We start from the raw sequence: 44,320 nt of genomic DNA, 5'->3' as shown, positions 1-44,320 counted from the left end.
GTGCGATGCGGCTTGTTGCCGAGGCTCGGAGGGAGGATCCGGAGTTGTCGTTGAACGCGGCGGTGACCCGGATCGGGCAGCGTGTCGGGGTGAACGCCGACACGTTGCGGGGCTGGTGCAAGCAGGCGCAGATCGACGCGGGCGAACGCCCCGGGACCACGACCAGCGACGCTCAGCGGATCAGGGCGCTTGAGGCTGAAGTGCGCGAGCTGAAGCGTGCGAACGAGATTCTGTTGGCGGCGTCCTCGTTCTTCGCGCGGGAGCTCGACCCGCGACTGCCGTGGTAGTTCAGTTCATCGACGAGGTTCGTGACCGGTTCGGGGTCGAGCCGATCTGTCGTGTGCTCACCGCGCACGACGTCAAGATCGCTCCGTCCGGGTACTACGCGTTCAAGAAGCGTCCGCCGTCTGCTCGTGCCGTTAGCGATGAGCGGCTGGTCGCGGAGATCGAGCGGGTGTTCTTCGATCCGAAACTCGGCCGTGGGATCAGCGGGGTTCGCAAGGTCTGGCGTCTGCTGCGCCGGGAGGGCATCGTCGTGGCCCGCTGCACGGTGGAGCGTCTCATGCGGCAGCAGGGGCTGCGTGGGGTGCGTCGCGGGAAGCAGTTCGTGACCACCCGGCCGGATCCTGCCGCGACACGACCACCGGATCTCGTGCATCGTGAGTTCACCGCCCAGGCGCCGAACCGGCTCTGGGTTGTCGACTTCACGTACGTGGCCACCTGGTCGGGCATGGCGTTCACCGCGTTCGTCACCGACGTCTACTCACGTCGGATCGTCGACTGGCGGGTCGCGGACCGAATGCCCACCGAGCTGCCGTTGGACGCCTTGGAGATGGCGCTGTGGGTTCGCGGCCGTGCCGGACACGACGTCGATGGCGTCATCCACCACAGCGACGCGGGCAGTCAATACACCGCGCTGCGCTACGCTGACCGGCTCGCGGACGCCGGCGCGATCGCGTCGATCGGAACCGTCGGAGACTCGTACGATAACGCCCTCGCCGAGACGACGAACGGACTCTACAAGACCGAGTGCGTGCGCATCGACGGCCCGTTCCGCACCGTCGACGACCTCGAACTCGCCACGCTCTCCTGGGCGCACTGGTTCAACGAGAACCGGCTGCACTCATCGATCGGATACCTCACCCCGATCGAGAAGGAGAACGCGCACTACCGTGAGAACCACCCCCAGCACCAGCCGGCGCTGGGAGAACCCGCCCTCCACTAAACCCGGGACGATTCACTAAGGCTTTGTCAGACACGCCCTAGGCGACAGGTCGACCCGCTCGCGGCGAGGGCGCCATCGTGGACTTTCCGGCGGCACCACATCCTGTCGATCTCGCCGACGACGTCAGCGGCGCCGGTCGGGACGATTCAACCGTCCAGGTCATCGAATGGAAGCTGATCGGCAGGATGTGCGCTCGGCCCAGCGTGCTTGCTGATGACGCTCTGTCTGCCGGCCTTCGCGGGGAAAGCTGATCCACGTCCGTAAGTGACGCTGGGTCCTCGCGTCGCTTCCGAGGTCTTGATGAGGATGCCTCGATCGACGAGGTCCGCCAACACTCGTGATGCGCCGATGGTGTCGAGGTCGAGGAGAATTCTGACCATTCGTGCGTTGATGGTCCCGGTCTCGTGGACGAGCTCGATGATCTTGCGGTCCAGCTGGTCAGTAGTACGACGCCGGTACGTGACAGCGGGACCAAGTGCTGCTAGCGCTTCTTCACGAAGCCGATACTTCGGGTACGCGCGCCTCGCCGTCTCCCGCGTCGGTTCGAGGAGGCGGATCTCGTCGCCGCTCAGGCGCGCGAGAACAGACTGCGCCTCATCTATGACGGGCTTCTGGAGCAGCGGCCTGAGTTCATCCGCACCGATGGTCTTCCTGGTGAGGAGCGTGAGCAGGATCAGCATCGTGTCAGCATCTGCCGCCTCCTCGGCCGGCAAGGTAGCGACGTACCTGGCTAGCGCCGTGTTCGGCGCTCCACCCAGCAGGGTGACCTCGACCCGGGTCGGATCTGCCGCGTACCTTGGCGGTTCATGGCCGACACGGGCCATCTCCGCGTACATCCGATCGACGCCTGATCCGGCGGTCTCCGCGAGTCCCAGCATTCGCATCGCACCCGCAAGGTTCGCGTTCCTTGTGCGAGAGGAGGTCGTCAACACATTGTCCACGTTCACCCCGGGGACGAATCCCCCTGGCGATGACACCCTGAGCTGGGTCACCGTGTGCTCCACTGTCGTCCGTTCGGCGCTGAAGTACTCGCGGTGCATCAGCCCGTTGACGACTGCCTCACGCACGGCGGGCTCGGGAAGATCGGCGATGTGAAGCTGCTGCCCCTTACCGATTGAGACCGGAGTGGTCTCAAGCCGGGCGCCAATCAGGTCGAAAACGCGCTGCAGCGCGACCACCAGCGGACCGGTGAGCTGCTCGTTGGCCGTCAGCTGGCCCGCCGGAGTACGCCGGTGTGTGTACGAGAGCAACACTGCGTGCTCGGATCCGCGCGTGAACAGCAAGGCTCCCGCCCTGGTCAAGGTCTGGTCTTCTCTGACCACTCCCACAGCACGGAGCAGATCGATGTCAACGGCCTCTGCCAGCCGACGCTTCGCCAGATCACTCGACCGACCCAGCATCTCGCGAGCAACCTGCATGGCAACGGGATCGACCCCAGATGCGGGAACATCGCTCGGCTCGCCACTCCAGTCGCGCCCGGTCTTCTGAGCTGTCACAGCTGTGATTCGCTCCGTCGACATCGGCAGGCAACGGTCAGCGACGCGTTCGGTCGGGATCTTGCCACTCGCGCTGTGCACTTGAGTACTGCTCGGCACGGTGAGGACAAGAACGGGGCCATGCGAAGTCTCTCGCGTTTCGGCCTCGATCAGCAGCGGGGGCTGCGTGATTTCGTAGATGCGCAGGCGCGTCCGCTCTGGTTCGAGCCTGGTGCCCACAAACGCTGCGGCGCCTGTCGCCTTGTCATCGACTCCGACGACAACGGCGCCTCCCGCCGCGTTGGCAAGACAAGCAGCCGCCTCGGCGATGTTTGCCAGGTCATCCTTCACAGATCGACCATCGGTCTTGAACTCGAGGTCTAGCCGCTCGCTCGCCCCCGCTGAGCGATCTCCGTCGGCGATCCGAGCAAGCGCGCGGTCCACAACATCCACCGAATCTTCTCCGTCCGGCTGCCTCTCGAGAGGAGCAGCAGACCGAGTTTATCCAAAGTTTTGCAGAACCCTGTACAAGGAAGGGTGTAGAAAAACTTCTGCAAAACTCTTCGCAGTGGTGACACACAAAACGGGCTGACTTCCGTGGACTCACAAGCATTGTGAGTCTGACTCATCCCTACAGCGACGATTACATCGACCCCACGGTCACGGGACTCAGGGCGTACAGCCCTGATAGCGCAGCCCACAACTCGTATGTGAGGACACGGTCTTTCCCAAATCTTTCCCGCAAGCCGATTCCGGGGCAAAGAGAAAGCCCCGCGATCCCAGTGTTTCCAAGGGTTCGCGGGGCTTCGACAATGGCGGTGACGGTGGGATTTGAACCCACGGTAGGGGGTTACCCTACACAACTTTTCGAGAGTTGCACCTTCGGCCGCTCGGACACGTCACCGTCGTCCAGCTTACGGCACGCCTCGACGCGCGGCCAATTCGCCCGCGCAGAGCGCGCCGCGTGCACGAAGACACCGCAGAGAGGTCACGCGGCCAGGAACGGCTGGTGCCGGTATCCACTGCCGTCGAGGACGGCGACCGTCGACTCCTCCACCTCGACGAATGCCCCGGGCAGGTCGTTCAACGGCTCCGACACGACGACCTGCGCGTGGTCGCCGAACGCGGACAGCTGCGCCGCGCCGGGATACATGCGGCGCAGGGTCGGGATGTCGGCCGAATGGAACAGCGTCCGCGACCGCCCGTCCGACGAGTATCGGAACGCCCAGAGCGTCCGCCCGTCCGACACCGCGATCGTGCCCTGCATCGGTGACGGCACGCCCACCGCCCGTCCCGCCGCCTCGACACGGCGGATCGCCCGGCCGACGGCAAGGATCGGGTCGGCGGCGAGTCCGTAGGTGAGCGCGAGATGGAACAGCACCTCCGTGTCGGTGGTCCCCTCGATCCCGGGATACAGCGCAGGGTCCACCTCGAGGATCAGGTCGCGCTTGTACGCCGGGAAGCCGGCGAGCGCGCCGTTGTGCATGAACAGCCAGGTGCCGTGGCGGAACGGATGGCAGTTCGTCTGCTGGATCGGCGGTCCCGCCGCCGCCCGCACGTGCGCGAAGAACAGCGGACTGCGCAGGGCGTGGCTGATCTCGCGCAGGTTCACGTCGTTCCAGGCCGGCTCGACGCTGCGGAAGACGAACGGCGCGGTCCCCGCCGTGTCGGCGTACCAGCCGAGCCCGAACCCGTCGCCGTTCACGGTCTCGGCGCCGAGGCGAGCGTCCAGCGACATCGCGACGATCGAGTGCTGCGGATCGAGCACCAGCGTCGACGGCCGTATCGGCTCCCCGATGTAGGCCAGCCACCGGCACATCCCCCGCCTCCGATCCCTCGGACTGAAGGCTACGCCTCACCAGGAGCGGGCGAGAGCCGCATGCGTGCGCAGGATCCCCTCGGTCGTCCCCTCCGGTGCCCGGCCGATGCCGCACTCGGTCGCCACGCCGAACTCGTCGACGAACTGCGACGCCACCGCGATCCGCCGCTCGGCGCCCGCCACGCCGTCCTCGCGGTGCACGAGACCCAGGTACAGCTCGGTGTCGGCGGGCAGGGCGAGATCCGCCAGCGGCGCGTAGTACGCCGCGTCGTCCCGCTCGATCGGCACCGGCAGGTGCAGCCAGTCGATGCGGCGCGGGGACGCGGCGAACAGGGCGTTCGCGAAGCGCACCAGGTTGGCGGCATCCTTCGGCTCGATGAAGTGCTTCTCGGCGACGTCGCCATAGCAGAGGTGGAAGCCGACCTCGACGTCCTCCGGCACGCGCCCCGCCTGCTCGGCGGCACGGGCGGTCAGCCCCTCCCACACGTCGCCCCACCACGGCTCGACGCCCGGCTTGCCGCGGTACTCGACGCGTTCGATCACCTGGAACTCGACCGCGTTGTCCCACTGGATCGCGAGGTCCTCGTGCGGGATCGCATCGAGGATCTCGTCCAACTCACGGAACAGCGCGTCGCGGTACACGGGCTCGACCGCGGCCCGCTGCTCGGCCGGGAAGAACGCGCCGACCACGGCGAGCGGGGTCGGCAGCGACACCTGGAACCGCACGCCCGGGGGCACGACGCCCTCCTCGCGCAGCCGCCGGAACACCTCGTACGACTCCAGCGCGGCGGCGGCGTAGCCGAGCGGCGCGATCTTCAGGGTCGCCGGGTCGACCCCGTCGGCCACGCGCACCGGCCGCGCGTCGAGTCCCCGCACCGGGATGGGCGCGTCGCCGACCCGCTCGATGCCCTCGGTCTCGCCGAGCGCATCGGGCTGGAACAGGATCCAGTGGAAACGCTTGCCCACCTCGCCGTCCGGGATGCGCTTGAGCCGCCCCTCCAGGATGCTCGCCGCCGTGCGGATCGTCTTCTCTGCGTCGTCGTAGTTGACGCTGCCGACCAGCAGCGCGCCCTGGGGCTGGGTCATCTCTGTCTCCTGAACGGCCCCGATCGTGGGATGCACGGGATTCCGCGCCCCCACTCTTCCACCGACCGCTATGCCGCACGAACCCCCCGTCGCGTAACGTCACACCCGGAGGTGCCCGTGCCCGACAGGTTCGCACCGCAGCAGCAGCTGGTCGTCGCGATCGCCGTGCTGGGTTCGTTCGTCTCGTTCCTGGACGGCACCCTGGTCAACGTCGCCCTCCCGGCGATCGACCGAGACCTCGGCGGCGGCCTGGCGACCCAGCAGTGGGCGGTGGATGCCTACCTCGTCACCCTCGGCGCGCTCATCCTGCTCGCGGGCTCGGTCAGCGACGCCTTCGGCCGGCTGCTCGTGCTGCGCATCGGGCTCATCGGCTTCGGCGTCGCCTCGATCGCGGTCGCCCTCGCCCCCACGGCCGTGTTCCTCATCGTCGCGCGGGCGGTGCAGGGAGCGGCGGGCGCATTCCTCGTCCCGAGCTCGCTCGCGCTGATCACCTCGACCATCCGCGGACCGTCGCAGGCCCGCGCGATCGGCATCTGGACCGCGCTGACCACCTCGGCCATGGTCGCCGGTCCCCTCATCGGCGGCCTGTTCGTCGATCACCTCTCCTGGCGGTTCGCGTTCCTGGCAGGCATCGTGCCGATCGCCGCGACGCTCCTGCTGCTGCCGCGGCTCGACGCTCCCGACCACCGCGAGCCGGGCGCCACCGTCGACTGGTGGGGCGGCGCGCTGTGCACGTTCGGGCTCGGCCTGATCGTCTTCGCCCTGATCGAGGAGCCGGATGCCGGGTGGTCCTCGGCCCTCGTCTGGGCGCCCCTGGTCGCCGGCTGCGCCCTGTTCACGGGCTTCCTCTGGCGCCAGCGGCACGCGGCGTCCCCGGTGCTGCCGCTCGGCCTGTTCCGCATCCGCACCTTCGCCGCCGGCAACCTTGCCACGCTCTTCGTCTACGGCGCCCTGTCGCTCAGCGGGTTCGTGCTCGCGATCTACCTGCAGCAGGGCGCAGGGCTCTCCGCCACCCTGGCGGGTCTGGCGAGCCTGCCGACCACGATCGTCATGATCGCCCTGAGCTCGCGCTTCGGCGCGCTGAGCGGGCGGCTCGGTCCGAGGCTGTTCATGACCGTCGGCCCGCTCGTCATGGCGGGCGGGACGCTGCTGCTGCTCACCATCGAGACCGCCTTCGACTACTGGTGGCAGGTGCTGCCGGGCATGCTCGTGTCCGGGCTCGGCCTGTCGATCACGGTCGCGCCGCTGACCTCGGCGATCCTCGGCTCGGTCGACTCCGCCCGCTCCGGCATCGCGTCCGCGGTGAACAACGCCGTGGCCCGCGTCGCAGGGCTCCTGGCGATCGCCGCGGTCGCCGCGGTGATCGGCGGCACCCTCGACCTGGGCGGCCTCCGCAGCTCCGTGCTGCTGTGCGCCGCGCTGCTGGTGCTCGGCGGGATCGCGTCGCTGGTCGGCATCCGCAACCCGCCTCCCGGGGATCCCTCTTAGGCCGAGCACCGGCGCTGCGCCCGCCGGGTCGAGCATGTCCCGGTTTGGCGCGGTAAGAGGGCCTCTTACGGCGCCGAACCGGGACATGAACCGCGCCGAAGTGGGACATGCTCGCCGGGGCGTCGCGAGGACGGACGACGCGCTGGTCCCCACCATCCGTCGCTGCAAGACTGGCGGCATGTCCGTGATCGAGAACTCGAAGCTCACCGTCGTCGGCGCCGGCTCCGTCGGCTCCTCCACCGCCTACGCCGCCCTCATCCGCGGCTCCGCCCGCCACGTCGCCCTCTACGACATCGCCACCGCGAAGGTCGAGGCCGAGGTGCTCGACCTCGCGCACGGCACCCAGTTCACCGGCACCAGCGACATCGCCGGCGGCAGCGACATCTCCGTCGTCGAGGGCTCCCACGTCGTGGTGATCACGGCAGGCGCCAAGCAGAAGCCCGGTCAGACGCGCATCGAGCTGGCGGGCACCAACGCGAACATCATCAAGACCATGATGCCGCAGCTGCTCGAGGTCGCCCCCGACGCGGTCTACGTCATCGTCACCAACCCGTGCGACGTGCTGACCGTGCTCGCGCAGGAGGCGACCGGCCTGCCGCCCGAGCGCATCTTCGCCTCCGGCACGGTGCTCGACACGTCGCGGCTGCGCTGGAAGCTCGCGCAGCGGGCGGGCGTGTCGTCCTCCAGCGTGCACGCGTACATCGTCGGCGAGCACGGCGACACCGAGTTCCCGCTGTGGTCGAAGACGACGATCGGGACGGTGCCCATCCTGGAATGGCAGAGCGCGGGACACCCCCGCATGACGGCCGGCGAGCTCGACGAGATCGCGATCGACGTGCGGGACGCCGCCTACAAGGTCATCCAGGGCAAGGGGGCGACCAACTACGCGATCGGCCTGTCGAGCGCCCGCATCGTCGAGGCGATCCTGAACGACGAGCACGCCGTCATGCCGGTGTCCACGGTGCTCCACGACTTCCACGGCATCGACGGCGTGGCGCTCTCGGTGCCGTCGATCGTGAGCGCGCACGGCGCGGTTCCGATCCCCGAGACCTCGTTCGATGCGGCCGAGCTGAGCCTGCTGCACCGGTCGGCGGACGCGCTGCGGGAGGTCGCGGCATCCTTGCGATGAGGAGCGGTTATTCACGGCGCGCGTCGTTGTACCCGCCGCGGGAGCGGGGTTAGGCTCACCTCAGTCGGGGGCGATCGTCGGCCTCCGTGGCGGGAGGTGCGCACCGTGTCCGGATACGTCAGGCTGCCGATCCTCGAAGAGACCGGCTACGTCGTGCTCGATCGGGCCGAGCCGATTCCGGACGCCGAACAATGGACGGCGCTGGAGTACGTCCGTTGGCGCTCCTCCGGCGTCACCCGCTTCGCGCCGCTGGCGAGCTTCGCCGGCGAGGTCGAGTGCAACGGGTTCTGGAACCAGACCCCGCCCCGCACCGACAAGGACGGCGTCTGGGTCGCCTCGCAGACCGCCGAAGCCCCCGAGCTGGTCCGCCGCGCGCGGGAGCCCGGCGCCGGCGTCGGCCGCTGCCGCGTGATCGAGCTCCAGCCGAACACGTACGCGGATGCCGTGTACAACCTTCACCTCGACGACAACAACCGGCTGAACCCGACGGACACCGGCTGGGTCGTGCGAGGGCTGGAGAACCTCACCGACGACCCCGACTCGCTGCTGATCCTGCGCGCCGACCGCTTCGACCCGGCCACCGAGACCCGCATCCCGCTGCCCGCCGGCAGTCGCGTGATCGTCGACACCCAGCGGCTCTGGCACGCCGTGTGGCACCGCGGCACCACGCCCCGGTACGCGCTGGTGACGTCGTGGGAGTCGGGCCCCGAGCTGGCGGCCTACGTCGACGCGCACCACGGCAGCCCCCGCGCCGAGTCGGTCGCGCTCGACCCGCGGCTCGTCGACGATGCGCAGCACGAGATGCACCGCCGCATCGAGGACCGCCGGCTGGCGCTCGAGGCGGTCGGGCACGCGTACGAGCTGCCGACCATGAGCGAGGCCTGAATCTTCATCCCGCGGTAACGCCGCCCGCACGACCGGGAAATCCCGGCCACGTCGAATGGATGCTGTCGCATCCGTTCCCCCCGAGACCGGGAGGCCCCATGGGCATCCACATCCTCACCGCCGACGTCGTCGTGACCATGAACGCCTCGCTCGACGTCCTCACCGACGCCGGCGTCGCCATCGACGGCGACACGATCGTCTCCGTCGGCACGGTCGCCGAGCTCGCCGCCGCCCACCCGGGGGCGCCGCACCGGCATCTCGCCGACCGCGTCCTGATGCCCGGGCTGGTCAACGCGCACCACCACTCCGGCCTGCTGCGCGGCACCGCCGAGCACCTGCCGGTGTGGGAGTGGCTGCGCCTGCACATCGATCCCATGCACCGGGTGCTGACGCCTGCGGACGCCGCCGCGGCGGCATGGCTCTGCTACGCCGAGGGGCTGCTGTCGGGGACCACGACGGTCGTGGACATGTGGCGGTACATGGACGGCGCGGCGCGCGCCGCTGACGTGCTCGGCAACCGCGTCGTCACCGTCAACTACGTGGGCGCGCACCCCGACTACGACTACTTCGACACGCTCGACGACAACGAGCGGATGCTGCGCGAGTGGTCCGGGCACGACCGCGTCATGCCGTGGGTCGGGCTGGAGCATCCCTTCTACGCCGACGACGACGGCTGGCGCCGGGCGATCGCCCTCGCCCAGCGGTTCGACACCGGCCTGTACACGCACTGCAGCGAGTCCGAGCAGGAGATCGGCATGTTCGCCGCGCGCACCGGTGCCCGGCCGATGATCGCCCTCGACCGGCTCGGCTTCTTCGACACGCCCCGCACGATGATCGCGCACGCCGTCTGGCTCGACGCCGACGAGATCGCCCTGATGGCGGCGCGGGAGGCGAGCGTCTCGCACAACCCGGTCAGCAACATGAAGCTCGCCAGCGGCTTCGCGCCCGTCGCCGAGCTGCTGGCGGCCGGGGTCGCCGTGGGGCTCGGCACCGACGGCGAGAAGGAGAACAACAACCTCGACATGTTCGAGGAGATGAAGGTCGCCTCCCTCATGGGAAAGATCCGGGCGATGGATGCCGCGGCCATGGACTCCTGGCAGGTGCTGCGGATGGCGACCACCGGCGGTGCCCGCGCGATCCGGCAGGAGTCGCGGCTCGGGTCGCTCGAGCCCGGCAAGCAGGCGGACCTGGTGGCCGTGCGCAGCGACACCCCCCGCATGACGCCGCTCATTCCGTCCGGGGAATATGCGAACGTCCATCACAACCTCGTGCACGCGGTGCGCGGCGGCGACGTCGATCTGACGATGGTCGCCGGCCGGGTGCTCGTCGACGACGGCGAGCTGGTCTCCGCCGATCTCGGCGAGATCATCGAGCGGGCTCGCGCCCGGGTACCCGAGCTGTTCGCCCGCCGGTCCGCCTATCTCGCCTCGGTGGACGAGCCGGAAGGACTCATGGGGCGGTCGTGAACCCGCACGCCCTCGGAGTCCGCCCCGGTCGGGGGAGACAGTGCCGCGGGCGGATCGCTACTGCCAGAACCCCTCGTGCGCCCGGGCCGCCTCGTCCTCCAGCAGGGGCCCCACGACCTCGATGCGACGCTGTCCCCGCGCGAACACCTCCCGGCACGGCAACGAGAACGTCGGGTTCTCGGGGTGATCGCCGGTCAGTGTGAGCAGTCGATGCTCGGACAATGCGTAGACGACCCGGTCGATGCCGGTCCAGTACACCGCGCCCGCGCACATCGCGCACGGCTCCGCACTCGTGTACAGGGTCGTGCCGGCCATCCCCTCCGGTCCCAGGGCGCGGAAAGCCGATGCGGCGGCGACCAGCTCCGCATGGCGCGTGGGGTCGCCCTCCGGCGGCAGCGAGTCGTTCCCCGCCGAGGCGACGATCCGGCCCGTCCGGTCTGCGACCACGGCCCCGAAAGGGTGCGCCCCGCCGGCGCGGGACCGCTCGGCGACGTGCATGCTCTCTCGCAGCAGTGCCAGCTCGGCTTCGGTGAGTTGAGCAGACATTCGGACCCTTCTTGTGAACACGTTCTCTCAGCGAGAGACACAGACGCTCTAGCATCCTGCGAGATCATTTCCCGGTCGTTACGGGGAGCGGATGTTTCGCGCATCACTGGCCGCCGGGTCGCCTCCGCGTTCGCGGCCCGGCAGAGCGCCGGCGGGGCGGCCGGCGATGTCGGCGGCCCGACCTAGCCTGGTCCCATGGCCACCAGACGCGCAGCCGCCGCCCCGTACCGGTGCACCGAGTGCGGTTGGACGACCGTCAAGTGGGCCGGCCGCTGCGGCGAATGCCAGCAGTGGGGCACCGTGGTCGAGGCGACCGCGCAGACCGGCGTGATGCGCGGCTTCACGCCCATCACGCCCATCGCCGAGCGCGCGGCCCGCCCGATCACCGAGCTGACCACCGCCGAGGCGCCGCGACGGGCCACCGGCGTCGGCGAGTTCGACCGGGTGCTCGGCGGCGGGCTCGTGCCCGGCGCCGCCGTGCTGCTGTCGGGGGAGCCGGGGGTCGGCAAGTCGACGCTGCTGCTCGAGGTCGCGGCCCGCGCCGCGCACGACGGCTACCGGGTGCTCTACGTGAGCGCCGAGGAGTCGACGGCGCAGGTGCGACTGCGGGCCGAGCGCACCGGCGCCCTGCACGACGAGCTCTTCCTCGCCAGCGAGACCGATCTGGCGACGCTGGTCGGTCACGTCGACGAGGTGCGGCCGGGCCTGCTCATCGTCGATTCGGTGCAGACGGTGTCGTCGGCGCTGAGCGAAGGGCTCGCCGGGCACCCCAGCCAGGTGCGCGAGGTGGCCGCGACGCTCGTGCGCATCGCGAAGGAACGCAGCCTGCCCGTGCTCATCGTCGGCCACGTCACCAAGGACGGTCAGGTCGCCGGGCCTCGCCTGCTCGAGCATCTCGTGGACGTCGTGTGCCACTTCGAAGGCGACCGGCAGACCTCGCTGCGGTTCGTGCGGGCGCTGAAGAACCGCTTCGGCCCCACCGACGAGGTGGGCTGCTTCGAGATGACGGGGGACGGCATCTCCGAGGTGCCCGACCCGTCGAGCCTGTTCCTGGGCACCGGCACGCCGGTCAGCGGCACCTGCGTGACCGTGGCGCTCGAAGGGCGGCGGGCGCTGCCGGTCGAGATCCAGGCGCTCGTGGTGCCCTCCACGGCGCCCAACCCGCGCCGGGTGGTCAACGGCGTCGAGTCCTCGCGGGTCGCGATGATCCTCGCGGTCGTCGAGCGGCGCGCGAGGCTGCGGCTCAGTGAATGCGACGTGTACGTCTCGACCGTGGGGGGTGTGAAGCTCTCCGAGCCCGCGGCAGATCTGGCGATCGCCCTGGCGATCGCCAGCGCGGCCACCGACCGGCCCATCCCGCACACTGTCGCGGCGTTCGGCGAGCTGAGCCTGACCGGCGAGGTGCGCGCCGTGGCACAGCTCGCCCAGCGGCGCAGCGAGGCGGGGCGTCTCGGCTACGCCGGCCTGATCGACGCCTCGGTCGCCGATCTGACGGCGGCGCTCGCCCGGCTGCACATCGTCGCGGCTCCGCCCGCCCGGTGACCGGGGCCCTGCGGCTCACGCCTCGACGGTGAGCGCCTCGATCAGATCGGCGGGGGTCGCCTGCAGGGGGTGGGGGCCGGCGATGTCGAAGAACACGGCGGTGATCTCGTCGCGGTGCGCGGTCAGGAATCGCCGCAGCCACGCCGGGTCCTGCAGTGCGACCGCCGCCGGCAGCGATTCGGGCTTGTGCGCCGCATCGCTGAACAGCAGCAGCGCGACCTGCCCGGTCTCGGGGTTGCGGTAGGTCCACACCTCTCCGGCGTCCCGCGGATCGTCCCGCGCTCCGGCACGCATCAGCGGCACCACGGTCGGACCGTGTCGCAGCGCGAACGCGACCGCGGCCATGTCCTGCGTCTGCAGCGCGTCGGTGAGCGCCGTGTTGCGGAACTCCGGCATCCGCGCCCGGTCCCTGCCCTTCTTCGCCGCCATCCCTCCAGCGTATCGGCGGCTGCGACGCCCTCAGTGGCCGCCGACCACCACCTTGAGGACGGAGACGACGAGTCCGATCGCGGCCAGCAGCATGCCTGCCAGGAAGGTGCGGAACGAGGGGCGACGTCCACGGATCCGCTCGATGACGAAGCCGGTGATCGCGAGGCGCACGACGATGTATCCCTCGGCGACGAGCTGGGCCCACAGCCCGGGGATGTCGCCGAGCCAGGCGAGCCCGAGGATCGCCGCCGGGATCAGCCCGCTCGTGAGAACCGGCAGCGAGTCGCGCAGCTCGCCCCACAGCTCGGCCCGGCCGAGCCGCTCGTCGGATCGCGCGCGCAGGCCGGCCGACTCCGCGATCACGTGCGCGACGTAGGTCGTCAGCGAGGCGCCGAGCACGATCGCGAAGCTCAGACCGCTCTCGGCGTTCTCGCGGCCGAGCGGGATGACCGCCGCCAGCGCCACGATGGTGCCGTACACGTAGGCGGTGATCCTGCTCGCCGCGTGCTCCCGGCTCAGGTCCGCGTGACGGCGTCGGGTCAACAGAGCGAACATGACAGCGACGATATCGGCGTCGCCTTTGTCCTTTCTATGGCGGCAGCCGTGCCGGGTGCCGTCAGTACAGCAGGAACTGCGCGGTGGTCGCCGCGGAGATGCCGCCGATCGAGACCGCCAGGTGGTACGACGCGCCGCCGGCGGTGGCCTTCGTGCGGTTCGCGTCGTCGCACGTGTCGACCGAGGAACGGGTGCGGTCCCAGGTGATCGGCGTCGCGCTGCTGACGGTCTGACCCGCCGTGATCGTGACGATCTGGTCGCTCGGGTCGGTCTGGCAGTCGGTCGAGCGCCAGTACGTGTCGCTGCCGCTGGAGACGACGAACGACTGCGTCGTGGTGCCGACGTTCATCTGGCAGTCCTCGTCCGAGGTGTTGGTCAGGGAGATGGAGAACTGCGGGTTCTGCCCCGACGCGTACGAGGTCTGATCGGTGACGGCGGTGACGGTCACGTCCCCGGCAGTGCAGGTCGCGAGCGCCTCGCTCGTCGGCGTGGCCGCCGGCGCGGTCGCCGAGGCCGCGGCCTCCGCATCCGCCTCGGTGTCGGGCCCCGCGGAGGTCTCCGCCGTGGGCGTCGGGGAGGCGGAGCTGGTGGCCTCGTCCCCCGCGGTCGGGCCCGGATCGGCGGTGGCCTCGCCGCGCCACGGCTGCGCGATCAGCAGCCAGACGACGGCGACCACGACGATCACCACGAGCAGGAGCACGAGCCGCCGACGCCGATACACCGCGGGCGACTGACGGCGGTGGCGGGTGGGCGTGCTCACCGTTCCAGGCTACGTCGCCGTCTGCGAGCCGACCGCAGGGCGCGCGCGGCTCAGAGGGTCTTCAGCATCCGGGTGTTGCCGAGCGTGTTCGGCTTGACGTGCGCCAGGTCGAGGAACTCGGCGACGCCCTGGTCGGGGCTGCGCACGAGCTGGGCGTACACGTCCGGGTCGACGACGTGCTCGCCGATCGGCGCGAAGCCGCGGCGGGTGAAGAAGTCGACCTCGAAGGTCAGGCAGAACAGCCGGGACAGGCCGAGGGCGCGCGCGTCGTCCTCCAGCGCCTCGACGATCGCACGTCCGACGCCGTGGTGCAGCCACTCGTCGGTGACGATGAGGGTGCGCACCTCGCCGAGGTCCTCCCACATGACGTGCAATGCACCGCATCCGATGACCCGCCTGTGCACGTCCTCCGCGATGACGAACTGCTGCACCGCCTCGTAGAGCACGACGATGTCCTTGCCGAGCAGGATGCGCCGCTGGACATACGGCTCGAGCATGCGGTGGATGCTGCGCACGTCCGCGGCCCGGGCCGAACGAACGGTGAACTCGCTCATCTCCTCAGCCTATGCCCCCGCTCCCCTCCGTTGACTTGCCCTATATGCACGCGAAAAGCGTCTCGCAGCGTACATATAGGGCAAGTCAACGCGGAAAGGGGCGGATGCTGCAGCACCCGCCCCCTCTCGCGCGAGAGGTCAGCTGCCGGTGGCGGCGATGTCGGGAGTCGCGGTGATCCCGCCCACCGCGCCCACGCCGACGCCGACCTTCTCGCCTCGCGGCGCGTGGTCGAAGACGAACCTGCCGTCCTTCGCATCGACGAGGATGTGGTCGCCCGACTCGAGCTGGCCGTGCAGGATCTGCTCGCTCAGCTGGTCCTCCACCTCGCGCTGCATGGCACGGCGCAGCGGCCGGGCGCCCAGGGTGGGGTCGAAGCCGAGCTCGATGAGCCGGTCCTTGGCCGCGAGGGTGAGCTCGAGCGTCAGGTCGCGGTCGAGCAGGCGCTCGCCCAGCCGCTTGGTGAACAGGTCAACGATCTGGCGCAGCTCGTCCTTGTTCAGCTGCGGGAACACGATGATGTCGTCCACGCGGTTGAGGAACTCGGGCTTGAAGTGGCGCTTCAGCTCCTCGTCGACCTTGCCCTTCATCCGCTCGTACGACGTCTGCGAGTTGCCCTCGACCTGGAAGCCGACCGGCCCCCCGGCGATCGCCGACGAGCCGAGGTTCGTCGTCATGATGATCACGGTGTTCTTGAAGTCGACGACGCGGCCCTGGCCGTCGGTCAGCCGGCCCTCTTCGAGGATCTGCAGCAGCGAGTTGAAGATGTCCGGGTGGGCCTTCTCGATCTCGTCGAACAGCACGACCGAGAACGGCTTGCGGCGCACCTTCTCGGTGAGCTGGCCGCCCTCCTCGAAGCCGACGAAGCCGGGAGGGGCGCCGAACAGCCGAGAGACGGTGTGCTTCTCGCCGAACTCGCTCATGTCGAGCGAGATCAGCGCGCCCTCGTCGTCGAACAGGAACTCGGCGAGCGCCTTGGCCAGCTCGGTCTTGCCGACGCCGGTGGGGCCGGCGAAGATGAACGAGCCGCTGGGACGCTTCGGGTCCTTCAGGCCCGCACGCTGACGACGGATCGTGCGCGCGAGCGCCGCGATCGCCTCCTCCTGGCCGATGACGCGCTGGTGCAGCGCCTTCTCCATGAAGACGAGGCGGCTGGACTCCTCCTCCGTCAGCTTGAAGACCGGGATGCCGGTCGCCTGGGCGAGCACCTCGGCGATCAGTCCCTCGTCGACCACCGCGGTGGTGGCCACGTCGCCGTTGCGCCACTGCTTCTCCAGGCGCAGCCGCTCGGCCAGCAGCGACTTCTCCTCGTCGCGCAGCGACGCCGCCTTCTCGAAGTCCTGCTCCTCGCTGGCCTGCTCCTTCTGCTGGCGCACGGCCGAGATCTTCTCGTCGAACTCGCGCAGCTCCGGGGGGCTGGACAGGATGCTGAGGCGCAGGCGGGCCCCCGCCTCGTCGATCAGGTCGATGGCCTTGTCCGGCAGGAACCGGTCGGAGATGTAGCGGTCGGCGAGGTTCGCCGCGGCGACGATCGCCCCGTCGGTGATCTGCACCTTGTGGTGCGCCTCGTAGCGGTCGCGCAGGCCCTTCAGGATGTTGATGGCGTGCGGCAGGCTCGGCTCGGCGACCTGGATCGGCTGGAAGCGGCGCTCCAGCGCCGCGTCCTTCTCGAAGTGCTTGCGGTACTCGTCGAGGGTCGTCGCGCCGATGGTCTGCAGCTCGCCGCGGGCGAGGAGAGGCTTCAGGATGCTGGCCGCGTCGATCGCGCCCTCCGCCGCGCCCGCGCCGACCAGGGTGTGGATCTCGTCGATGAACACGATGATGTCGCCGCGGGTGCGGATCTCCTTGGTGACCTTCTTCAGCCGTTCCTCGAAGTCGCCGCGGTAGCGGGAGCCCGCGATGAGGGAGCCGAGGTCGAGGGAGTAGACCTGCTTGTCCTTCAGCGTCTCCGGCACCTCGCCCTTGACGATCGCCTGCGCGAGACCCTCCACGACGGCGGTCTTGCCGACGCCGGGCTCGCCGATCAGCACCGGGTTGTTCTTGGAGCGGCGGGAGAGGATCTGCATGACCCGCTCGATCTCCTTCTCGCGGCCGATGACCGGGTCGAGCTTGTTGTCGCGAGCGGCCTGGGTGAGGTTGCGGCCGAACTGGTCGAGCACGGCGGAGCCGCCCTGCGCGGCCTGCTGGTTCTGCTCGCCGGCCCCGCTGGCGACGCCCGCGGGCTCCTTGCCCTGGTAGCCGCTCAGCAGCTGGATGACCTGCTGGCGCACCTTGTTCAGGTCGGCGCCGAGCTTGACGAGCACCTGGGCGGCCACGCCCTCGCCCTCACGGATCAGGCCGAGCAGGATGTGCTCGGTGCCGATGTAGTTGTGGCCGAGCTGCAGCGCCTCTCGCAGCGAGAGCTCGAGCACCTTCTTGGCGCGGGGCGTGAAGGGGATGTGCCCGGTGGGCTGCTGCTGGCCCTGGCCGATGATGTCCTGCACCTGCTCGCGGACGGCGTCCAGCGAGATCCCGAGGCTCTCCAGGGCCTTCGCGGCGACGCCCTCGCCCTCGTGGATCAGGCCGAGCAGGATGTGCTCGGTGCCGATGTAGTTGTGGTTGAGCATCTTCGCCTCTTCCTGGGCGAGGACGACCACACGACGGGCTCGGTCGGTGAATCTCTCGAACATGTCGACTCCTCCGGGCGCACGACCGGCGCCGTACGTCGAGGCTAACCAGCATCCGCCGCCCGCACGCCCGTGTTCGCCGTGGGCGCATCGGCCGTCGCGTGCACGGACGATCACGGACCGGGGCGTCGCGGCTACCCGTCCCGCGACGCCCCGGTGGTCTCCGTGGCTCAGGCCGGAACCACCTGCAGGCGGTTCGGGATCGTGTTCAGCTCCTCGATGCCGTTCGCCGTCAGCAGGACCGTGCCGCCGATGCACACCCGCTTCCCGTCGCGCAGCGCGTTGGGCTCGAAGGCGAAGGCGACGCCCTCGGTGATCTCGAAGTCGCCGTCGAGGCCGACGCCGGCCGGCAGCGCCGGCAGGTGCGCGAGTGCCGGGTCCACGCCGGGGTCGAGCCGGGTGGCGCTGTTGTAGATCACCGGCGCCACCGTCTGCACCATGGGCCCGGTGTTCCACGTCTTCGAGCGCGCGAGCGGCTCGTCCATGATCGCGGCGAGCTCGGCGAAGCGCAGTCCCGGCTTGAGCGCGTCGATGCCGGCGCGATAGGACTCCAGGCACACCTCCTCGAGCTCGCGCAGCAGCCGGTCCGGCTCGCCGACGACCACGTCGATCTGCTGCTGCGACTCGAACCCGCCGTAGAACGCGAACACCTCGGACGCGATCGAGTCGCCGGGCTGCAGCTCGTAGGGCCGGCCGCCCATCGAGAACCATTCCGGGTTGCCCCAGCCGAAGCGGTGGGAGCCCGCCCGTTCGAGGATGAACGGCGCCCTCATCCAGCCGCCCCCGGCGACGATCGCCGCGAGGGCCGCCGCGGTCGGCACGCTCTCGAGAACGCCCGCCCCGGTCGCCGCGACGTATGCCGCGCAGGCGGCCTCGCCGAGCTGGGCGGCCTTGCGCACCATCTGCTGCTCCTCCGCGCTCTTGACCATGGTGAGGTGCTCGTACGCCTGCGCCACGTCCACGAACGTGACGTCGGGCAGCTTCTGCAGCACGGTGGTCCAGGTCGAGAACGGGATGACGCCGGCCCACTCGCCCACGGCACGGCTGGACAGCCCGACCACGCCGATCGTGGCCGTCGCCAGGCCCCGGTCCACGATCGCGGCGCTGAGGTTGGCGATCGGGTTGCCGTGCTGCCACGAGTCGGTCCAGCGCTCGTAGCGTGCGCCGGCGCCGTCGTAGCGGTTGATCGGCACGTCGCCGACGAACTGGATCGGGTCCTCGGCGGCGGTGAAGAGGACGGTGGCGTGGCTCTCCTCGTTGGTGAGGTAGGAGTCCAGCGCGTTGCGGCCCTGGCCGAAGACGATCAGCGCGTCGACGCCCGCCGAGGACATCATGGCTCGGACGGCGGCCCATCGGCGATCGCGTTCGGCGAGGGAGAGGGTGGGGAACTCGTCGAGCGGGAGCTCGGGCTTGATGACGGTCATGGACGTGCCTTTCTTCTCGGTTCGTGCGGCGGAGCGGGCCGTCAGGCCGGCTGCAGCTCGCGGATCTTCTGCCGCAGCGCATCGGCGCTGCGGACGATGAACTGCTCGGCGGCGGCGGCGGAGACGTGCGCGCGCAGCTCGCGCAGCGACATGGCCTCCCCCGCCGCGGCGCGTGCCTCGTAGCCGCGGGTGAGGCGCACCACCTCGGCGAGCTCGGAGACGGACAGGTCGGGATGCGCCGCCTGCCAGACGGGGTCGTCGATGTAGAGCGACATCTCGGCCCGCGTGCCGCCGGCGAGCCCCTCGATCGACAGGGCCAGGTCGGGGTTGCCGGCGATGAGGACCGGCAGGATGCGGTCCCAGTCGAGCACCCCCTCGCCGACCGGGAGCAGGAGGCGGCCGATGCCGTCCTCGGTGAAGCACAGCGCGACGTCGCGGAGGTGCGTCGCGCGGACGTACGGCGCGACACGCTCGGCGGCCCGCACCGGGTCCTCGGCGCGCACCAGCACGTTGGCGGAGTCGAACGTGATGCCGAACGCGTCCGGCCCGGCGTCCTCGACCAGCCGCACGACCTCGAACGACGTGATCTCCTCGTGGGTCTCGAGGTTGAGGTGCGCGCCGGCGTCGCGCAGGGTCGGCGCCAGGATGCCGAGCACGCGCGCGGTCGCGGCCAGCTGCACGTCCCAGTCGACGTCGGTGCGGAAGCGGTCGCACGCGTACATGCCCGGGATGCGGAACTGGTAGTTCGCCGTCGCCGTCCACAGCTCGGTGATCCCCGCCGCCGCCAGGGCGCGGATGATGCGCTCGAGGCCGAGCACGTAGTCCCCGTCGCCGAAGGCCCGGATCTCCGGGAACTCGGGACTCGCGAACGGGTTGACCTTCGCGGCGCCGGACTGGACGTACATGCCCAGATGCCGCGCATGGGCCACGACCTCGCGCAGCTCCCCGGCGTCCAGCGTCGCGGAGAGCTCGAACGGAGACCGGAAGAAGGCCCCTTCCAGGCCGAGCTCGGACATCCGGTCGAGGGTCCAGAAGGCGCCCCGCTCGCGGGCGCCGGCGAACTTGGAGGTGTCGCTGCCGACCTTAGGCATCCTGATCGTCCTCTCCCACGTCGTGCAGGTCGACCAGGCCGCGCGCGAACACGTTGTCCGGGTCGTATGCGGCCTTGATCGTGACGAGACGGTCGTACCGGTCGCCGTACACGGCCCGGGCCACCTCGTCGTCGCCGGCGTCCGAGGCGAAGTTGATGTACGTGCCCGCCCGGAACGGCGCCATGGCGCGGTCGAACTCCCTCGCCCAGGCGACCAGGGGCGCCCGCTCGGAGCGGTGCTCCCAGTCGGCGCCGATGTTCGCGCCGAACAGGCCGCGGATGCCGACCGCCGAGTCGTCCGACTCGCCGAGCGGCTCACGCGAGCCCGCGATCATCTCGAAGGGGCACATCATCTGATGCGAGATGAACGCCGACGAGTTGAGCGAGCGGCCGGGATAGCGGTCCACATGGTCCAGGACCACGTCGATCGCGGCCGGGGTGAGCTCGCTCAGCGACTGATGCTTCCAGTAGTGGGAGACGCCGTACCGGAACTCGTCGTCGGTCGCATGCTGCAGCGTGACGTGCGGGATGGTGCGCACGCTGGTGTAGATGGGCTCGGCCTGCGCGAAGATCTCGCGGGTGAGCGCCGGCTCGTCCGCGGGGTCGCCGTAGACGACCGTCGCGACCGAGATGATCTGCTGTCCCCGGTGCTCCGCCGGGATCTGCGACCAGTAGCCGGGCGCGCGCATCAGCCGGACGTAGGTGCCGACGTTCGCGGGCCGGTCGGGTCCCCAGTCGGCGAAGAACTCCAGCAGTCCGCGACGGTCCTCGGCGGCGAACAGGGCCTGGCGCACGGTCGCCAGCCCCGGCAGCGGCACGTAGCGGTAGGTGAACCGCGTGGCCACGCCGTAGTTGTGGCCGGCGCCCCGCAGCGCCCAGAACAGGTCCGGATGGTGGTCGCGGTCGGCGGTGAGGATGCGGCCGTCCGCCACCACGACCTCGATCGACTCGACGTGGTCGACGGTGGTCCCGTACATGCGCGACAGGTAGCCCCCGCCGCCGCCGAGCGTGAGACCGGCCACGCCGGTGTGGGAGACCACGCCGGCGGGCACCGCGACGTCGTAGGGTGCGGCCGCCCGGTCCACGTCCCCCCAGCGGCAGCCGGCGCCGACGGTGACCGTGCCCGCGACGGTGTCGAACTCGATGTCGCGCAGGAGGCCGGTGTCGATGAGCACGGCGTCGTCGGCCACCGCCGTGCCGGCCAGGTTGTGCCCGCCGCCGCGGACGGTGATCGGCAGGCCGTGCTCGACGCACCAGCGCAGGGCCGCCGAGACGTCGCTCGCGTCGCGGCAGCGCACGATGGCGGCGGGATACCGGTCGATGTCGGCGTTCCAGACGCGGCGCAGGACGTCGTACTCCGCGTCGTGCGGGAGCACCACCTCGCAGGCCAGGGCATCGGCCAGCGCGCCGGCGCGGGAGGACAGGGTCGTCGTATCGGTCACGGTCGGATCTCCTTCGGGATGTCGTGCGGCGGCGTCGCCCGGGCGGATGCCGGGAGCGCGTTCGAAGCCAGGGCGCGGAGGCGTTCGCGCAGGTGGGCGGCGGACCGTGCGACGAACTCGTCGACTCCCATGAACGGTGGCCGCTCGCCGCGCAGGTCCGTCTCGTCCGGCACGTCGCCGCGCCGCGCGCGGGCCGTGTAGCCCTCGGCGAGCGCGCGCAGCCGGTCGAGCGTCTGCGCGGTCAGGTCGGGATGTCCCGCATCCCACACCGGGTCGCCGGGGAAGAGCCTCATCTCGGCGCGCATCGCGCCGATCCCCTCGATCGTCAGCGGCAGGTCCGGCTGGTGCGTCAGCAGCACGGCGAGCAGGTCGTCCCAGTCGATCAGGCCGTCCCCGCACGGTGCGAGGAAGCGCGAGATCGTGCCGTCGTCGCCGGTGATCAGCACCGCGTCCCGCAGCTGCGTCGAGTGGACGTAGGGCGCGATGCGGGCGACCGCCTCGTCCGGCAGCTCGGCGCGCACGAACAGGTTCGCCGGGTCCAGGCAGATGCCGATCACGTCGTCGCCCACCGTCTCGATCAGCCGCAGCAGCTCGACGGTCGTGATCTCCTCGTGGGTCTCGAGGTCGATGCGCACGCCGTTCGCCCGGAGCGCGGGCGCCAGCCGCCGCAGCAGCTCCGCCGTCGCCGCGAGCTGGTCCGGCCACGGCGCCTCCCGCCGGAAGCGGTCGGTGAAATACAGCCCCGGGTAGGGCTTGAAGCCGCCGACCGCGCTCCAGCACTCGGTCCATCCGAACGCCGCGGCGGTCTCGATCATGCGTTCCATGCCGCGCACGTAGCTGCCCCGGCCGAGATCGCGAACACGCGGGAGCTCGGCGGTCATGTAGGGGTTCACCTTGCCCACGCCCATCTGCACGTAGAGCCCGAGCTCGTCGGCGAGAGCGGCGACGTCGCCCAGATACGCGTGGTCGAGGGTGGGGGAGAGCTCGTCGAGGGTGCGGTAGTTGACACCCTCCAGCCCCGCGGCCGCCGTCGCGCGCAACGCGTCCAGGCCGTCGCCCCACATCGTCGTGCCGTCGATGAACTTGATATCGGTGCCCACCCGTGGGATCGGGGGGTCGGTGACGGTCGTCATGCTCGATTGCCTTCCTCTGTCGTCGGGTCCGCTGCGCGCCGCCTCGCCCGTCGCTCGCGCTCGGCCCGGGGATCCGCCCGCGGCACCGCCTCGAGGAGTTCTCGGGTGTACGGGTGCTGCGGGGCGCCGTAGATCTGCTCCCGGCGTCCTTCCTCGACGATCGCGCCGTCGCGCAGCACGATGACGCGATCGCAGAGGTAGCGCACGACGGCGAGGTCGTGAGCGATGAACAGCAGCGTCAGCGAGAGCTGCCGCTGCATGTCCTTGAGCAGGTTCAGCACCTGCGCCTGGACGGAGACGTCGAGCGCGGACACGGGCTCGTCGCAGATCAGCAGCCGCGGCCGGGTGACGAGGGCGCGGGCGATGGCGATCCGCTGCCGCTGGCCGCCGGAGAAAGATCGAGGATGCCGGCGCATCTGCTGCGCGTCGAGCCCGACCTGTTCGAGGGCCTCGACGATCCGATCCCGCCGCTGCGCGGCAGAGATCCCCCGCTGCAGCGACAACGGCTCGCCCACGATCGTCCCGACGTCCATCCGCGGGTCCAGGCTCGAGTAGGGGTCCTGGAAGACCATCTGCACCTCGGAGCGGAACCGGCGTTCCTGCGCGAACGTCAGCCGACGCACGTCCAGGCCGTCGTAGACCACGCTGCCGGCCTGCGGCCGTTCCAGCCCGACGACGCAGCGGATGGTGGTGGACTTCCCCGAGCCGGACTCGCCCACGAGCCCCAGCGACTCTCCTTCGTGCACGTCGAAGCCGAGGCCGTCCAGCACGGTCCGTTCCCCTCGTCCGGTGCCGAACCTCTTCACCAGGCCCTCGACGCTCAGCAGCGCGCTCATGCCGGTGTCCTCTCCGCGGTGTCCTCGGCCCGCATGATGTCGTCCACGGTCACCAGCCGGGAGTCGAGATCGGCGTCCAGGCGGGGCACCGAGGCGAGCAGGCCGCGGGTGTACGGATGCCGCGGCCGCGCGAAGATCTCGTCGACCTCGCCGGTCTCCACGATCGAGCCCCGTCGCATCACCGCGACGCGATGCGCGAGGCCGGCGACGATGCCGAGATCGTGGGTGATCAGCAGCACCGCCAGCCCCAGCTGCTCCGACTGCTCCTCCAGCAGGTCCAGGACCTGCTGCTGCACCCGGACGTCGAGCGCGGTCGTGGGCTCGTCGGCGATGAGCAGCCGCGGTCCGGCGATCAACGCGGCGGCGATGACGACTCGCTGCCGCATCCCGCCCGAGAACTCGGAGGGGTACGCGCGTGCTCGACGCGCCGCGTCGGGCACGCCCAGCCGGTCCAGCATCTCCACCGCCCTCCGCCGTGCCTGGCGGCGGGGCACCCCCCGTACGATCAGCGGCTCGGCGACCTGCGCTCCGATCGGGATCACCGGGTTGAGCGCGGTCATCGGGTCCTGGAAGACCATCGCGGCCACGCCGCCGCGCAGGGCACGCAGCGTCCGGTCGTCGGCGCCGACGACCTCGGACCCGCCCAGTCGGATCGATCCGTCGAGCTGGACCGTGGGATCGAGTCTCATCACCGCCTTCGCCGTCATCGACTTGCCCGAGCCGGACTCCCCCACCAGGGCGAGACGCTCGCCCGCACGCACGCGCAGCGAGACGGAGTCCACCAGGACGAGGTCCTCGCGGGGACGGTCCACGTCGGTGCGCCGCGCCGAGGGGACGCGCACGGTCAGGTCGGCGACGTCGAGGACGATATCGGTGTCCACGGTCAGGCCCTCCCCACCGTCGGATCCAGGCGCACCCGGATGGCGTCGCCCAGAAGCCCGAATCCGACCGCGGCCGCGGTGATGGCCAGCCCGGGCACCGCCGTGACCCACCACGCCGTCGTGATGTACTGCTGCCCCGCGGCGACCATCGACCCCCAGTCGGCGCTGGGCGGTGCCGCCCCGACGCCGAGATAGGCCAGGCCCGCGATCAGCACGATGGTTCCCGAGATCTCCATCGAGGCCTGCACGTAGACGGAGTCCAGCGAGTTGGGCAGCACATGGCGCACCATGACGCGCAGCCGCGAGGCGCCCATGACCCGAGCGGCCTCGACCGACGACGCGGCCATCGTCTCCCGGAGGATCCCGCGCACGAGCCGGGTCGTGCCCGGCCACGCGGCGATCGTCATGGCCACCACGATCGACTGCAGCGACGGGCCGAGCGCGGCGGCGATGCCGAGGGCGAGGACCATGGCCGGCAGCGCCATCACGATGTCGCACAGCCGCATGATGGCCTCGTCCACGGGACGCGGCGACATCGCGGCGATGCCGGCGACGACGACCCCGATCAGCGTCGTCAGCGCGACGACGGCGACCGCGGCGAGGATCGTCGACCCGGCCCCGGCCAGCAGCCGCGACAGCATGTCGCGGCCCGAGGTGTCGGTGCCGAGAAGGTGCCCATCGGTCCCGGGCGGCAGCAGGGCATCCGCGGGCACCGCGCGGTAGGGGTCCATGGGCTGCCAGAACAGGCCGACCACGGCGAAGAGGAGGACGAGCCCGACCAGCGCGTACGCCACGGTGTCGACCGCGTCGGCGCCGCGGAACAGCCGGCGCACACCGCCGCCGATGCGCGCGCCGACCACGGCGGGGCGCAGCGGGTCGCGCAACGACGAGATCCCTGCCCCGGTCATGCCCGCGCTCCGATCTGCGCGTGGCGGACACGCGGGTCGAGCAGCATCTGCAGCACGTCGACGACGAGGCTGGCGGCCACGAAGACGACGCCGATCATCAGCACGCCCCCGAGCACGGCGAAGGTGTCCTGGTTGAGGACCGCCGCGTTGAGGTAGACGCCGATGCCCGGCAGTGCGAAGACGGTCTCGACCAGCAGCGCGGCCCCCATCATCCAGCCGAACTGCATCCCGACGATCGTCAGGGTCGAGCCCGCGGTGGCCCGGAACGCGTGCCCGAACAGCACCCGGCCGGCGGAGGCCCCCTTCGCGACAGCGAACGTCACGTAGTCGGTCTGCAGCGCCCCGATCATGGTCGAGCGGACGTTTCTGGCCACGGTCGCCATGAACGGAGCGGACAGCGCCAGGGCGGGGAGGAAGAGGTGCTGGAAGTAGTCGATGAACGCCGGGAGGTCGCCGGCGACGAGGGCGTCCACGAGGGTGAGCCCGGTGACGTCGGGCACGGAGGTGCCGAAGCTCGCCGCGCCCGAGATCGGGAAGATGCCGAGCTGGCTGGCCAGCCACCATTGCAGCAGCATCGCCAGCCAGAACACCGGGATGCCGCCGCCGAGGACGAAGATGAGGCGCACGGCGAGGTCGCCGACGCGACCGCGGTGCGCCGCGGCGAGGATGCCGAGCGGGACCGCGACCAGCAGGGTGATGAGCATCGCCAGCACGACCAGCTGCAGCGTGACCGGAAGCGCCGCCGCCAGATCGTGCGCGACCGACTGATGCGTGGAGGCGGACTGGCCCAGATCGCCCTGGGCGGCCCCGACGAGGAAGTCGACGTACTGCTGGAGCACCGGCTTGTCCAGCCCGAGCCGTTCACGGGCCAGCTCGATCTGCTCGGCGGTCGCGGTGCGCCCGGCGGCGACCCGCGCCGCGTCGCCGGGGATCAGCTTGGTGAGGAAGAAGACGACCGTGATCACCCCCCACACGCTCACGAGCGCGAGGGCGATCCTGCGCACCAGGAACCGCGTCATGTGCGTGTCCTCCTTTCCGATGAGAGCGGCGATGTGCTCGCGGGCGCCGCCTTCGCGGCGCCCGCGAGGGATCACTCTGCGGCGACGCGCAGATCCGTGACGTCGAACAGCTGCGACGTCGGCCGGAACTGGATGCCCGAGACTGCGGAGTCCGTCACCGTCTGAGTGACCTGATTGGCGATGTCGACGCTCACGTGGTCGTCCGCGATGAGCTGCTGCGCCTGCTCGAAGTCGCTGCAGGCCGTGTCGGAGTCCGTCGAGGACATGCCCGCCTCCAGCAGGCTGTCCACGTCCGGGTTCGAATACCGGCTGTAGTTGGTCTGGTCGATGAAGGCCGAGTCGTAGACGCGGTAGAGCATGGGACCGACCTCGGGGTAGTACGGGAAGTCCCACAGGATCGCCAGGTCGGGCGTCGTGTCGGCCGACTGCACCATCGCGGTGTACTCCGGGAAGGTGACCGACTTCAGCTCCACCGTGATGCCGATGTCGGCGAGGTTGGACTGCAGCAGCGTCGCGGCCTGCGCGTGCTCGGGGATCTGCGACTGGTAGGCGAGGGTGAGCGTCAGGCCGCTCACCCCGGCCTCGGCGAGAAGCTCCTTGGCCTGCTCGACGTCCTGCTCGCTCTCCCCCGTGTCGGCACGGCAGGCGAGGTTCGGCGCGACGATGCCGGTCGCCACGGTGCCGTTGCCGCCCATCGCGGTCGCCACGTGGCCGGTGTAGTCGTAGGCCAGCTGGATGGCCTCCCGCACCCGCACGTCGGAGAGCGCGGAGGCCTGCGTGTTCATCATGACGTAGGTCTGCATGTACGAGGGGAGCTCCACGACGGAGAACCCGCTCTGCCCGTCGAAGGTCGCGACGTCCTCCGCGGTCAGTCCCGTGGCGACGTCGACGCCGCCGGACTTCAGCTCGTCCCGGATCGTCGAGGACGTGCTGATGTAGCGGTAGACGAGGGTCGCCGGCCGGTCGGCCACGAGGTCCCAGGAGTCCTCGAACACGTGGAAGGACGCCTGCTGGTTGGCGGTGTAGTCGTCGAGCTCGTAGACGCCCGAGCCGGCGTCGTTGCTCGCCAGCCAGGTCTGGCCGTCGTCGTCGCCGAGGTTCTGCTCCACCAGCGCGGAGTCCAGGACGTAGACCTTGCTGAGCGCGCCGACGAAGCGGAGGTTGGCGCCGGAGAGCGTGATCTCCACATGCGTGTCGTCGATCGCCTCGGAGGACACGTAGTCGGAGATGAACGAGGCGACGCCGGTGCCGAGCCGCTTGATGCGGTCCAGCGTGTAGACGACGTCGGCGGCGGTCATGTGGTTGCCGCTGTGGAAGGTGACGTCGTCGCGGAGCGTGAGGACGACGGACGCCGCATCGGCGGCGAACTCCCAATCGGTCGCGATACCGGCCTCGAGGTTGCCGTCGGAGTCGTAGTCGACGAGCTTGTCGTACATCGCGCGGTCGGTGAAGTCGGTCTGGACATCCGACGCGAGGATGGGGTCGAGCGACTGCGGCACGGCGCCGCTGCCGATGACGACGGTGTCGTCGCTCGAGGAGGCGGTGGTCGCGCTGCCGCCGCACGCGGAGAGGGCCAGCGCCACGGGCACCAGCAGTGCGAGTCCTGCTGCGAGACGGGTTCGGGTGATCTTCATCGTGGATTCTTCCTGGTCGCCGTATGGATCGTCGATAGTTCCGGGTAGCCGTCCGCGGGTCTCTGACGGGGTGTCACGGGATGCTCCGGCCTGTTCGTTCGGCGCTCCCGCTGTGAAACTGTATGCAGATCTTCGTACGCCAACGTTTCGGGGAGATTCCAGAACGTTACGTTCATGCAAAGCCTCGGTCGTCATACACGGTCATTAATCCCTGTATTTTCAAGGGAAAATCCTGAAACTTCCCCGACTTGGGTCATTCCGACGCGTGAGCGAAGATTCTCTCGACCTGGTCGGCATATGTATTTTTGTATGCAGTTCTGAGGAGGCACCATGGTGACGACCGTTCTGACGTCGGCTGACTGCGAGGCCGTGTGGGAGTGGGAGCCGGTCATGACGGCTCTGCGCGCGGCCCACGTCGATCTCCACTTCGGTCGCTCGGAGCAGCCCGTCCCGCAGGCGATCGGGCAGACCTCGCCGGATGCCCGCCGACTGGTGCCGATGATCGCCGCTGCGCACGTGCACGACCTGGTCGGCGTGAAGATGCTCGTCGACGCGCCCGCGAACCGACCCCTCGGCCTGCCCGCGCAGCGATCGACGGCGGTGGCGTTCTCGAGCGAGACGGGGGAGTGCATCGCCCTCGTGGACGGCATGACGCTCACCCGGCTGCGCACGGCGGCCGTCACCGCGATCGCCACGGATGCGCTCGCGCGACCGGACAGCCGTCGTCTCGGACTCGTCGGAGCGGGCGCGCTGGCACGCGCCCACCTCGAGGCCATCCGTGTCGTCCGGCCCGTCGACGAGGTGGTCGTCTGGTCGCGCAGCGCGCGACGCGCCGCGGAGTTCGTGGACTTCGCGGCGTCGATGGGGGTGAGCGCCTGCACGGCGCCGACGCCGGCGGACGCCGCGCAGGCGGACGTGGTCTGCACCCTGACGCCGTCGACGACGCCGCTGCTCACGGGCGACGAGATGCCCGCCGGCACGCACGTCAACGCCCTGGGCTCACCGCCCCGCCCCGTCTTCCGGGAGCTCGCGCCGCGGCTGTTCGCGCACGCCGACCGGATCGTGGTCGACGTGCGCGATGTCGCCCTCGCCGAGTCGGGCAACATCCGTGAGGCGTTGAACGCCCGGGCGATCGCCGAATCCGACCTCGTCGAGCTGGGGACGATCCTGGCCGGCGAGGTCACCGGCCGCGCCGGTGCGGGCAGGACGACGGTCTTCAACTCCGTCGGGGTCGGCCTGCAGGACCTCGCCGCGATCTACTCGCTGCTCCCGCTCGCGCGTCGCGCCGGCGTGGGGCAGGAGATCACGCTGAGGTAGGGTGCGGCCATGTCCATTGCCGTGTCCGCCGTCGATGAGCCCGTCGACGGGACCTCGCTGGTCGACCGCCTCTCCGAGCAGCTGCGCGAGCGGATCATCGTCGGACGATATGCGCAGGGATCGAGGGTCACCGAGAGCCGCCTGGCGCTGGATCTGGACGTCTCGCGGGCGCCGCTGCGGGAGGTCATCCCCCTGCTGGTCCGGGACGGCTTCCTGGTGACCGCGCCCCGCCGCAGCCCGGTCGTGTACCGATGGGACACACGCTCCATCACGGACCTGTTCGACGTGCGCCTCGCGCTCGAGCCGATGGCGGCGTCCCTCGCCGCCGAGAAGGCGCGGGCCGGAGATGACATGAGCCGCCTTCGCGACGGGCTGGCCCACGCGCACGACGTGCTCCACGGCCACGACGCGCTCGCCTCCGCCCGGGTGAACGCCCGGTTCCACCACGAGGTCGCCGAGTGCTCGGGCAACATCCTGCTCGCCTCGCTCGAGGGAAGCGTGATCGGCAGGATGACGTGGTTGTTCTATCTGACCAACGATCGCGATCCCGACGCCCAGTGCGCCGAGCACGACGAGATCGCCGGGGCGATCCTCCGCGGGGAGCCCGCGCTGGCGGCCCACCTGTCGGCAGCGCACGTCGAGCGGGGCCGCATCCCGACCCTCGACGCCCTGTCCTCGCTCTTCGAGTGACCGGGCAGCGCGCTCAGGTCGTGGCCGTCGGGCTGGCGGACGGGGACGCGGCCACGGGCTCGCCCACGATCGGCACCGTCACGGCGTCGAAGACATCGCCGCTGAGCACGAGCTGCGCCCCGGTCGGTGTCGTCAGCCCGGACACCTCGGCGAGCCCGGCGCGCGGGGCGATGTCCATCGTGCACACGCGGTCGGCGTCCGGATCGACGAAGGTGAGCGTGACCTGCGCATCGCCCGTGGCGGCCACATCCGCCACGACCGGTGCGCACGACGACGACCCCCAGGTCAGGTAGGCGAACATGCCGGCCTGGCTCGTCCAGCCGGCGCTGGGCTGGTAGTCGGTCTCGCCGCCCGGGCCGGCCAGACCCTCGGCGCCGGCGAGCGCGGCCTCGCCGGCGCCGCTGCCGTAGCTCACCCGCACGTCGACGCCCTGGGCAGGATCGACGCCGTCGGGCACGCTCACCAGGGTCACGCGGGCGGTGTAGTCGGCGGTGCACGCCTGCGACGCGGTCGGGTCGTCGAGCGTGACGGCGAGGGCGCCGTCGTCGGCGAGCGTCGCATCGCCCGCGACCGGCACACAGGATGAGCTGCCCCACGTGACGACGCCGATGAGGCGGCCGCTGTCGAGCCAGGCGGCATCCACGTCGATGGATGTCGGGTCGGACTCGCCCGAGGAGAACGCGCTGCAGCCCGTCAGCGCCACCGCCGCCACCGCACCGGCCACCCCCCAGCCCACGAACCGCCGCACCGCGCTCATCGCGTCCCCTTCCGCCGTCGCCATCATCGCTCAGCAACCCGAGAGATCACAGGACGCCCGATCACGAACCGGTCACGGCTACTGGAGCGCCGAGGTGAGCCGCGCGAGGTTGTCGAGCACCGTCGAGCGCAGCGGCTGCTTCAGCCACTCCTCGAGGGTGAGCTCCCGCGACAGGCTGCGGTACTTCTCCTCGACCTCGCGCACCTGGGCGACGAACGCGGCGCCGCGCACCAGCATCGAGATCTCCATGTTCAGACCGAACGAGCGCATGTCCATGTTGCTGGAGCCGATGACGGCGACCTCGTCGTCGATCGTGAAGGCCTTGGTGTGCAGGATGTAGGGCTTCCGGTACATCCAGATGTGGACGCCGGCGCGCAGCAGCACCTCGTAGTAGCTGCGCTGCGCGTGGTACACGACGGCCTGGTCGCCCTCCTCGGAGACGAACAGCTCGACGTGCACCCCGCGGTGGCACGCGGTCGTGATCGCCAGCAGCAGCGCCTCGTCGGGCACGAAGTAGGGGCTGATGAGCACGATCCGCTCCTGCGCGGCGTACAGCAGGCCGAGGAACAGCCGCAGGTTGTTCTCGAACTCGAACCCCGGACCGGAGGGCACGATCTGGCAGTCGAGCGTGCCGGCCGCTCCGGCGACCTCGATCGCGTCGATCTCGCCGGAGAGGATCTCGTCGGTCTCGCTGTACCAGTCGGAGAGGAACACCGCGTTGACGCTGGCGACCACCGGGCCCTCCAGCCGCACCATGAGGTCGACCCAGTGCAGGCCGCGGCGGATGTTCTTGCGCAGGTTGTAGGTCGAGTCGGTGACGTTCTGCGATCCCATGTAGGCGACCTCCCCGTCGACGACGAGGAGCTTGCGGTGGTTGCGCAGGTCGGGCCGCTGATACCTGCCCTTCAGCGGCTGCACCGGCAGCATCAGGTGCCACTGCGCACCCATGGCGTCCAGTCGCCTCAGGGTCTGCGCGTAGAAGGGCTTGCCGCGGTTGGCCCAGTGGTCCAGCAGCACCCGCACCGTCACGCCGCGGGCGGCCACCTCCTCCAGGGCGCGGAAGAAGCCGTCGGTCGAGGCGTCCGTCTGCAGGATGTAGAACTCCACGTTCACATAGCGGGACGCGGTGCGGATCGTCGCCGCCATGTCGTCCAGGCTCTGCTGGTATTCCGAGACGAGCCGGGCCAGGTTGTCGCCGGCCAGCGGCAGCGCGCCGAGGTTGCGGTTCAGCGCGACCAGCGACGTGAACCACGCCGACGCGCCGGGCTGCGGGGTGCCGAAGTCGAGACCCTCGCTGGTGTCCTCGATGTAGTCGTTGATGGCGCGCTGCTTGCGACGCCGGGTGCGCGGCAGCCGCGGGGTGCCGATGACCAGGAACAGCAGCACGCCGACGAAGGGGATGAAGTAGATCGCCAGGAGCCACGCCATCGCGGCGGTGGGCCGACGGTTGCGCGGCACGATGATGACCGCGGCGACGCGGATGACGATGTCGGTGACGAACCCGAGCACGATCCACCACGTGGCGTCGAACTCGATCGTGATCACCCGCACTCCCCCGGTCGGATCCAGCGTAGTGGCACCGGCGACGTGCGCCGGAGCGGCGGGTCAGCGCTCGGACGCCGGTCCGGCGGCGGGGAGCCCGCGGCGGGCCCGCTCCTCGGCCTCGACCTTCGCGTACGCGCGACGCTCGTTACGGTCCATGTGGACGATCGCGCGCAGGATGAAGAAGAACAGCGCCACCAGCAGGACCGTGGGCGCGAGAGCCCACAGCACACCGGTCCAGAAGTCCACGGTGCCATCCTACGCCGTCGGCATCCTCTCCTCCCCAGGCGCCCGACGACACCGCACCCTGCGGCGGCTGTGGACAGCTCTCGCGCGAGAACGGCCTGCGGCGGACGCTTCGGGCATGACCACCATCGTGAAAGCGGCCGACGCCGCGCAGTTCCTGTCCCTCGTCCCGGCGATGTTCGGGTTCACCCCGACCCGCAGCATCGTGATCGTCCCGTTCGCCGGCGGGCGCAGCGTCGGCGGCATGCGCGTCGACATCCCGCCGGATGATCACGTCGACGCGGTCGCCGCGACCCTGATCGGCATGGTGTGCCGGGTCGAGGATGCCGAGGCCTACGCCCTCGCCGTCTTCGACGATGAGCCGGCCGACGCCGAGCTCCCCCACGTCGGGCTGGCCACCGCGCTGCGCGCCCGCGCCGACGCGTGCGGGATCGACACGATCGACGCGCTCTACGTCGGGCCGGATCGGTGGGGCTCCTACCTCGACGCGTCCGCCGGCGGCGACGCTGCGGCGCTGCGCGCACCCGGACCGGCGTCCGCGTTCGTGCCGCTGCCCGGCGAGGACCAGCGCAGCGGCGCCGTGCTGGTCCGCGCCCCGAAACCGGACCGCGAGCGGGCGGCGACCGCGCTGCGCGAGCTCGAACGAGCCGTGCACGTCCTCGCCGGCGGGCCCCCGAAGGGCGCCTCGTCGCGCATCCATCCGACGGCGCTCGCGACGGCGGCGCTGCTGGACGACCTGCCCGAGTTCTTCGACAGCGTGGTGCGCCGGGCCGCGTCCGGCGTCGGGGCAGACGTCGGAGCCGACGACCGCGCGCGGCACGACGCCTATGCACGGGCGGCGCTGATGTGGTGCCTGCGCCGGCCCGCACTGCGGGACATCGGGCTGGCGACCTGGCTCGACGGGGCCGCCGCGGGCGATGCCGCGCTGGAGGCGCAGCTGCGTTGGGAGGGCGGGGAGCCGTATTCGGAGCGGATCGGCCGGCGCATGTCAGGCGAGGGCCCGCAACCGGACGCCGAACGGCTGCGGGCCGCGCTGGACGCGTGCCGCGAGGCCGCTTCCGTCGCGCCGAGGGGCGCCCAGGCCGGCGTGCTGTCGGCGTGCGCGTGGCTGTCGTGGGCGCTCGGCCGTATGACGCATGCCGAGGTGTACGCGCGTCACGCGGTCGGCATCGAACCCGGGCACGGCATGGGCATGATCGTCCTGGGCCTGGTCGGCGCGGGTCACCTGCCGGACTGGGCGTTCCGGCGCCCGCAGACTACTTGACCAGCGGGAACAGGATGGTCTCGCGGATGCCGAGTCCGGTGATCGCCATGAGCAGGCGGTCGATGCCCATGCCCATGCCGCCCATCGGCGGCAGGCCGTACTCCATCGCCCGCAGGAACTCCTCGTCGATGCGCATGGCCTCGTCGTCGCCGCGGTCGGCGAGCTTCGCCTGCTCGACGAAGCGCTCACGCTGCACGACGGGGTCGACCAGCTCGGAGTACCCGGTGGCCAGCTCGAAGCCCCGCACGTACAGATCCCACTTCTCGACGACCCCGGGGATCGAACGGTGCTCCCGCACGAGCGGGCTCGTGTCCAGCGGGAAGTCCATGACGAACGTGGGGCGCTCCAGCCCCTCCTTCACGAAGTGCTCCCACAGCTCCTCGACGTACTTGCCGTGGGTCGCGACCCTGGCCGGCACGTCCAGGCCGACCCCGGCGGCGAACGCGGCGAGCTCGTCGAGCGGGGTCTGCGGGGTGATCTCCCGCCCGGACGCCGCCGACAGCGAGTCGTACATCGAGATGCGGTCCCACTCGCCGCCCAGGTCGTAGCCGGTGCCGTCGGCCCAGGTCACCTCGGTGGAGCCGGCGACGGCCACTGCCGCGTTCTGGATGAGCTCCTGGGTCAGGTCGGCGATGCCGTGGTAGTCGCTGTACGCCTGGTAGGCCTCCAGCATCGCGAACTCCGGGCTGTGGGTGGAGTCGGCGCCCTCGTTGCGGAAGTTGCGGTTGATCTCGAACACCCGGTCGAGCCCGCCGACGACGGCGCGCTTGAGGAACAGCTCGGGGGCGATGCGCAGGTACAGGTCGGTGTCGAATGCGTTCGAGCGGGTGACGAACGGGCGGGCGGACGCGCCGCCGTGCTGCACCTGCAGCATCGGGGTCTCGACCTCGATGAAGTCGTGGCCGGCGAAGGTCTGCCGCAGCGACGCGTTGACGGTGGCCCGCGCGCGCACCGTGGTGCGGGCCTGCGCGCGCACGATGAGGTCGAGGTAGCGCGAGCGCACCCGGCTCTCCTCGCTGAGGTCGGAGTGCAGGTTCGGCAGCGGCAGCAGCGCCTTGGCGGCGATGGCCCAGTCGGCGACCATGATCGACAGCTCGCCGCGACGGCTGGAGATGACCTCGCCGGTGACCGACACATGGTCGCCGAGGTCGACGAGCTCCTTCCAGCGCGCCAGCGACTCCTCCCCCACCGAGGCGAGGGAGACCATGGCCTGGATGCGGCTGCCGTCGCCGGACTGGAGCGAGGCGAAGCAGAGCTTCCCGGTGTTGCGGCTGAACACGACCCGGCCCGCGACGGAGGCGGTGACGCCGGTCTGCGCGTCCGGTTCGAGGTCGGCGAAGCGCGCGCGCAGCGCCGGGATGGTGTCGGTCACCGGCACCGCCACCGGATAGGCGCCGCCGGCGGCATCCACCCGCTCTGCGATGAGCCGCTCGCGCTTGGCCAGCCGCACCGCCTTCTGCTCGAAGACGTCGTCGTCGACGGAGTCGTCGGCGGGCGCGGCGGAAGAGGGCTGAGAGGTCATGCGGGATGCTCCGGTGAGCGGCGGAAGGGGTCGGCGGTCAGTCTATCGGCGGCCGCTCGGCGAGTGCCTGGTCGACCGTGGAGCGCACGAGCGCCGACAGGTACGAGCCGGGGTTCTCGACGCCGATGCCGGCCAGCAGCGCGGTCGACTGCTGCACGATCGACCGCGAGAACGCGGTGACGGTCTCGATCGCCTCCGCATACGCGGGCCGGTCGGCGTCGGCGACGACGACCGGCTCGCAGCCCATCTCGACCGCGAGCGCCTGCGCGATCGGCAGCACCGCCGCCGGGGCGGTGACGGCGGCGTAGGCGGCGGCGAGCTGCCGCAGATCGATGCTGGTGCCGGTGAACGCGATCGCAGGATGCACGGCGAGCGGGATCGCGCCGCCGGCGGCGGCGGGATCGAGCACCCCGATCCCGTACGCCGGGTCGGTGTGCAGCACGATCTGCCCGACCTGCCAGGCGCCGAGGTCGGCGAGGCCGGCCACGAGGCCGGGCAGCTCGTCGTGCGGCACCGCGATCACGACGAGCTCGCTGCGGCGGACGACCTCGATCGCGTCGAGCACGGGGACGCCGGGGAGGACGGCATCCACCCGGTCCTCGTCCGAGCCGCGCGTGATGCCGGTCAAGGCGTGACCGGCTCCGGCCAGGGCCGCGCCCACGATCGGGCCGACCAGGCCGGCGCCGATGATGCCCACCCCGAGCCGTCCGTCACGGTTCATCCGTCCTCCTCCGTGGCCGCGCCGCCCGCGACCGGATCCGCCCATCGGTGGGACCGGTCGGCCTCGGCCTCCGCGACGGCGGCGCGTTCGGCATCGTCCCACACCCGAGCCGCCACGTCGCGGTCCACGGCGGCCAGCGACGTGTCGACGGGGCCGCGCACCGTGTGGGCGCGCAGCCGGGCCACGCGCACCGCGCGGGCGATCGGGCCCTGCGTCACGCTGATGCCCTGCATCCGCGCGAGCGGCACGAGCACGACGCGACGACGGATCAGGCCGCGTCGCAGCAGCAACGCGTCCCGGGTCGCGAGCACGCCGGCACGGCGCCAGGACAGCGGATGCAGGAACCAGGCGCGTCCGGGCGTCGTCTCGAATCCGGGCGCCTGCCCCGCTGCCGCCGCGGCGGCCAGCTGCCGTGCGGTCGGGTCGATCTGCGGGAGCACGAGCGCGAGCACCCGCTCCACGTCCGCCCGCGTCCCGACCGGCAGCACGGTGGTGAGCTGGTCCTTGCCGGCCTCGGCGGAACGTCGTCCGCTCAGGCGGTTGATGCGGACGTCCCACCAGCCGGCGGGTCGCCACAGCACCGGCTGCCCGATCTCGACCGCATGGATGCGCCCCGGCGGGATCGTCTCGGTGACGGTCGTGAACAGCCCGAACGTGATGCGCACGCCGTCGGCGGTCGGCGCGATCGCGTACTGCAGCGCGCGCACGAGCCGCCGGCCCTCGTAGGCGATCATGCCGATCACCGCCGGCGCGAGCACGACCAGCACGATCGGCCGGTCGGCGATGCCGAAGCCGACGAGGGCGATGACGGCGAGCACGATGACCACGGTCGTGTTGTGCAGCAGGTGCGCGCCGATCAGGCGCGGGACGGGGATGTCGACCATGGACTCGGACGTCGCGACGATCGGCTCGGGCCCCTCGAGGATGCCGGTCACCCCGCGGGCGACGGTGTCGACCAGGCCGGCCGGGCCACCGGCGTGCTCCTGCTCGGCCAGCCGCCGCCCCGACGCGAGGCGCAGGATGTCGGCGCGCACCGTCTCCGCATCCACCGTGCGCAGGTATTCGAGCCTCACGTTCCCCGCGGCGCCGACCACCTCGAGCTTCGCCAGTCCGATCAGGCGCGCGAGGAGCGGTCGGGCGAGGCCTACCCCCTGCACCCGGTCGAGCGGCGCGCGGCGGTGCGAGCGGAACAGGATCCCCTGCCGCACCTCCACGAGCTCGCCGGTGATGCGGAAGGTGTGGAAGCGCCACGACAGCGTGAACGCGACCACGAGGAGGATGAGCACGCCCAGCACCGTCAGCGCGGCCAGCAGATACAGGTTGTTGGCGATGACCCAGTCGATCGGATCGCCGGGCCGGGCCTCGAACGTGCCGGCGGGGGCACGCAGCTTCGGGTCGAACAGCGGCAGCACGAGCGAGACGAGCCGCTCGCGCAGGTTCGCGACGACGATGCCGATCACGACGACGAGCGCGAGCCCGCCGCGCAGCAGGGGCGTGAGCGGATGCAGCCGGTGCCACCGCCCGTCGCTGAGCGACGAGCGCACGCTGCCGGGGTCGGGGGCGCTCACAGTCCGGTGCGGCGGTGCTCGGCGACGGCGACCAGCCGGTCGCGCAGGGCCTGGGCGGCGCGCTGGTCGAGACCGGGGATCTTCACGGCGCCGGCCGCCGCCGCGGTGACGAACGTGAGCTGCGCGATGCCGAAGGCGCGGTCGAGCGGTCCGTGGCTGACGTCGATGAGCTGCATCCGCCCGTAGGGCACCGCGATCATCCGCTGGAACAGGATGCCGCGCCGCAGCACCAGGTCGTCCTCGCGCAGCAGGTAGCCGATCGAGCGCACCCGCCGCGGCAGGATCGCGGCGTTGACCAGCAGGGCCGCCGCCGCGGCCGCGCCCGCGATCAGCGGCCACGGCTGTGCGATCACCGCCGCGACGGCGACGGCGACGGCGACCACGATCACGAGCGCGCCGCCGGTCGTGATCAGCAGCACGCGCAGATAGCGGCGCGAGATGCGATGCCAGACGCCGGGCTCCGCGGGCAGCCGGTTCGGCGAGCGCGGCTCCACGACGTCCGGATAGGTGCCGGCGTCGAGCACCCCGCCGTCAGTGGTGGGAGGGGGTGACGCCGGGTCCGGGGTCGTCCGATCCGGGGTGGTCATCGTCATCGTCCTTCCGGATGGTGCAGAGGTGTTCGGCGATCAGCGCCGCGACGAGCAGCCAGACACTGGCCACGACGATGGCGATGAGGGTGCCCATCGACTCCAGCGGCGGGACGACGGGGCGGGTCACCAGGAAGATCAGCATCCCGATCACGGCGCCGCCGACCGCCGCCGCGACCAGGCTGGAGGCCTTCGCGAGCACGACGATCCGCACCGCCCGGAACGGGTCGATGCGTCCCTGGGACGTGCCCCGCAGCACCCGGCGGATCGGGATCGCGAAGGCGAGCACGACGACGCCGACGATGGCGAGCACGAGCGCCATCGAGATGCCGGGCGTGAAGGTCGCGCCGCCGCCGCTGGTGAGGAGCTGGTCGACGAGGAAGCCGACGCCGGCGCCGAGGACGGCGACGATGGCGAGCACGCCGGGGTTGGTGGTCTTCATCGCGCGGCCTCCAGGGCGGCGAGCAGCCGCGAGACGCGGCCGGCGCCGGGCAGCTCGGCCTCCGGGTCGAGGACGAGCCACGGACGCAGCACGAAGTCGCGCTCCGCGGCCCGGGGGTGCGGGAGACTCAGCCCGGCGGCGTCCGAGCGCACCTCGCCGTAGGCGATGAGGTCGAGGTCGAGCGTGCGGTCGCCCCACCGCTCGGCTCGGACGCGCCCGTGCCGGCGCTCGATGTCGTGCAGATGGGCCAGCAGCACCGAGGGCGCGAGGCGGGTGCGCACGATCGCGACGGTGTTGAGGTAGGCCGGGGCGTCGGCGTCCGGCCCCGCGAGGGTGACCGCGATCGACGGGATCGGGTCGGCGATGCGCACGTCGTCGACGAGCGGCAGCGCGCGCAGGTCCGCGGCCGCGGCCGCGATCGTGGCGGCGCGATCCCCGAGGTTCGCGCCGAAGGCGATGACGGCGGTCTGAGCGCGCAGACCCTGCGCGAGGCGGCGGCTCATGCCCGGCTCCGCTCGATCGTGACGGCGACGTCGCCGAACGGCACCGTGATCGGCGCGGACGGCTTGTGCACCGTGACCCGCACCGCCTCGACGAGCGGGCGGCCCAGCACGGCATCGGCGATGCGCTGCGCGAGCGTCTCGACGAGGTCGACCGGATCGCCCTCGACGATCGAGACGACCTGCTCGGCGAGCTCGCCGTAGTGCACGGTGTCGGCGACGTGGTCGCTGCGGGACGCCGGGCGCAGATCGAGCGTGAGCTCGAGGTCGACGACGAACTCCTGGCCGTCGCGGCGCTCGTCGGGGTAGACGCCGTGGAAACCGGTGGCGCGCACCCCGGTCAGCACGATCCGGTCAGGGCTCATCACGCGCCCTCCCGCCAGGCGGACTCGACGCGCAGCGCGTCACGACTCGACAGCACGTCGTGCACGCGCACCGCCCACGCGCCGTCGCGGGCGGCGAGCGCGCTGGTCACGGCGGTCGCCACGTCGCGGCGTTCGGGGGCGGCGTCCTCTCCGATGGCCTCGCCGAGGAACCGCTTGCGGCTGGTCCCGAGGAGGACGCGGTGCCCCAGGCCGGTCAGCTGCGGCAGCGCGCGGAGGACCTCCCAGTTCTGGGGCCCGCGCTTGCCGAACCCGATGCCGGGGTCGAGGATCACGCGGGCCGGCGCGATGCCGGCGGATGCCGCGGCCTCGACGCGCCCGGTGAGCTCGGCGAGCACCTCGCGCACCACGTCGCGGTAGTCCGCGCCCGCGTACATGTCGGCCGACGGCCCGCGCCAGTGTCCCAGCACGACGTCGGCGCCGGAGGCGGCGACCGCCGGCAGCAGCTCCGGATCCGCGAGGCCCCCGGACACGTCGTTCACGATCCGGGCGCCCGCCGCGACCGCGGCGACCGCGGTGTCGGCGTTCATGGTGTCGATGCTCACGATCGCGCCGGAGGCGGCGAGCGCCGAGACGACCGGTAGGACGCGCTCCTGCTCGAGCGGCGCCGGGACGCGGGTCGCGCCGGGCCGGGTCGACTCGCCGCCGACGTCGAGCAGATCCGCGCCCTGCTCGCGCAGCCGCAGACCGTGGGCCACCGCGGCGTCCGGATCGAGATAGCGGCCGCCGTCGCTGAACGAGTCGGGCGTCACGTTGACGATCCCCATGATCAGACAGGTCATGCGCCGGATCCGATCAAAGCGATGAGCTCCGCGCGGGCGGCGGGCTCGGCCAGCTCACCGCGTGCGGCGACGGTCACGGTCGTCGCATCCGGCTGCGTGCCGCCGCGCGCCGTCACGCACTCGTGCGAGGCGTCGAGCACGACGAGGACGCCGCGGGCGTCGAGGGCGCCTTCGACCACGTCGGCGATCTGCTCGCCGAGCCGCTCCTGCACCTGGGGACGGGCGGCGAGGATGTCGACGACGCGCGTCAACGCGCCCAGCCCCACGACCTTCTCGGCGGGCAGGTATGCGAGGTGCGCACGTCCGCGGAAGGGCAGCAGATGATGCTCGCACGTCGACCGGAACCGGATGCCGCGCAGCATCACGGCGCCCGAGGGCAGCGTCTCCGGGGCGGGCCCGCGCGAGACCGAGATGGTCCGTTCGAGCGGCTCGGCCGCATCCGCCCCGACCCCCGCGAAGAACTCGGCGTAGGCGTCGGCGACGCGGAGCGGTGTCTGCGTCAGGCCCGGGCGATCCGGGTCCTCGCCGATCGCCTCGAGCAGTTCGCGCACGAGCGCGGCGATGCGTTCACGGTCGACGGCCACGCGCCGAGCCTACGCGGTCGCGGGGCGCGCCTGTCCGGTGCTGGGCCGACGGCGCGGTGCCTTCTCGGTGGCCTCGGCGTCGGCCTCGGTCTGGGCGGCGACGGGGACGTCCGTCCGGCGCGGCACCTGCACCGGCGGCAGCGCCGAGACCGGGCGGTCGGAGCTGGAGAGCCACTGCGGACGCTCGGGCAGCTTCTTGATGTCGGTGAAGATCTCCGCGACCTCGTTGTGGTCGAGGGTCTCCTTCTCGAGCAGGGCGAGGGCGAGCTTGTCCAGGATGTCGCGGTTGTCGTTGATGACCTGGTACGCCTCGTTGTGGGCCTGCTCGATCAGGGCGCGCACCTGCTGGTCGACGCGCTCGGCGATCTCGTCGGAGTAGTCGCGGCCGTGGCCCATGTCCCGGCCGAGGAACATCTCCCCGGAGGAGGAGCCCAGCTTGACCGGTCCGATGTCGGTGGTCATGCCGTACTCGGTGACCATCTTGCGGGCGATGCCGGTGGCCTTCTCGATGTCGTTCGAGGCGCCCGTGGTGGGGTCGTGGAACACGATCTCCTCGGCGACGCGGCCGCCCATCGCGTAGGTCAGCTGATCCTGCAGCTCGTTGCGGGTGACCGAGTACTTGTCGTCCAGCGGCAGCACCATCGTGTAGCCGAGGGCCTTGCCGCGCGGCAGGATCGTGATCTTGGTGACCGGGTCGGTGTAGTTCATCGCCGCGGCGGCCAGGGCGTGACCGCCCTCGTGATAGGCGGTGATGAGCTTCTCCTTGTCCTTCATCACCCGGGTGCGCCGCTGGGGTCCGGCGATGACGCGGTCGATGGCCTCGTCGAGCGCACGGTTGTCGATCAGCTGGGCGTTGGAGCGGGCGGTCAGGAGAGCCGCCTCGTTGAGCACGTTGGCCAGGTCCGCGCCCGTGAAGCCGGGCGTCTTGCGCGCGACGACCTCGAGGTCGACGGAGTCGGCGAGCGGCTTGCCGCGGCCGTGCACCTCGAGGATCTTCTGCCGACCCTTCAGGTCGGGCGCGTCCACGCCGATCTGCCGGTCGAAACGGCCCGGACGCAGCAGGGCCGGGTCGAGGATGTCGGGGCGGTTCGTCGCCGCGATGACGATGACGTTGGCCTTGGGGTCGAAGCCGTCCATCTCGACGAGCATCTGGTTCAGCGTCTGCTCGCGCTCGTCGTGCCCGCCGCCCAGGCCCGCGCCGCGGTGCCGGCCGACGGCGTCGATCTCGTCGATGAAGATGATGGCCGGCGAGTTCTCCTTGGCCTGGTTGAACAGATCGCGCACGCGGCTCGCGCCGACGCCGACGAACATCTCGACGAAGTCGGAACCCGAGATCGAGTAGAACGGCACGCCGGCCTCCCCGGCGACGGCGCGCGCGAGGAGGGTCTTGCCGGTGCCGGGAGGGCCGTACAGCAGCACGCCCTTCGGGATGCGGGCGCCCAGCGCCTGGAACTTCGACGGGTCCTTCAGGAAGTCCTTGATCTCCTGCATCTCCTCGATCGCCTCGTCGGCGCCGGCGACATCGCCGAAGGTGACGGTCGGGGTCTCCTTGGTCACGAGCTTCGCCCGCGACTTGCCGAACTGCATGACCTTGCTGCCGCCGCCCTGGGCGGAGGAGAGCAGGAACCAGAAGATCGCGCCGAGCAGGAGGATCGGGATCAGCAGCGACAGGACGCTGTCGAACCACGTCGTGCGCGGCACCACGTCGTTGTAGCCGTCGCTGAGGGTGGCGGCGTCGATCGCGTCGACGACCTCGTCGGCGCGCGCGGAGACGTAGTAGAACTGCACGTCGGTGGCACCCTCGTACGGGGTGGAGAGCGTCATGTCGACGCGCTGGTCCCCGTCGGTGTTGGTGACCGACTCCACGGTGGTCCCCTGCAGCAGGCTCAGACCCTCCTGCGTCGTGATCTGCTTCGCGGCGCCCAGGCTCGAGATCAGCGAGAAGCCCACGATGAGCAGGAGCCCGATCAGCAGCACGTAGATCAGCGGGTTGCGAGTGATCTTCTTGAAGTCCATTGTGCGGGGACTCGGCCCCGTCCCTTTCGTCGACGGATCCGCGCGCAGCGGATCGTTTCAGGGTAGCGCGCGGGGACTATGGCCGGTCTGTGCATTCGCCCACGGCGTACAGTGGCGCGCGTCAGCTGTACACATGCGGCGCGAGCACCGCGACATCCCGCAGATTGCGGTACTTCTCCGCGTAGTCCAGCCCGTAGCCCACGACGAAGTCGTTCGGGATGTCGAAGCCGACGTACCGGCAGTCGACCTGCACCTTGGCGGCGGCCGGCTTGCGCAGCAGCGCGAACACCTCGACCGACGCGGCGCCGCGGGCGGCGAAGTTCTCCAGCAGCCAGGCGAGGGTCAGGCCGGAGTCGATGATGTCCTCGACGATGAGGACGTGCTTGTCATGGATGTCGGTGTCGAGGTCCTTGCGGATCTGCACCACGCCGCTGGAGCGGGTGCCGGTGCCGTAGGAGGAGACGGCCATCCAGTCCATCGGGACCAGGATCGGCAGCGCCCGCGCGAAGTCGGCCATGACCATGACCGCGCCCTTGAGCACGCCCACCAGGACGAGGTCCTTGCCCGCGTAGTCGACCGAGACCCGGGTGGCGATCTCGTCGAGCTTGGCGTGGATCTGCTCCTCGGTCGCGAGCACGTCCAGCAGGTCGTCGGCGAGGTCCGCAGCGCGCATGCGTCGAGTCTAGGGTCGCGGACGGACGGCTGTTTCCGCGCGGTCAGCTGGGGCGCGCGGTGAACTCGATCCGGCCCGCGACGCGACGGGCACGGCATCCCGGCAGGTCGATGGCGCCCTGCCCGTGCCAATGGGTGACCAGGCGCGCGACCTCGGTCGTCTGGCGCCAGCTGAGCGCGGCGTGGAACTCGCTGGCCACGACCAGCCGGATGATGCGGTTGCGCAGCGCCGGCGGGTTCGCGGCCAGCGCCGCGGCCGAGACGGCGATGCCGGCCTCCGCGGGCTCGACGATGTCCTCGATGGTCTCCTCGATCAGGTCCTGGAACGCGCTCGCGTCCTCGCGCAGCTGCTCCGCGGTGCGGGCGAGAGCCTCGGCCACGCCCGGGCCGAGCTCCTCCTCCAGCACCGGCAGCACCCGCTCCCGGACGCGGACGCGCGCGAAGCCGGGGTCGGCGTTGTGCGGATCCTGCCAGGGCTCCAGGCCCGCGGCGGCGCAGGCCGCGCGGGTCGTGGCCCGGCGCACGGACAGCAGCGGCCGCAGCCACCGCACGTCCGCCTCGCTCCGGTCGGGCCACATCCCACCGAGGCTGGTGGCGCCGGAGCCGCGGGCGAGGCCCAGCAGCACCGTCTCGGCCTGGTCGTCGAGCGTGTGCGCGAGCAGCACGGCCGCGGCATCCTCGGCGGCGGCGGCCGCGCGCAGCGCGGCATGGCGGGCCTCGCGGGCGGCCGCCTCCGG

42 protein-coding genes, 1 tRNA gene and 1 other annotated feature are annotated in these 44,320 nt (G+C 71.1%); of the genes, 9 read left to right on the top strand and 34 right to left on the bottom strand.

Translation table 11 applies throughout. From position 1 onward, the window contains the following. Positions 1 to 1,225 (top strand): IS3 family transposase gene (locus QM626_RS12790; protein ID WP_415077335.1). Its coding sequence is split into 2 segments (ribosomal slippage), with 1,226 coding nucleotides annotated over them: positions 1 to 252 and positions 252 to 1,225; the frame shifts between segments, so codons are not numbered across the junction. This gene is flagged as partial in the annotation. Then, positions 245 to 373 (top strand) — a sequence feature (AL1L pseudoknot). It overlaps the preceding gene by 129 nt. Before the next feature lie 146 nt (positions 1,226 to 1,371). Here the strand turns inward: QM626_RS12790 and QM626_RS12785 are convergent. The 4 genes from QM626_RS12785 to QM626_RS12770 form a co-directional block, all read right to left on the bottom strand. Next, entirely contained in the window at positions 1,372 to 3,153 is a 1,782-nt protein-coding gene (locus QM626_RS12785) for an ATP-binding protein (RefSeq protein ID WP_415077334.1), read from the bottom strand. A 360-nt stretch (positions 3,154 to 3,513) separates the two neighbouring features. Continuing rightward, positions 3,514 to 3,604 (bottom strand) — tRNA-Ser (locus QM626_RS12780). Positions 3,605 to 3,688: 84 nt separating this feature from the next. Then, positions 3,689 to 4,519: a class II glutamine amidotransferase gene (locus tag QM626_RS12775; RefSeq protein ID WP_415077333.1), complete on the bottom strand. Its 831-nt coding sequence runs from the start codon at positions 4,517 to 4,519 to the stop codon at positions 3,689 to 3,691. Positions 4,520 to 4,555: 36 nt separating this feature from the next. Further along, positions 4,556 to 5,605, bottom strand: coding sequence for a hypothetical protein (locus tag QM626_RS12770; RefSeq protein ID WP_415077332.1), 1,050 nt, complete (start codon positions 5,603 to 5,605; stop codon positions 4,556 to 4,558). A 117-nt stretch (positions 5,606 to 5,722) separates the two neighbouring features. Here QM626_RS12770 and QM626_RS12765 point away from each other — a divergent pair, with 117 nt between their 5' ends. From QM626_RS12765 to QM626_RS12750, 4 genes are all read left to right on the top strand, one after another. Next, entirely contained in the window at positions 5,723 to 7,093 is a 1,371-nt protein-coding gene (locus tag QM626_RS12765) for an MFS transporter (RefSeq protein ID WP_415077331.1), read from the top strand. A gap of 178 nt (positions 7,094 to 7,271) precedes the next feature. Beyond that, the gene (locus QM626_RS12760; protein ID WP_415077330.1) at positions 7,272 to 8,222 is read left to right on the top strand and encodes an L-lactate dehydrogenase; all 951 of its coding nucleotides are present in this window, start codon (positions 7,272 to 7,274) and stop codon (positions 8,220 to 8,222) included. 105 nt (positions 8,223 to 8,327) lie between these two features. After that, on the top strand, positions 8,328 to 9,107 hold the full coding sequence (locus tag QM626_RS12755) for a hypothetical protein (protein ID WP_415077329.1): 780 nt from the start codon (positions 8,328 to 8,330) through the stop codon (positions 9,105 to 9,107). 98 nt (positions 9,108 to 9,205) lie between these two features. Beyond that, positions 9,206 to 10,573, top strand: a complete 1,368-nt coding sequence (locus QM626_RS12750) for an amidohydrolase family protein (protein WP_415077328.1) — start codon at positions 9,206 to 9,208, stop codon at positions 10,571 to 10,573. 57 nt (positions 10,574 to 10,630) lie between these two features. Here the strand turns inward: QM626_RS12750 and QM626_RS12745 are convergent, their stop codons facing one another. Next, positions 10,631 to 11,119 (bottom strand): nucleoside deaminase, encoded by a 489-nt coding sequence (locus QM626_RS12745; protein ID WP_415077327.1) that lies wholly within the window; start codon positions 11,117 to 11,119, stop codon positions 10,631 to 10,633. 195 nt (positions 11,120 to 11,314) lie between these two features. Between QM626_RS12745 and radA the strand changes: the two genes are divergently transcribed. Further along, entirely contained in the window at positions 11,315 to 12,661 is a 1,347-nt protein-coding gene (gene radA, locus QM626_RS12740) for a DNA repair protein RadA (protein WP_415077326.1), read from the top strand. Between the two features lie 15 nt (positions 12,662 to 12,676). Here the strand turns inward: radA and QM626_RS12735 are convergent, their stop codons facing one another. The 14 genes from QM626_RS12735 to QM626_RS12670 form a co-directional block, all read right to left on the bottom strand. Continuing rightward, positions 12,677 to 13,090: a dehydrogenase gene (locus QM626_RS12735; protein WP_415077325.1), complete on the bottom strand. Its 414-nt coding sequence runs from the start codon at positions 13,088 to 13,090 to the stop codon at positions 12,677 to 12,679. Between the two features lie 30 nt (positions 13,091 to 13,120). Continuing rightward, the gene (locus tag QM626_RS12730) at positions 13,121 to 13,645 is read right to left on the bottom strand and encodes a hypothetical protein (RefSeq protein ID WP_415077324.1); all 525 of its coding nucleotides are present in this window, start codon (positions 13,643 to 13,645) and stop codon (positions 13,121 to 13,123) included. A 61-nt stretch (positions 13,646 to 13,706) separates the two neighbouring features. Then, entirely contained in the window at positions 13,707 to 14,405 is a 699-nt protein-coding gene (locus QM626_RS12725) for a hypothetical protein (protein ID WP_415077323.1), read from the bottom strand. A 50-nt stretch (positions 14,406 to 14,455) separates the two neighbouring features. After that, positions 14,456 to 14,959 carry an amino-acid N-acetyltransferase gene (locus tag QM626_RS12720; RefSeq protein WP_415077322.1) on the bottom strand — a complete coding sequence of 168 codons (504 nt, stop codon included), beginning with the start codon at positions 14,957 to 14,959 and terminating at the stop codon, positions 14,456 to 14,458. 138 nt (positions 14,960 to 15,097) lie between these two features. Further along, the gene (locus tag QM626_RS12715) at positions 15,098 to 17,626 is read right to left on the bottom strand and encodes an ATP-dependent Clp protease ATP-binding subunit (protein WP_415077321.1); all 2,529 of its coding nucleotides are present in this window, start codon (positions 17,624 to 17,626) and stop codon (positions 15,098 to 15,100) included. A gap of 167 nt (positions 17,627 to 17,793) precedes the next feature. Then, entirely contained in the window at positions 17,794 to 19,047 is a 1,254-nt protein-coding gene (locus QM626_RS12710; RefSeq protein ID WP_415077320.1) for a M24 family metallopeptidase, read from the bottom strand. A gap of 41 nt (positions 19,048 to 19,088) precedes the next feature. Then, a complete protein-coding gene (locus QM626_RS12705; RefSeq protein WP_415077319.1) occupies positions 19,089 to 20,138 on the bottom strand; it encodes a sugar phosphate isomerase/epimerase family protein in 1,050 nt (349 codons plus the stop codon). Then, positions 20,131 to 21,579, bottom strand: a complete 1,449-nt coding sequence (locus QM626_RS12700) for an FAD-binding oxidoreductase (RefSeq protein WP_415077318.1) — start codon at positions 21,577 to 21,579, stop codon at positions 20,131 to 20,133. Before QM626_RS12700 ends, QM626_RS12705 begins: the two co-directional genes overlap by 8 nt. After that, entirely contained in the window at positions 21,576 to 22,712 is a 1,137-nt protein-coding gene (locus QM626_RS12695) for a sugar phosphate isomerase/epimerase family protein (RefSeq protein WP_415077317.1), read from the bottom strand. The genes QM626_RS12700 and QM626_RS12695 overlap by 4 nt, the downstream gene beginning before the upstream one ends. Further along, positions 22,709 to 23,548: an ATP-binding cassette domain-containing protein gene (locus QM626_RS12690; protein WP_415077316.1), complete on the bottom strand. Its 840-nt coding sequence runs from the start codon at positions 23,546 to 23,548 to the stop codon at positions 22,709 to 22,711. The genes QM626_RS12695 and QM626_RS12690 overlap by 4 nt, the downstream gene beginning before the upstream one ends. Beyond that, a complete protein-coding gene (locus QM626_RS12685) occupies positions 23,545 to 24,429 on the bottom strand; it encodes an ABC transporter ATP-binding protein (RefSeq protein WP_415077315.1) in 885 nt (294 codons plus the stop codon). The genes QM626_RS12690 and QM626_RS12685 overlap by 4 nt, the downstream gene beginning before the upstream one ends. A 2-nt stretch (positions 24,430 to 24,431) precedes the next feature. Next, positions 24,432 to 25,337 carry an ABC transporter permease gene (locus tag QM626_RS12680; protein WP_415077314.1) on the bottom strand — a complete coding sequence of 302 codons (906 nt, stop codon included), beginning with the start codon at positions 25,335 to 25,337 and terminating at the stop codon, positions 24,432 to 24,434. Further along, positions 25,334 to 26,356: an ABC transporter permease gene (locus tag QM626_RS12675; protein ID WP_415077313.1), complete on the bottom strand. Its 1,023-nt coding sequence runs from the start codon at positions 26,354 to 26,356 to the stop codon at positions 25,334 to 25,336. Before QM626_RS12675 ends, QM626_RS12680 begins: the two co-directional genes overlap by 4 nt. A gap of 71 nt (positions 26,357 to 26,427) precedes the next feature. Next, a complete protein-coding gene (locus tag QM626_RS12670) occupies positions 26,428 to 27,990 on the bottom strand; it encodes an ABC transporter substrate-binding protein (RefSeq protein WP_415077312.1) in 1,563 nt (520 codons plus the stop codon). Between the two features lie 330 nt (positions 27,991 to 28,320). Here QM626_RS12670 and QM626_RS12665 point away from each other — a divergent pair, with 330 nt between their 5' ends. Further along, the gene (locus tag QM626_RS12665; RefSeq protein ID WP_415077311.1) at positions 28,321 to 29,307 is read left to right on the top strand and encodes an ornithine cyclodeaminase family protein; all 987 of its coding nucleotides are present in this window, start codon (positions 28,321 to 28,323) and stop codon (positions 29,305 to 29,307) included. 9 nt (positions 29,308 to 29,316) lie between these two features. Beyond that, positions 29,317 to 29,997, top strand: a complete 681-nt coding sequence (locus tag QM626_RS12660; protein ID WP_415077310.1) for a GntR family transcriptional regulator — start codon at positions 29,317 to 29,319, stop codon at positions 29,995 to 29,997. Between the two features lie 13 nt (positions 29,998 to 30,010). Here the strand turns inward: QM626_RS12660 and QM626_RS12655 are convergent, their stop codons facing one another. The 3 genes from QM626_RS12655 to QM626_RS12645 form a co-directional block, all read right to left on the bottom strand. Continuing rightward, positions 30,011 to 30,754: a hypothetical protein gene (locus QM626_RS12655; RefSeq protein WP_415077309.1), complete on the bottom strand. Its 744-nt coding sequence runs from the start codon at positions 30,752 to 30,754 to the stop codon at positions 30,011 to 30,013. A 78-nt stretch (positions 30,755 to 30,832) separates the two neighbouring features. Next, complete coding sequence (gene cls, locus QM626_RS12650) at positions 30,833 to 32,296, bottom strand: cardiolipin synthase (protein WP_415077336.1); 1,464 nt, start codon at positions 32,294 to 32,296, stop codon at positions 30,833 to 30,835. A 63-nt stretch (positions 32,297 to 32,359) separates the two neighbouring features. Continuing rightward, positions 32,360 to 32,545, bottom strand: coding sequence for a hypothetical protein (locus QM626_RS12645; RefSeq protein ID WP_415077308.1), 186 nt, complete (start codon positions 32,543 to 32,545; stop codon positions 32,360 to 32,362). Positions 32,546 to 32,660: 115 nt separating this feature from the next. On the opposite strand from QM626_RS12645, the gene QM626_RS12640 reads away from it, so the two are divergent. Next, positions 32,661 to 33,806 carry a DUF4192 family protein gene (locus tag QM626_RS12640; protein ID WP_415077307.1) on the top strand — a complete coding sequence of 382 codons (1,146 nt, stop codon included), beginning with the start codon at positions 32,661 to 32,663 and terminating at the stop codon, positions 33,804 to 33,806. Here the strand turns inward: QM626_RS12640 and lysS are convergent. The 12 genes from lysS to tilS form a co-directional block, all read right to left on the bottom strand. After that, complete coding sequence (lysS, locus tag QM626_RS12635) at positions 33,799 to 35,328, bottom strand: lysine--tRNA ligase (protein WP_415077306.1); 1,530 nt, start codon at positions 35,326 to 35,328, stop codon at positions 33,799 to 33,801. The two genes, QM626_RS12640 and lysS, sit on opposite strands and share 8 nt — an antisense overlap. A 37-nt stretch (positions 35,329 to 35,365) precedes the next feature. Then, complete coding sequence (locus QM626_RS12630) at positions 35,366 to 36,049, bottom strand: DUF2520 domain-containing protein (RefSeq protein WP_415077305.1); 684 nt, start codon at positions 36,047 to 36,049, stop codon at positions 35,366 to 35,368. After that, on the bottom strand, positions 36,046 to 37,617 hold the full coding sequence (locus QM626_RS12625; RefSeq protein ID WP_415077304.1) for a PH domain-containing protein: 1,572 nt from the start codon (positions 37,615 to 37,617) through the stop codon (positions 36,046 to 36,048). Before QM626_RS12625 ends, QM626_RS12630 begins: the two co-directional genes overlap by 4 nt. After that, a complete protein-coding gene (locus tag QM626_RS12620; protein ID WP_415077303.1) occupies positions 37,614 to 38,204 on the bottom strand; it encodes a PH domain-containing protein in 591 nt (196 codons plus the stop codon). Before QM626_RS12620 ends, QM626_RS12625 begins: the two co-directional genes overlap by 4 nt. Beyond that, on the bottom strand, positions 38,149 to 38,646 hold the full coding sequence (locus QM626_RS12615) for a DUF3180 domain-containing protein (RefSeq protein ID WP_415077302.1): 498 nt from the start codon (positions 38,644 to 38,646) through the stop codon (positions 38,149 to 38,151). Before QM626_RS12615 ends, QM626_RS12620 begins: the two co-directional genes overlap by 56 nt. Further along, complete coding sequence (folK, locus tag QM626_RS12610; RefSeq protein ID WP_415077301.1) at positions 38,643 to 39,149, bottom strand: 2-amino-4-hydroxy-6-hydroxymethyldihydropteridine diphosphokinase; 507 nt, start codon at positions 39,147 to 39,149, stop codon at positions 38,643 to 38,645. Before folK ends, QM626_RS12615 begins: the two co-directional genes overlap by 4 nt. Beyond that, the gene (gene folB, locus QM626_RS12605) at positions 39,146 to 39,511 is read right to left on the bottom strand and encodes a dihydroneopterin aldolase (protein ID WP_415077300.1); all 366 of its coding nucleotides are present in this window, start codon (positions 39,509 to 39,511) and stop codon (positions 39,146 to 39,148) included. Before folB ends, folK begins: the two co-directional genes overlap by 4 nt. Then, the gene (folP, locus tag QM626_RS12600) at positions 39,511 to 40,311 is read right to left on the bottom strand and encodes a dihydropteroate synthase (protein ID WP_415077299.1); all 801 of its coding nucleotides are present in this window, start codon (positions 40,309 to 40,311) and stop codon (positions 39,511 to 39,513) included. Before folP ends, folB begins: the two co-directional genes overlap by 1 nt. After that, entirely contained in the window at positions 40,308 to 40,895 is a 588-nt protein-coding gene (folE, locus tag QM626_RS12595) for a GTP cyclohydrolase I (protein ID WP_415077298.1), read from the bottom strand. The genes folP and folE overlap by 4 nt, the downstream gene beginning before the upstream one ends. A 9-nt stretch (positions 40,896 to 40,904) precedes the next feature. After that, the gene (ftsH, locus tag QM626_RS12590) at positions 40,905 to 42,911 is read right to left on the bottom strand and encodes an ATP-dependent zinc metalloprotease FtsH (protein WP_415077297.1); all 2,007 of its coding nucleotides are present in this window, start codon (positions 42,909 to 42,911) and stop codon (positions 40,905 to 40,907) included. 121 nt (positions 42,912 to 43,032) lie between these two features. Next, the gene (gene hpt, locus QM626_RS12585) at positions 43,033 to 43,584 is read right to left on the bottom strand and encodes a hypoxanthine phosphoribosyltransferase (protein WP_415077296.1); all 552 of its coding nucleotides are present in this window, start codon (positions 43,582 to 43,584) and stop codon (positions 43,033 to 43,035) included. Positions 43,585 to 43,627: 43 nt separating this feature from the next. Further along, positions 43,628 to 44,320, bottom strand: a 693-nt coding sequence (tilS, locus tag QM626_RS12580; protein WP_415077295.1) for a tRNA lysidine(34) synthetase TilS, incomplete at its 5' end; no start/stop codon positions are given.

The organism is Microbacterium sp. (genome assembly GCF_047606385.1).
Classification (GTDB): domain Bacteria; phylum Actinomycetota; class Actinomycetes; order Actinomycetales; family Microbacteriaceae; genus Microbacterium.
Note: the sequence above shows the minus strand (reverse complement) of the source record. Positions and strands in the feature narration are given on the sequence as shown.

Coding starts and splice junctions, on each gene's coding strand:
- QM626_RS12775 (WP_415077333.1), bottom strand. CDS start 4,519: ATGTGCCGGTGGCTGGCCTACATCGGGGAGCCGATACGGCCGTCGACG.
- QM626_RS12770 (WP_415077332.1), bottom strand. CDS start 5,605: ATGACCCAGCCCCAGGGCGCGCTGCTGGTCGGCAGCGTCAACTACGAC.
- QM626_RS12760 (WP_415077330.1), top strand. CDS start 7,272: ATGTCCGTGATCGAGAACTCGAAGCTCACCGTCGTCGGCGCCGGCTCC.
- QM626_RS12750 (WP_415077328.1), top strand. CDS start 9,206: ATGGGCATCCACATCCTCACCGCCGACGTCGTCGTGACCATGAACGCC.
- QM626_RS12745 (WP_415077327.1), bottom strand. CDS start 11,119: ATGTCTGCTCAACTCACCGAAGCCGAGCTGGCACTGCTGCGAGAGAGC.
- radA (WP_415077326.1), top strand. CDS start 11,315: ATGGCCACCAGACGCGCAGCCGCCGCCCCGTACCGGTGCACCGAGTGC.
- QM626_RS12735 (WP_415077325.1), bottom strand. CDS start 13,090: ATGGCGGCGAAGAAGGGCAGGGACCGGGCGCGGATGCCGGAGTTCCGC.
- QM626_RS12730 (WP_415077324.1), bottom strand. CDS start 13,645: ATGTTCGCTCTGTTGACCCGACGCCGTCACGCGGACCTGAGCCGGGAG.
- QM626_RS12720 (WP_415077322.1), bottom strand. CDS start 14,959: ATGAGCGAGTTCACCGTTCGTTCGGCCCGGGCCGCGGACGTGCGCAGC.
- QM626_RS12715 (WP_415077321.1), bottom strand. CDS start 17,626: ATGTTCGAGAGATTCACCGACCGAGCCCGTCGTGTGGTCGTCCTCGCC.
- QM626_RS12710 (WP_415077320.1), bottom strand. CDS start 19,047: ATGACCGTCATCAAGCCCGAGCTCCCGCTCGACGAGTTCCCCACCCTC.
- QM626_RS12705 (WP_415077319.1), bottom strand. CDS start 20,138: ATGCCTAAGGTCGGCAGCGACACCTCCAAGTTCGCCGGCGCCCGCGAG.
- QM626_RS12695 (WP_415077317.1), bottom strand. CDS start 22,712: ATGACGACCGTCACCGACCCCCCGATCCCACGGGTGGGCACCGATATC.
- QM626_RS12690 (WP_415077316.1), bottom strand. CDS start 23,548: ATGAGCGCGCTGCTGAGCGTCGAGGGCCTGGTGAAGAGGTTCGGCACC.
- QM626_RS12680 (WP_415077314.1), bottom strand. CDS start 25,337: ATGACCGGGGCAGGGATCTCGTCGTTGCGCGACCCGCTGCGCCCCGCC.
- QM626_RS12675 (WP_415077313.1), bottom strand. CDS start 26,356: ATGACGCGGTTCCTGGTGCGCAGGATCGCCCTCGCGCTCGTGAGCGTG.
- QM626_RS12670 (WP_415077312.1), bottom strand. CDS start 27,990: ATGAAGATCACCCGAACCCGTCTCGCAGCAGGACTCGCACTGCTGGTG.
- QM626_RS12665 (WP_415077311.1), top strand. CDS start 28,321: ATGGTGACGACCGTTCTGACGTCGGCTGACTGCGAGGCCGTGTGGGAG.
- QM626_RS12660 (WP_415077310.1), top strand. CDS start 29,317: ATGTCCATTGCCGTGTCCGCCGTCGATGAGCCCGTCGACGGGACCTCG.
- QM626_RS12655 (WP_415077309.1), bottom strand. CDS start 30,754: ATGAGCGCGGTGCGGCGGTTCGTGGGCTGGGGGGTGGCCGGTGCGGTG.
- QM626_RS12640 (WP_415077307.1), top strand. CDS start 32,661: ATGACCACCATCGTGAAAGCGGCCGACGCCGCGCAGTTCCTGTCCCTC.
- lysS (WP_415077306.1), bottom strand. CDS start 35,328: ATGACCTCTCAGCCCTCTTCCGCCGCGCCCGCCGACGACTCCGTCGAC.
- QM626_RS12630 (WP_415077305.1), bottom strand. CDS start 36,049: ATGAACCGTGACGGACGGCTCGGGGTGGGCATCATCGGCGCCGGCCTG.
- QM626_RS12620 (WP_415077303.1), bottom strand. CDS start 38,204: ATGACCACCCCGGATCGGACGACCCCGGACCCGGCGTCACCCCCTCCC.
- QM626_RS12615 (WP_415077302.1), bottom strand. CDS start 38,646: ATGAAGACCACCAACCCCGGCGTGCTCGCCATCGTCGCCGTCCTCGGC.
- folK (WP_415077301.1), bottom strand. CDS start 39,149: ATGAGCCGCCGCCTCGCGCAGGGTCTGCGCGCTCAGACCGCCGTCATC.
- folB (WP_415077300.1), bottom strand. CDS start 39,511: ATGAGCCCTGACCGGATCGTGCTGACCGGGGTGCGCGCCACCGGTTTC.
- folP (WP_415077299.1), bottom strand. CDS start 40,311: ATGACCTGTCTGATCATGGGGATCGTCAACGTGACGCCCGACTCGTTC.
- ftsH (WP_415077297.1), bottom strand. CDS start 42,911: ATGGACTTCAAGAAGATCACTCGCAACCCGCTGATCTACGTGCTGCTG.
- hpt (WP_415077296.1), bottom strand. CDS start 43,584: ATGCGCGCTGCGGACCTCGCCGACGACCTGCTGGACGTGCTCGCGACC.